This is a genomic window from Nocardia sp. NPDC003482, assembly GCF_053588115.1.
Map to the genome: position 1 here is coordinate 1 of NZ_JBSFPI010000028.1, position 56,275 is coordinate 56,275.

At 67.5% G+C, this 56,275-nt stretch carries 52 protein-coding genes and 1 tRNA gene (1 of these 53 cut by a window edge); 22 read left to right on the plus strand and 31 right to left on the minus strand.

Annotation, left to right across the window (positions count from 1 at the left end; all coding sequences use genetic code 11):
* Positions 1-97: 97 nt before the first annotated feature.
* Positions 98-745, minus strand: a complete 648-nt coding sequence (locus ACWDSJ_RS32480) for a TetR family transcriptional regulator (protein ID WP_387360126.1) — start codon at positions 743-745, stop codon at positions 98-100.
* A 216-nt stretch (positions 746-961) separates the two neighbouring features.
* On the minus strand, positions 962-1,615 hold the full coding sequence (locus tag ACWDSJ_RS32485) for a TetR/AcrR family transcriptional regulator (protein ID WP_387360124.1): 654 nt from the start codon (positions 1,613-1,615) through the stop codon (positions 962-964).
* A gap of 177 nt (positions 1,616-1,792) precedes the next feature.
* On the opposite strand from ACWDSJ_RS32485, the gene ACWDSJ_RS32490 reads away from it, so the two are divergent.
* The 4 genes from ACWDSJ_RS32490 (at position 1,793) to ACWDSJ_RS32505 (ending at position 5,069) form a co-directional block, all read left to right on the plus strand.
* A tRNA-Gln gene (locus tag ACWDSJ_RS32490) sits at positions 1,793-1,863 on the plus strand.
* A 94-nt stretch (positions 1,864-1,957) separates the two neighbouring features.
* Positions 1,958-3,448, plus strand: a complete 1,491-nt coding sequence (glmU, locus tag ACWDSJ_RS32495; protein ID WP_450036483.1) for a bifunctional UDP-N-acetylglucosamine diphosphorylase/glucosamine-1-phosphate N-acetyltransferase GlmU — start codon at positions 1,958-1,960, stop codon at positions 3,446-3,448.
* On the plus strand, positions 3,445-4,425 hold the full coding sequence (locus ACWDSJ_RS32500; protein WP_450036485.1) for a ribose-phosphate diphosphokinase: 981 nt from the start codon (positions 3,445-3,447) through the stop codon (positions 4,423-4,425). Before glmU ends, ACWDSJ_RS32500 begins: the two co-directional genes overlap by 4 nt.
* Positions 4,426-4,436: 11 nt before the next feature.
* On the plus strand, positions 4,437-5,069 hold the full coding sequence (locus ACWDSJ_RS32505) for a DUF2461 domain-containing protein (RefSeq protein WP_450036487.1): 633 nt from the start codon (positions 4,437-4,439) through the stop codon (positions 5,067-5,069).
* Between the two features lie 7 nt (positions 5,070-5,076).
* Here ACWDSJ_RS32505 and egtD read toward each other — a convergent pair whose 3' ends face one another.
* From egtD to egtA, 4 genes are read right to left on the minus strand one after another with little or no spacing between them, the layout of a single operon-like run.
* Complete coding sequence (gene egtD / locus ACWDSJ_RS32510) at positions 5,077-6,048, minus strand: L-histidine N(alpha)-methyltransferase (protein ID WP_450036489.1); 972 nt, start codon at positions 6,046-6,048, stop codon at positions 5,077-5,079.
* A complete protein-coding gene (locus ACWDSJ_RS32515; protein WP_450036491.1) occupies positions 6,045-7,100 on the minus strand; it encodes an ergothioneine biosynthesis protein EgtC in 1,056 nt (351 codons plus the stop codon). The genes egtD and ACWDSJ_RS32515 overlap by 4 nt, the downstream gene beginning before the upstream one ends.
* Positions 7,100-8,440 carry an ergothioneine biosynthesis protein EgtB gene (gene egtB, locus ACWDSJ_RS32520; RefSeq protein ID WP_450036492.1) on the minus strand — a complete coding sequence of 447 codons (1,341 nt, stop codon included), beginning with the start codon at positions 8,438-8,440 and terminating at the stop codon, positions 7,100-7,102. Before egtB ends, ACWDSJ_RS32515 begins: the two co-directional genes overlap by 1 nt.
* Complete coding sequence (egtA, locus tag ACWDSJ_RS32525; protein ID WP_450036494.1) at positions 8,437-9,717, minus strand: ergothioneine biosynthesis glutamate--cysteine ligase EgtA; 1,281 nt, start codon at positions 9,715-9,717, stop codon at positions 8,437-8,439. The genes egtB and egtA overlap by 4 nt, the downstream gene beginning before the upstream one ends.
* Positions 9,718-9,889: 172 nt before the next feature.
* Between egtA and ACWDSJ_RS32530 the strand changes: the two genes are divergently transcribed.
* On the plus strand, positions 9,890-11,086 hold the full coding sequence (locus ACWDSJ_RS32530; RefSeq protein WP_450036496.1) for an aminotransferase class V-fold PLP-dependent enzyme: 1,197 nt from the start codon (positions 9,890-9,892) through the stop codon (positions 11,084-11,086).
* On the opposite strand, the gene ACWDSJ_RS32535 is transcribed toward ACWDSJ_RS32530, so the two are convergent.
* From ACWDSJ_RS32535 to ACWDSJ_RS32550, 4 genes are all read right to left on the minus strand, one after another.
* A complete protein-coding gene (locus ACWDSJ_RS32535; protein WP_450036497.1) occupies positions 11,077-11,820 on the minus strand; it encodes an SDR family NAD(P)-dependent oxidoreductase in 744 nt (247 codons plus the stop codon). The genes ACWDSJ_RS32530 and ACWDSJ_RS32535 overlap by 10 nt on opposite strands.
* Before the next feature lie 118 nt (positions 11,821-11,938).
* On the minus strand, positions 11,939-12,520 hold the full coding sequence (gene pth / locus ACWDSJ_RS32540) for an aminoacyl-tRNA hydrolase (RefSeq protein ID WP_450036499.1): 582 nt from the start codon (positions 12,518-12,520) through the stop codon (positions 11,939-11,941).
* A gap of 22 nt (positions 12,521-12,542) precedes the next feature.
* Positions 12,543-13,154, minus strand: coding sequence for a 50S ribosomal protein L25/general stress protein Ctc (locus ACWDSJ_RS32545; protein ID WP_450036501.1), 612 nt, complete (start codon positions 13,152-13,154; stop codon positions 12,543-12,545).
* A 265-nt stretch (positions 13,155-13,419) separates the two neighbouring features.
* The gene (locus tag ACWDSJ_RS32550; protein WP_450036502.1) at positions 13,420-14,070 is read right to left on the minus strand and encodes a lysophospholipid acyltransferase family protein; all 651 of its coding nucleotides are present in this window, start codon (positions 14,068-14,070) and stop codon (positions 13,420-13,422) included.
* 84 nt (positions 14,071-14,154) lie between these two features.
* Between ACWDSJ_RS32550 and ACWDSJ_RS32555 the strand changes: the two genes are divergently transcribed.
* Both ACWDSJ_RS32555 and ACWDSJ_RS32560 read left to right on the plus strand, forming a co-directional pair.
* Positions 14,155-14,709, plus strand: a complete 555-nt coding sequence (locus ACWDSJ_RS32555; RefSeq protein WP_450036503.1) for a TetR/AcrR family transcriptional regulator — start codon at positions 14,155-14,157, stop codon at positions 14,707-14,709.
* Positions 14,710-14,767: 58 nt separating this feature from the next.
* Complete coding sequence (locus ACWDSJ_RS32560) at positions 14,768-16,384, plus strand: peptide chain release factor 3 (protein WP_450036504.1); 1,617 nt, start codon at positions 14,768-14,770, stop codon at positions 16,382-16,384.
* On the opposite strand, the gene ACWDSJ_RS32565 is transcribed toward ACWDSJ_RS32560, so the two are convergent.
* Entirely contained in the window at positions 16,381-16,905 is a 525-nt protein-coding gene (locus ACWDSJ_RS32565; protein ID WP_387360094.1) for a nuclear transport factor 2 family protein, read from the minus strand. The genes ACWDSJ_RS32560 and ACWDSJ_RS32565 overlap by 4 nt on opposite strands.
* A gap of 137 nt (positions 16,906-17,042) precedes the next feature.
* Entirely contained in the window at positions 17,043-17,885 is an 843-nt protein-coding gene (locus tag ACWDSJ_RS32570; protein WP_450036505.1) for an Abi-alpha family protein, read from the minus strand.
* Between the two features lie 231 nt (positions 17,886-18,116).
* Here ACWDSJ_RS32570 and ACWDSJ_RS32575 point away from each other — a divergent pair, with 231 nt between their 5' ends.
* Both ACWDSJ_RS32575 and ACWDSJ_RS32580 read left to right on the plus strand, forming a co-directional pair.
* Positions 18,117-19,436, plus strand: a complete 1,320-nt coding sequence (locus ACWDSJ_RS32575; RefSeq protein WP_450036507.1) for a hypothetical protein — start codon at positions 18,117-18,119, stop codon at positions 19,434-19,436.
* Positions 19,424-20,233 carry an Abi-alpha family protein gene (locus tag ACWDSJ_RS32580; RefSeq protein WP_387360088.1) on the plus strand — a complete coding sequence of 270 codons (810 nt, stop codon included), beginning with the start codon at positions 19,424-19,426 and terminating at the stop codon, positions 20,231-20,233. The genes ACWDSJ_RS32575 and ACWDSJ_RS32580 overlap by 13 nt, the downstream gene beginning before the upstream one ends.
* Here ACWDSJ_RS32580 and ACWDSJ_RS32585 read toward each other — a convergent pair whose 3' ends face one another.
* Entirely contained in the window at positions 20,234-22,024 is a 1,791-nt protein-coding gene (locus ACWDSJ_RS32585) for an ABC-F family ATP-binding cassette domain-containing protein (RefSeq protein WP_450036508.1), read from the minus strand.
* A 201-nt stretch (positions 22,025-22,225) separates the two neighbouring features.
* Between ACWDSJ_RS32585 and ACWDSJ_RS32590 the strand changes: the two genes are divergently transcribed.
* A complete protein-coding gene (locus ACWDSJ_RS32590) occupies positions 22,226-23,128 on the plus strand; it encodes an LLM class flavin-dependent oxidoreductase (RefSeq protein WP_450036509.1) in 903 nt (300 codons plus the stop codon).
* 3 nt (positions 23,129-23,131) lie between these two features.
* Here ACWDSJ_RS32590 and ACWDSJ_RS32595 read toward each other — a convergent pair whose 3' ends face one another.
* On the minus strand, positions 23,132-24,064 hold the full coding sequence (locus tag ACWDSJ_RS32595) for a 4-(cytidine 5'-diphospho)-2-C-methyl-D-erythritol kinase (RefSeq protein WP_387360082.1): 933 nt from the start codon (positions 24,062-24,064) through the stop codon (positions 23,132-23,134).
* 131 nt (positions 24,065-24,195) lie between these two features.
* Here ACWDSJ_RS32595 and ACWDSJ_RS32600 point away from each other — a divergent pair, with 131 nt between their 5' ends.
* Genes ACWDSJ_RS32600 through ACWDSJ_RS32610 form a run of 3 tightly spaced genes read left to right on the plus strand, consistent with a single transcriptional unit; the run spans position 24,196 to position 27,520 of the window.
* Positions 24,196-24,405, plus strand: coding sequence for a heavy-metal-associated domain-containing protein (locus ACWDSJ_RS32600; protein WP_387360080.1), 210 nt, complete (start codon positions 24,196-24,198; stop codon positions 24,403-24,405).
* Positions 24,402-25,304 (plus strand): hypothetical protein, encoded by a 903-nt coding sequence (locus ACWDSJ_RS32605; protein ID WP_450036511.1) that lies wholly within the window; start codon positions 24,402-24,404, stop codon positions 25,302-25,304. Before ACWDSJ_RS32600 ends, ACWDSJ_RS32605 begins: the two co-directional genes overlap by 4 nt.
* The gene (locus tag ACWDSJ_RS32610; RefSeq protein WP_450036513.1) at positions 25,301-27,520 is read left to right on the plus strand and encodes a heavy metal translocating P-type ATPase; all 2,220 of its coding nucleotides are present in this window, start codon (positions 25,301-25,303) and stop codon (positions 27,518-27,520) included. The genes ACWDSJ_RS32605 and ACWDSJ_RS32610 overlap by 4 nt, the downstream gene beginning before the upstream one ends.
* A 90-nt stretch (positions 27,521-27,610) precedes the next feature.
* Here the strand turns inward: ACWDSJ_RS32610 and ACWDSJ_RS32615 are convergent, their stop codons facing one another.
* The 3 genes from ACWDSJ_RS32615 to ACWDSJ_RS32625 are packed head-to-tail and all read right to left on the minus strand — an operon-like array spanning position 27,611 to position 29,275.
* A complete protein-coding gene (locus ACWDSJ_RS32615; RefSeq protein ID WP_450036514.1) occupies positions 27,611-28,447 on the minus strand; it encodes a helix-turn-helix domain-containing protein in 837 nt (278 codons plus the stop codon).
* Positions 28,444-28,965: a DUF6879 family protein gene (locus ACWDSJ_RS32620; protein WP_450036515.1), complete on the minus strand. Its 522-nt coding sequence runs from the start codon at positions 28,963-28,965 to the stop codon at positions 28,444-28,446. The genes ACWDSJ_RS32615 and ACWDSJ_RS32620 overlap by 4 nt, the downstream gene beginning before the upstream one ends.
* Positions 28,919-29,275 carry a hypothetical protein gene (locus ACWDSJ_RS32625; RefSeq protein WP_450036539.1) on the minus strand — a complete coding sequence of 119 codons (357 nt, stop codon included), beginning with the start codon at positions 29,273-29,275 and terminating at the stop codon, positions 28,919-28,921. The genes ACWDSJ_RS32620 and ACWDSJ_RS32625 overlap by 47 nt, the downstream gene beginning before the upstream one ends.
* 219 nt (positions 29,276-29,494) lie before the next feature.
* Here ACWDSJ_RS32625 and ACWDSJ_RS32630 point away from each other — a divergent pair, with 219 nt between their 5' ends.
* From ACWDSJ_RS32630 to ACWDSJ_RS32640, 3 genes are read left to right on the plus strand one after another with little or no spacing between them, the layout of a single operon-like run.
* Positions 29,495-29,794 (plus strand): hypothetical protein, encoded by a 300-nt coding sequence (locus ACWDSJ_RS32630; RefSeq protein ID WP_450036516.1) that lies wholly within the window; start codon positions 29,495-29,497, stop codon positions 29,792-29,794.
* Positions 29,795-29,799: 5 nt separating this feature from the next.
* The gene (locus ACWDSJ_RS32635) at positions 29,800-30,339 is read left to right on the plus strand and encodes a hypothetical protein (RefSeq protein WP_450036517.1); all 540 of its coding nucleotides are present in this window, start codon (positions 29,800-29,802) and stop codon (positions 30,337-30,339) included.
* Positions 30,340-30,363: 24 nt separating this feature from the next.
* Positions 30,364-31,509, plus strand: coding sequence for a hypothetical protein (locus tag ACWDSJ_RS32640; RefSeq protein WP_450036518.1), 1,146 nt, complete (start codon positions 30,364-30,366; stop codon positions 31,507-31,509).
* Between the two features lie 99 nt (positions 31,510-31,608).
* Here the strand turns inward: ACWDSJ_RS32640 and rsmA are convergent, their stop codons facing one another.
* Together rsmA and ACWDSJ_RS32650 are read right to left on the minus strand one after the other, a co-directional pair.
* Entirely contained in the window at positions 31,609-32,499 is an 891-nt protein-coding gene (gene rsmA / locus ACWDSJ_RS32645; RefSeq protein WP_450036520.1) for a 16S rRNA (adenine(1518)-N(6)/adenine(1519)-N(6))-dimethyltransferase RsmA, read from the minus strand.
* Positions 32,500-32,522: 23 nt separating this feature from the next.
* Positions 32,523-33,686: a lipase family protein gene (locus tag ACWDSJ_RS32650; protein ID WP_450036521.1), complete on the minus strand. Its 1,164-nt coding sequence runs from the start codon at positions 33,684-33,686 to the stop codon at positions 32,523-32,525.
* A 130-nt stretch (positions 33,687-33,816) separates the two neighbouring features.
* On the opposite strand from ACWDSJ_RS32650, the gene ACWDSJ_RS32655 reads away from it, so the two are divergent.
* Positions 33,817-34,584, plus strand: a complete 768-nt coding sequence (locus ACWDSJ_RS32655; RefSeq protein ID WP_450036523.1) for an SDR family NAD(P)-dependent oxidoreductase — start codon at positions 33,817-33,819, stop codon at positions 34,582-34,584.
* Positions 34,585-34,587: 3 nt separating this feature from the next.
* Here the strand turns inward: ACWDSJ_RS32655 and ACWDSJ_RS32660 are convergent, their stop codons facing one another.
* On the minus strand, positions 34,588-35,715 hold the full coding sequence (locus ACWDSJ_RS32660; protein WP_387360053.1) for a transglycosylase family protein: 1,128 nt from the start codon (positions 35,713-35,715) through the stop codon (positions 34,588-34,590).
* A 176-nt stretch (positions 35,716-35,891) separates the two neighbouring features.
* Complete coding sequence (locus ACWDSJ_RS32665) at positions 35,892-36,737, minus strand: TatD family hydrolase (protein ID WP_450036524.1); 846 nt, start codon at positions 36,735-36,737, stop codon at positions 35,892-35,894.
* On the opposite strand from ACWDSJ_RS32665, the gene metG reads away from it, so the two are divergent.
* Positions 36,736-38,355 (plus strand): methionine--tRNA ligase, encoded by a 1,620-nt coding sequence (gene metG, locus ACWDSJ_RS32670; RefSeq protein WP_450036525.1) that lies wholly within the window; start codon positions 36,736-36,738, stop codon positions 38,353-38,355. The two genes, ACWDSJ_RS32665 and metG, sit on opposite strands and share 2 nt — an antisense overlap.
* A gap of 63 nt (positions 38,356-38,418) precedes the next feature.
* Here the strand turns inward: metG and rsmI are convergent, their stop codons facing one another.
* Positions 38,419-39,267 carry a 16S rRNA (cytidine(1402)-2'-O)-methyltransferase gene (gene rsmI / locus ACWDSJ_RS32675; RefSeq protein ID WP_450036526.1) on the minus strand — a complete coding sequence of 283 codons (849 nt, stop codon included), beginning with the start codon at positions 39,265-39,267 and terminating at the stop codon, positions 38,419-38,421.
* A gap of 91 nt (positions 39,268-39,358) precedes the next feature.
* On the opposite strand from rsmI, the gene ACWDSJ_RS32680 reads away from it, so the two are divergent.
* Positions 39,359-40,963, plus strand: coding sequence for a dolichyl-phosphate-mannose--protein mannosyltransferase (locus ACWDSJ_RS32680; protein WP_450036528.1), 1,605 nt, complete (start codon positions 39,359-39,361; stop codon positions 40,961-40,963).
* A gap of 3 nt (positions 40,964-40,966) precedes the next feature.
* Here ACWDSJ_RS32680 and ACWDSJ_RS32685 read toward each other — a convergent pair whose 3' ends face one another.
* Together ACWDSJ_RS32685 and arcA are read right to left on the minus strand one after the other, a co-directional pair.
* The gene (locus ACWDSJ_RS32685; RefSeq protein WP_387360043.1) at positions 40,967-41,326 is read right to left on the minus strand and encodes a GntR family transcriptional regulator; all 360 of its coding nucleotides are present in this window, start codon (positions 41,324-41,326) and stop codon (positions 40,967-40,969) included.
* Between the two features lie 4 nt (positions 41,327-41,330).
* On the minus strand, positions 41,331-42,560 hold the full coding sequence (gene arcA / locus ACWDSJ_RS32690; protein WP_450036529.1) for an arginine deiminase: 1,230 nt from the start codon (positions 42,558-42,560) through the stop codon (positions 41,331-41,333).
* 214 nt (positions 42,561-42,774) lie between these two features.
* On the opposite strand from arcA, the gene soxR reads away from it, so the two are divergent.
* Entirely contained in the window at positions 42,775-43,278 is a 504-nt protein-coding gene (soxR, locus tag ACWDSJ_RS32695; RefSeq protein WP_450036530.1) for a redox-sensitive transcriptional activator SoxR, read from the plus strand.
* Here the strand turns inward: soxR and ACWDSJ_RS32700 are convergent.
* Positions 43,270-44,118 (minus strand): SDR family oxidoreductase, encoded by an 849-nt coding sequence (locus ACWDSJ_RS32700; protein WP_450036532.1) that lies wholly within the window; start codon positions 44,116-44,118, stop codon positions 43,270-43,272. The two genes, soxR and ACWDSJ_RS32700, sit on opposite strands and share 9 nt — an antisense overlap.
* A gap of 1,433 nt (positions 44,119-45,551) precedes the next feature.
* Here ACWDSJ_RS32700 and ACWDSJ_RS32705 point away from each other — a divergent pair.
* Together ACWDSJ_RS32705 and ACWDSJ_RS32710 are read left to right on the plus strand one after the other, a co-directional pair.
* Positions 45,552-48,596, plus strand: coding sequence for a hypothetical protein (locus ACWDSJ_RS32705; protein ID WP_450036533.1), 3,045 nt, complete (start codon positions 45,552-45,554; stop codon positions 48,594-48,596).
* Positions 48,597-48,935: 339 nt separating this feature from the next.
* Positions 48,936-49,496, plus strand: coding sequence for a hypothetical protein (locus ACWDSJ_RS32710; RefSeq protein ID WP_450036534.1), 561 nt, complete (start codon positions 48,936-48,938; stop codon positions 49,494-49,496).
* 36 nt (positions 49,497-49,532) lie between these two features.
* Here the strand turns inward: ACWDSJ_RS32710 and ACWDSJ_RS32715 are convergent, their stop codons facing one another.
* From ACWDSJ_RS32715 to ACWDSJ_RS32740, 6 genes are all read right to left on the minus strand, one after another.
* Positions 49,533-50,660, minus strand: a complete 1,128-nt coding sequence (locus ACWDSJ_RS32715; protein WP_450036535.1) for a glycosyltransferase — start codon at positions 50,658-50,660, stop codon at positions 49,533-49,535.
* 80 nt (positions 50,661-50,740) lie between these two features.
* On the minus strand, positions 50,741-52,573 hold the full coding sequence (locus ACWDSJ_RS32720; protein WP_387360024.1) for a putative bifunctional diguanylate cyclase/phosphodiesterase: 1,833 nt from the start codon (positions 52,571-52,573) through the stop codon (positions 50,741-50,743).
* A gap of 43 nt (positions 52,574-52,616) precedes the next feature.
* A complete protein-coding gene (locus ACWDSJ_RS32725; RefSeq protein WP_450036536.1) occupies positions 52,617-54,755 on the minus strand; it encodes an Rv1355c family protein in 2,139 nt (712 codons plus the stop codon).
* The gene (locus ACWDSJ_RS32730) at positions 54,745-55,518 is read right to left on the minus strand and encodes a hypothetical protein (protein ID WP_387360019.1); all 774 of its coding nucleotides are present in this window, start codon (positions 55,516-55,518) and stop codon (positions 54,745-54,747) included. The genes ACWDSJ_RS32725 and ACWDSJ_RS32730 overlap by 11 nt, the downstream gene beginning before the upstream one ends.
* 251 nt (positions 55,519-55,769) lie before the next feature.
* The gene (locus ACWDSJ_RS32735; RefSeq protein ID WP_387360017.1) at positions 55,770-56,204 is read right to left on the minus strand and encodes an effector binding domain-containing protein; all 435 of its coding nucleotides are present in this window, start codon (positions 56,202-56,204) and stop codon (positions 55,770-55,772) included.
* Positions 56,201-56,275, minus strand: the final stretch of a protein-coding gene (locus ACWDSJ_RS32740) for a GyrI-like domain-containing protein (RefSeq protein WP_387360015.1). Its footprint extends 369 nt past the window's final position; the window shows 75 of its 444 coding nt (coding positions 370-444); its start codon lies beyond the right edge, outside the window; the stop codon is at positions 56,201-56,203. Before ACWDSJ_RS32740 ends, ACWDSJ_RS32735 begins: the two co-directional genes overlap by 4 nt.

Consider the following 56,275-nt stretch of genomic DNA (forward strand, 5'->3'; position numbering starts at 1 on the left):
GTTCAGCGGTCGAAGCGCATGCGCGAAGCGCGAGTCTCGACCGCTGAACGGCGAGACTCAGGGCCACGAACACGCCGAAGCGAAGCGAAGGCCAAAGTCACGGCACGTAGCGGCGGAGCCTGCGGGCCGCGAATTCGCGGAAGTAGGCGACCTTCTCCTCCGGGACGATGGAGGGGAGCAGGAAGTACCAGACGCGTTCCATGCGGAGGGCCATCTGGTCGATGGAGTCGGTGCCGACGGCGGTGATGTGGACGCCCGCGGTCATCTCCTGGAGGAGCAGGCCGATGGTCTCGGGGTCGAGTTCGGGTTTGAGGTCGCCCTGGGCGATGGCGCGTTCGGCGAGTAATCGGTGCGTCTCGCCCCAGGTCTTGGCGATGTTCTCGCCGGTGGCGCCGCGGTAGTCGCCGATCTGGTGGGTGAGTTTGAGCATCGCGCCGACCATCGGGTCGTTCATGGTCAGATCGGCCACCACGTAGGTGATCCCGATGCACGCCTCGAGCGCGGGCACCCGCGGGTCGAAGAAGCCCTGGCACGCGCTGACCAGTCGTTCGTTGCCCTGGTCGACCACCGCGCGGGCCAGCTCCTCCTTGGAGCCGAAGTGAAAGTACAAGGCGCCCTTGGTCACATTGGACTGCGCGATGATCTCGCTCAGGCTCGCGTTCGCGTAGCCCAACCGCAGAAAGACATCGGCCGCGCCGGCGAGGACGGAATCGCGGGTGATCTCCGCACGCGCTTGCCTAGCCATCAGATCCGCCTGTCATCAAACCAGCCATCCTGAAGTAGACCGACATCCCGAAGTTGACCGACATCACAGCTCGAACAGCACTGGAAGGATGGGTGAACCGTACCACCCGACCGGCCCGCGGCAGTGGAATCGAGCATTCAGACCAGCCTCCGTCGCAAATTTTGGGTTAACTGTCCAGTTCCACCCCCATTACCCCCGGTACGGTTCGAGCACCCCTCAGGTAGTGGTTCCGTGCGGCCACTGCGAGGCCAGTTGGGGGTCGGCCTCGAGATGGGTCAGCCCGTTCCAGCACAGGTTGACCAGATGCGCGGCGACCACCTCCTTGGAGGGGCTGCGCTCGTCGAGCCACCACGTCGCGGCCGTCGCCACCATGCCGACCAGCGCCTGCGCGTAGAGCGTCGCGAGACTGGTGTCGAAGCCGCGGCGTTCGAAATCCCCGGCGAGGATGTGCGCGACCTGATTGACCGCCTCGTTGAGCAGACTCGAGTAGGTGCCCTCCGCGGCCGAGACCGGTTGGTCGCGCATGAGGATTCGGAAACCGTCGGTGCGCTCCTCCATGTAGGTCAGCAACGCCAGTGCCACCTGTTCGAGCCGCACCCGGGAACGGTTGCGGGTGAGCGAGGACGTGATCATGTTCAGCAGCGTCGACATCTCCCGGTCGACCACCACGGCGTAGAGCCCCTCCTTACCGCCGAAGTGTTCGTACACAACGGGTTTGGACACCTGCGCGCGTTGGGCGATCTCCTCGATGGACGTCGCGTCGTAACCGCGTTCGGCGAACAGCGCCCGGCCGATCTCGATCAACTGCTGACGCCGTTGGGTTCCCGTCATGCGCTGGCGCGCCGTGCGGCCCACCTCTCCCGACGTCATCGATGCACCCGCCCTTCGCCTCCCGATCACCTGCGATGATTCTTCCAACCGTCTGTACCCTATCGACACGGGCACCGGAAAACGGAGAAGCGGTTCGACGTTTGGGCCTCGGCGTGCGAGGATCATTCCGCGTGCCGTGGCGCAGCGACGGATCCGAGCGATCCGCCGGTGTGGCAATCCGCCGTAGTGTAATGGCAGCACCACTGATTTTGGTTCAGTTAGTCCAGGTTCGAGTCCTGGCGGCGGAGCTCGGGGGCGCAGGCGTATATCGTGTGTCCGCGTCCGATCAGCCCGACCACGACAGCCCCACCAAGCACGATGACAGGCAGCCGAGGGAGATCCATGCCACAGCAGACCGCCGTCGTCGTTCTCGCCGCCGGTGCCGGAACCCGAATGCGGTCCAAGACCCCCAAGGTGTTGCATGCACTCGCCGGCCGCAGCATGCTCGCGCACGCGCTGCATGCGGCGAACGAGATCGACCCCGCGTACCTCATCACCGTGATCGGACACGATCGGGATCAGGTGGGCGCGGCGATGAATTCCGTTGCGGCCGAACTGCGTCGCGAGATCACCGCGGCCGTGCAGGAGGAGCAGCTCGGCACCGGACACGCCGTGCAGTGCGCGCTGTCGGCGGTGCCGGAGGACTTCACCGGCGACCTGCTCGTCACCTCCGCGGACGTCCCGCTGCTCGACGGCCACACGCTCTCGGCACTGCTGGCCGACCATCGCAGCTATCGCGAGCGGTCGGCGGTGACGGTGCTGACGTTCGTGCCCGAGGACCCCAACGGTTACGGCCGCATCGTGCGCGACGCCGAGGGGCATGTGCTCGAGATCGTCGAACACGCCGACGCCACACCGGAACAGGCCGCCATCAACGAAGTCAATTCGGGCGTCTACGTTTTCGACGTGACCGTGCTGCGCACCATGATCGGGCGGCTCACCACCGCCAACGCCCAGCACGAGCTGTATCTCACCGATGTGCTCAAACTCGCGCGCGAGGCGGGCCATCCCGTGCACGGCGCGCGACTGGTCGACGCCAACAAGGTGACCGGCGTGAACGACCGCGTGCAGATGGCCGCGGCCGCGCGCACCCTCAACCGCTACATCCTCGAGCGCCACATGCGCGCGGGCGTCACCGTCATCGATCCCGCGAGCACGTGGGTCGACGCCGGGGTGCGCATCGGCCGCGACGCGGTGCTGCGGCCGGGCGTGCAGTTGCTGGGCACGACCGTCATCGGCGAGGACGCGGAGGTCGGCCCGGACAGCACCCTCACCGATGTGGTCGTCGGCGACGGCGCGAAGGTGGTCCGCACGCACGGCGAGGGCGCGACCATCGGCCCCGGCGCGAACATCGGACCCTTCGCCTACCTGCGGCCGGGCACGCTCGTCGGCGAATCGGGCAAGCTCGGGGCATTCGTCGAGACCAAGAACGCGAGCATCGGCGCGCACTCGAAGGTGCCGCATCTGAGCTACGTCGGCGACGCGACGATCGGCGAGTACAGCAACATCGGCGCGTCCAGTGTCTTCGTGAACTACGACGGGGTGAACAAGCATCACACGGTGATCGGTTCCCATGTGCGCACCGGGAGCGACAACATGTTCGTCGCCCCGGTCACGGTGGGTGACGGCGCCTATACCGGGGCGGGTACTGTGCTGCGTAGAAACGTTCCGCCCGGGGCGCTCGCCGTGTCGGGTGGAGCACAGCGCAATATTGAGGGCTGGGTGCAGCGGAACCGAGCGGGTACCGCTGCGGCGCAGGCGGCAGCGGCGGCGACAGCGGCCGACACGCACGCGAGTCAGGCAACCGAGCAAAAGGATGGCGACAGAGAGTGACCGCGTTCTCGACGGATAACCAGAAGAACCTGATGCTGTTCTCGGGGCGCGCCCATCCCGAGCTGGCCGAGCAGGTCGCGAAAGAGCTGGACGTCTCCATCACCCCGCAAACCGCTCGCGACTTCGCCAACGGCGAGATCTTCGTCCGGTTCGAGGAGTCGGTGCGCGGCTCGGACGCCTTTGTGCTGCAAAGCTTTCCGGCCCCGCTGAACCAGTGGGTGATGGAACAGCTGATCATGATCGACGCGCTCAAGCGCGGTTCGGCCAAGCGGATCACCGCGGTGCTGCCGTTCTACCCGTACGCCCGGCAGGACAAGAAGCACCGCGGCCGCGAGCCCATCTCCGCCCGCCTGATCGCCGACATGCTCAAGACCGCGGGCGCCGACCGCATCATCACCGTCGACCTGCACACCGATCAGATCCAGGGCTTCTTCGACGGCCCGGTCGATCACATGCACGCGCTGATCCAGCTGTCGGAGTACGTGCGCACGCACTACACCCTCGACCACATCACGGTCGTCTCCCCCGACGCGGGCCGCGTGAAGGTCGCCGAGAAGTGGGCCGACGCGCTCGGCGGCGCGCCGGTGGCGTTCATCCACAAGACCCGCGATCCGCTGGTGCCCAACCAGGTCAAATCGCATCGCCCGGTCGGTGACGTCGACGGCCGCACCTGCATCCTGATCGACGACATGATCGACACCGGCGGCACCATCGCCGAGGCCGTGCGCGTGCTGCGCGAGGCGGGCGCGGGTGACGTGGTCATCGCCGCCACCCACGGCGTGCTGTCCTCCCCGGCGGCCGAGCGGCTGGCGGCGTGCGGCGCGAAGGAGGTCATCGTGACCAACACGCTGCCGATCACCGAGGACAAGAAGTTCCCGAGCCTGACCGTGCTGTCGATCGCGCCGCTGCTGGCGCGCACGATCCGCGAGGTCTTCGAGAACGGCTCGGTCACCGGGCTTTTCAACGGGAACGCCTGACCTCGGGATCGATGGGCTTCACCGGGTTCCCCGTCGCCGGCCTCGACTTCTACGAGGATCTCGAGGCCGACAACTCGAAGGCGTTCTGGACCGCGCACAAGCATGTCTACGACACGGCGGTACGCGAGCCGATGGTCGCGCTGTGCGCGGAGCTGGAGGCGGACTTCGGCGAGCCCCGGATCTTCCGGCCCTATCGGGACGTGCGGTTCGCCGCCGACAAGCGGCCCTACAAGAATCATCAGGGCGCGGTCGTGCGGATCGCGCCCGGCACCGGGTGGTACGTGCAGGTCGGCGCGCCGGGGCTGCTCGTGGCGGGCGGATTGTATTCGCCCACACCCGAACAGCTCGCGCGGCTGCGCACCACGATCGATGACGAGGTGCGCGGACCCGAGCTCGAGCAGATCCTCGCCGGGCTCGCCGCCGTCGGATTCACGATCGGCGGCGAGCGGTTGAAGACCCGGCCCAAGGGCTTCGCCGCCGACCACCCGCGGATCGACCTGCTGCGGCACAAGTCGCTGCGGGTCAGCAAGGATTTCGGCGCACCCGATTGGCTCGAAACCCCGCGTGCCGCAAAGGAGATCCGGCAGGCGTGGGAGACGCTGCGGCCGCTCGTGGAGTGGCTCGGCGCGGTCGTCGGGACCTGACCGCCGCTCAGCGTCGTTCGGCGAGCACCAGCGCGAAGCGCTGTAACGGATCGGTCCAGGCGTGTTCGGTGGTGAATCCGGCGCGGTCGAGTTCGGCGGTGAGACCGTCGACGCGGAATTTGGCGGAGATCTCCGTGCGCATCTGCTCGCCCGCGGCGAACCGCACGGTCAGATCGAGATCGGCGACGGTGACGGTCATATCGCGGGTCGCCTCGAGGCGCATCTCGATCCACTCGTTCGCCGCGTCCCAGATCGCTATGTGGCGGAACGCCTCCGGATCGAAGTCGGCGCGCAGCCGGGAGTTCAGGACATAGAGGACGTTGCGGTTGAACTCGGCGGTCACCCCGGCCGCGTCGTCGTAGGCGGGGACGAGCACCGACGGGTCGATGACCAGGCCCGCGCCCAGCAGTAGTTGTTCACCCGGCTCGAGGACCTGCGCGATGGCGGTGAGGAATTCGGCGCGTTCGGCGGGCGCGAAGTTGCCGATGGTGCCGCCGAGGAAGGCGATCATGCGGCGGCCGCCGCGCGGGAGGTTGTGCAGCGTGTCGGTGAAGTCGCTGACCACGCCGTGCACCGCGAGGCCCGGGAATTCGGCCGCGACCTCGGCGGCCGCGCCGCGCAGGGCGGATTCCGAGACATCCTGCGGGACATAGGTTTTCAGCGGTCCGGCGGCGCTCAGCGCGTCGAGGAGCAGGCGGGTCTTGGCGGCCGAGCCGGAGCCGAGTTCGACCAGCACCTCGGCCCGCGCGATGCGGGCGATCTCGCCGACGACCTGTTCCAGGAGGGCGCGTTCGGTGCGGGTCGGGTAGTACTCGGGCAGCTGGGTGATGGCCTCGAACAGCTCGCTGCCGCGCGCGTCGTAGAACCACTTGGGCGGCAGGGACTTCGGGCTGGCGGTGAGCCCCGCGCGGGCATCCGACCGGAGGGCGGCGGTCAGGTCGTCGTCGGTGAGGTGGATCTCCAGCGTCGGAGCGGTCATGAAGTCGGCCTTTCGGATTCATCGGGATCGAGCGGTGCGACGGTCAGCGTCCCCGGCCGGGCCGTCACCAGCCGCCGGTCGGGAATCGCCCGCCAGCGCGGGTCGTCGTCGTAGGGTTCGGAGGCGATCACCGCGACCTTGTCGGTGACCAGGACCGACAGCGCGTGGTGAACGGTTGTGGCCCAGAGGGTTTCGCCGTCGCCGAGCAGCAGGTTGAGGCGGGCGTTCGGGGCGTGGGCCAGGACCGCAAGCGCCGCCTCGCGCAGGATCGCCGCGACGCGATCCGGCTGTCGCGCCGGGCTCGGCGACAAGACCTCGGCGTTTCTCGCCGCACCGATGTCGCCCGGGACATCGGGGGCGGACCCGGCGCGGGCATCGCGGGCGGACTCAGCCCGAGCGCCGGGGGCGGAGTGGGCGCGGACATCGGGGGCGGAGTGGGCGCGGGCGGCGGGTGCGGGCTCGGCGACGTTGCGGTCGGCCTCGCGGTCCAGCAGGCCGCGCAGGATGACCCAGAACGTGGCGGAATCGGTGCGGGATTCGGCTTCGATCAGCGGCGGGGCGTCGAACCGGGCGGCGACGGCCGTGAGCGTGGCCTGCCAGTCCTGGATGACGCCGTTGTGGCTGAAGGCCCAGCGGCCGTGGGTGAACGGCGCGCAGGCGGTGCGTTCGACGGGCATGCCGACGGTGGCCGAGCGGACGGCGGCCAGGACGGCGTGCGAATTCAGTTGCGGCAGTACCTCGTCCACGGCCGGATCCGACCAGATGGGGGCGGGGTTGCGGTACCGCGTGGTGACCGAACCGGCGGCGGAGGTGGGGGCGCCACCCGAGCCGCGACCGTCGAGCGGGCCACCGTGGGCGCGGGCGCCGATGTTCTCGGTCTCGCGACCGGGCGCGGGCGCCCACCACGCGACGCCGAAGCCGTCGGCGTTGATGGTGCCGCCGCCGCGCATGTCGCGGGGCGCCCACGCCTGGGTGCGCAGCGAATAGTCGCCCCGGGTGAGCAGGTCGCCCACGGGAGTCGGCGGGCCGAGGTAGCCGAGGTGTCGGCACATCAGCGTTCGTCGGGGGTCAGGTCGCGGGCGAGGCGGAAGCCGGCGAAGATCTGGCGGCGGATGGGGTGGTCCCAGTTGCGGAAGGTGCCGCGGCAGGCGACCTGATCGGTGCCGAAGGAGCCGCCGCGCAGGACCTTGTAGTCACCGCCGAAGAAGACCTCGGAGTACTCGCGGTACGGGAACGCCTCGAAGCCGGGATAGGGATCGAAGCCCGAAGACGTCCACTCCCACACGTCGCCGATGAGCTGATGCACCCCGAGCGGGGACGCGCCGAGCGGATACGCGCCCACGTCGGCCGGTTCCAGATGCCGCTGGCCCAGATTGGCGGTCCGCTCGTCGGGTTCGGCGTCGCCCCACGGATAGTCGCGGGACCGTCCGGTGGGCGGATCGAAGCGGGCGGCCTTCTCCCACTCCGCCTCGGTCGGCAGCCGCTTCCCGGCCCACCTCGCGTACGCCTCGGCCTCGAACCAGCAGACGTGCACCACCGGCTGCTGCGGGCGGACCAGGCGCATGGTGCCGAAAACCCTGCGCCACCAGCGGCCGTCGCCGTCGCGCTCCCAGAACTGCGGCGCGACGAGGCCCGCCTCGGTGCGATGCGCCCAACCGCGTTCGGACCACAGCTCGGGTCGCTCGTAGCCGCCGTCCTCGATGAACTCGATGTATTGCGCGTTGGTCACCGGGGCCGCGTCGATGGCGAAGCCGGGCACGAACACCGGATGGGCGGGCCGCTCGTTGTCCAGCGCCCACGGGTCGGTGGAGGTGCCCATGGTGAATTCGCCTGCGGGAACGACGATTTCGCCCGTCACCGGCACCGCGGCGGACGGGGCCGGGGACGCGGTCAGGACGGTCTTCCCGGTGCGCAGCTGATGGGTGGCGAGCATGGTCTCGTCGTGCTGCTGCTCGTGCTGGGCGATCATGCCGAAGGCGAAGCCGCCGTCGATGAGGCGGGCGCCGCGTAATCGATTGTCCGCCAGCACATCCCACACCTTGTCCCGCACCGAGCCGACATAGCCGCGCGCCTCGGCGGGATCGAGCAGCGGCAGGGCGGGCCGGTCGGCGCGCGGATGCTGGAAGGCGTCGTAGAGGTGGTCGATGTCGGCGCGCACCGGTTCGCGCCCGCCGACGTCGCGCACCAGCCACAGCTCCTCCTGGTTGCCGATGTGCGCGAGGTCCCAGACCAGCGGGCTCATCAGCCGGGAGTGCTGCGCCACGAGTTCGGCCTCGTCGACGCAGTCGGTCAGGGCCGCGGTGCGGGCGCGGGACCGGGTGAGGGTGCGCGCGATCTTCTCGCGCAGGCGCTCGGTCTCGGCACGGTCGGTGCCGGTGAGATGGGTGGTCATGAACTCGCTCCGAATCGATCGCTGTCTTCCTCGGTGGGCATGCGGCCGTCGCGACATCGGCGCACCGCCGCGGCCAGTTGGTCCCGGGCCGCCGCCGAGCGCGCGTTGTCGGTCGCCAGTGTCAGCAATCGCACTGCCGCCGAACGGATTTCGGGGTCGGCCAGGCCGCAGCGGGCGGCCTCCAGCCAGCGGTCCGCGACCGGTTCGGCGAGCCTCGTGGCCTCGGCGACCACGGCGGGCGTGCACAGCAGGGCGTCGATGACGTGGATGGGGACCGTCCAGCCGTCGCCGGGCTGGGCGTCGATGTAGCGGACCTCGAAGTACCCGGACGCGCGCACCGGCGGGAAGACCGTGGTCAGGTGGTAGTCGAGATCGGCGGCGTCGGGCCGGCGGCCGACCTCGTCGTCGAGCGCGCCGCACAACCAGTCGGCGAAGGTCGCGCCGGGCGGGGCGGCCCAGTCGACCGCGCCGTCGTCCTGCCGCACGCACAGCAGCGGCACGTCCAGCACCCACCGCGCGTACTCGGCGATGGGGTCCGACCAGTGCCGCACGGGCGGGCGGCTGCGAATGTGGTCCAGCCGCAACCAGGTTCGCATGCGCTGGGAGGCCCAGTTGCCCACCGGCGCACCGTGCAGGACGGGGGAACAGGCGAAGGCCGCCACCAGCGCGGGGCCCACCGCGTTGAGCGCGGTCCAACGGGCCGCGATGTCGGTGGGGTCGGCCCCGGCGTCGACGCTGACCTGCGTCGCGGCCGTATTGCACATCATGAGTTTGCCGAACGGGCCGATACCGGCGAAGGCCCGTTCCATGGCCCGGTATCGGGGCAGCTGCAACAGCCGCTCGGCCGGGCGCTCGGAATCGGCCGCGGCGGAACGGATTCGGACGGATCGGGAGCGGAGCAGACGCTCCAGCAGGCGGGTGTCGTCCCGCAGGCGCTCGCACAATTCGACGGCGTCGTCGAACGGGGCGCTGGAAAGTTCGATCTGGCCACCGGGTTCGATCGTGACCCGGCTGCCCCCGGGCAGTGGCAGCGCCGGGGATTCGGGGGCGATGGACCGCGGCGCGTGCGGCCCGAGTGCGTCGGCCAGCCCCCCGAGGCTGGGACGCGATCCAGGCGCCGACGGCTCGTCCCGCGCGGTGAGCCACTCGAGTTCGGCGCCGATGAGCGCGGGTGGGCCCTGCTTGAAGCAGACACCGCCGACGTAGGCTTCCGCCGCCGCCCGCGACGAGAAACCCGAACCCGCGTCCGAGGGCGCTCGCACCGCCGTCACTGCCATGCCAACCTCCGAAGGCGATCTCCAGCCGACCGACCAAGCGTAGCGGCGGCTACCGACAAGATTTCTGGCGAATCCGTGACAAATAGGGCAGGCCCGCGGGAAAACCGCAGCTGAACAAGGCTCCGGAGAAATTTCCGGCACCGGTTCCACGCGGTCTTCTAAGGTCGAGGACGTGCTCGATCAGACTCGCCTGCGCGCCGACATCCCCGCCTACACCGACGCGACCCGCGCCGCGCCGATCTTCCTCGACAGCGCCGGATCGTCGCTGCCGCCCCGGATCGTGCTCGATACGGTCATCGCGCATCTGCGCCGGGAGGCCGAGGTCGGTGGCTACCGCGCGGCGAACGAGCGGCTCGACGACCTGGCGGCGGTGAAGTCCGCGATCGGGGCGTTGATCAACGCCGATCCGGCGGGTATCGCCCTGAGCGACAGCGCCTCTCGATCGTGGGCGGATTTCTTCTACTCTGTGCCGTTGCGGCCCGGCGATCGGATCCTGGTGTCCGGCTCCGACTATGCCAGCAATGCCATCGCCGCACTTCAGCGCGCCCGCGCCACGGGTGCGACGGTCGAGGCGATCCCGGGCGACGAGTCCGGGCAGATCGACCTCGACGCGTTCGCCGCGATGGTGGACGAGCGGGTGCGGCTGGTGTCGCTGGTGCACGCGCCCACCAACGGCGGGCTGCTGAATCCGGTCGACGAGGTGGTCGACATCGCGCACAAGGCGGGTGCGCTGGTGTTGCTGGACGCGTGCCAGTCGGCGGGACAGGTCCCCCTCGATGTGGTCGAATTCGGGGTCGACGCGCTGTCGGCGACCGGGCGCAAATGGTTGCGCGGGCCGCGCGGCACCGGATTCCTGTACGTGCGACCGGAATTGGCGGCCGCCATGGAACCGGGGCGGCTGGATCTGCACAGCGCCGAATGGGTGGGGCCCGAGGAGTATCGGCTCGCCGCGGGGGCCACGCGCTTCGAGTTCTGGGAGTGCGATGTGGCGGCCCGGCTCGGGCTGGGCGCGGCGGTGCGGTATCTGCTGGACGCGGGGCCGGAGCAGGTCTACGCGACCGTCGCGGCGAACGCCGCGCATCTCCGCGCGGAGCTGCCGGGGATTCCGGGGGTCACCGTGCGCGACCTCGGGACGCGGCACAATGGGATCGTGTCGTTCACCGTCGCGGGGCTGGCGCCGGTCGAGGTGCGCGATCGCCTTGCGGCACAGGACATCACGGTCACGGTGAGCCATCGCGGATCGACCTTGCTGGACATGTCTGCGCGCGGCCTGGATTCGGTGGTGCGCGCCTCGCCGCACTGCTTCGTGACGATCGAGGAACTCGACCGGTTCGTCGACGCCGTGGCGCGGCTGGCCGGTCAAGCGTAGAGGGTGCCGCCGTTGACCGAGATCGTCTGGCCGGTGATGAATCCGTTGGTCACCACCGCACGCACGGCGGCGGCGATCTCGTCGGCGGTTCCCATGCGCCCCACCGGGATTCGATCGGCGACGCCGGAGCGTTTCAGCGGTTCGGCCATATCGGTGTCGACGGGTCCGGGGGCGACCGCGTTCACGGTGATGCCGTCGCGGGCCAGGCGGGCGGCGTAGCCCCGGGTCAGGCCCTCGAGTCCGGCCTTGGACGCGTTGTAGTGCACGCCGACGACACCGGGTCCGCGCGCGGCGGCGGAGGACAGGTTGACGATCCGGCCCCATCCCGCGGCCCGCATATCGGCGAGCACCGCCTGGGTGCAGACGAACGCGGAGGTCAGGTTGGTGCGCAGGGTTTGGTCGAAAATGTCCTCGGTGAGGTCGTCGAGTTCGACGACGGGGCCGATGCCCGCGTTGTTGACCAGCACGCCGATCGGGCCGAGCGCGGCGCGCACCCGATCGATGAGGTCGCGGGCCTGGTCGGGGATGGAGACGTCGCCCGCGAAAGCCGTGGCGGTGCCGCCTCGTTCGCGAATCTCGGCGACCACCTGTTCGGCCGCGTCCGCGCGGGATCGATAGTTGACCGCCACCACCGCGCCCGCGTCGGCGAGCGCCACGGCGATCGCCCGGCCGATGCCGCGGGAACCGCCCGTCACCAGGGCGACGCGATCGTTGATGTCCGACGGGTTCGCCATGCGTCCTCCTCGCAACTCGCGAATGAACCGGTTCGCGATCCCCACCGTATAACGATGCGGCGGGGTCGAGCGGGACCAGCCCACGCTCCCGCTCGCCCCGCTCCGCAAAGCTTGTGGCTCAGTGCAATTGGTTCTGAGCGGTCTCCAGGTCGGCGCGCAGCAGCAGCTCGACCGCGTCGGCGGCCTGTTCGACGATGACCGGGAGTTCCTTGCGCTCGGGACTCGAGAAGGGTTTGAGGACGAAGTCGGCGGGGTCCTGGCGGCCGGGGGGACGGCCGATGCCGAAGCGGACGCGCAGGTAGTCCTTGGTCGTCAATGAGCTGGAGACCGAACGCAATCCGTTGTGGCCGCCCTCGCCGCCCCCGCGCTTGAGGCGGATCGTGCCGAAGGGCAGGTCGAGTTCGTCATGGACGACGATCACCTCGGTGGGCGGCACGGAGAAGAAGCGGGCCAGCGCCGCGACGGGGCGGCCCGAGACGTTCATGAACGAGCGCGGTTTGGCCAGCAGCACCTTGCGCCCGTCGAGCCGGGCCTCGAGCAGGTCGGCGCCCGACTTCTTGTGCACGGTGAACCGGCCGCCGACGCGCTCGGCGAGCACGTCGGCGACCAGGAAACCGACATTGTGCCGGGTGCGCTCGTATTCGGGACCGGGGTTGCCCAGTCCGACCACGAGCGCGGGCCCGGCCTCCGACGATGTCATCGAAAACCGTTGGCCTTCGGGATTATTCGGCGCTCTCGGCCTCGGCCTCGCCCTCGGCGGACTCGCCCTCCTCGGCGGCGGCCTCGGCGGCCGGGGCCTCGATGATGTTCACGATCAGGGTCTCGGCGTCGACCGCCAGGGTGACGCCCTTGGGCAGCGCGATCTGGCCCGCGAGGATCTGGGTGCCGGCCTCGACGCCCTCGATGGAGACCTCGATCTGCTCGGGGATGTTGAGGGCCTCGGCCTCCACCGACAGGGTGGTGGTGTCCTGGGTGACCAGGGTGCCCGCGGCGGCCTCACCGGTCAGGGCGACCGGCACGTCGGCGGTGACCTTCTCGCCGCGGCGCACGATCAGCAGGTCGGCGTGCTCGATGTAGCGGCGGATCGGGTGCACGACCACCGACTTGGTCAGGGCCAGCTGCTTCTTGCCCTCGATCTCGAGGTTCAGCACGGCGTTGGCGCCGTGTTCGCGCAGGATCGCGGCGAACGCCTGAGCGTTGACCGACAGATGCTTGGGGGCCTCGCCGTGGCCGTACAGCACGGCGGGCACATTGCCGTCACGGCGGGTGCGGCGCGCGGCACCCTTGCCGAACTCGGTGCGAACGGCGGCTTCGAGGACGCTGACGTCGGACATGACAGATAACTCCTACGGCTTTCCGGGCGGTCTGCAACAGTGGCCAGGGACTGCCCTGGCAATGGGTCTGCTCGTCGGGCGAAGACGGCGACGACGGCCGGAAGCCGAGCCGCGTCGATCACGGTGCGCACCGAAGTGCCTCACCCTCGCCGAGACAACCCGAAGAGAATAACACGCACGTCCAGTTGCCCCGAATCGCCGCCCCGCCCCGGCGAAGAGCGTGCCGGGGACATGGAGGGGGGGCACGCCGGGGACAGGCTCGTGGTTATCGGAAGGTGGTGGCGTACTGGTCCACGTAGTGGTTTCCGGAGCGGTTGGCGAGGTCGCGCATCAGGGTGTCGGTGGCGGTGCGGACGGCTTCGGGGGTGGTGGGGAGGAAGTGGCGGGGTGGGGCGAATTCGATTCGGACTCGGGCGAAGCGGAGGAGGCGGCGGTGGCGGGGGTTGACTCGGTCGGTGCCGGTGAGGGCCACCGGGACGACGGGGGCGCCGGTGCGCATGGCGACGCGGATGACGCCGGTGCGGCCGCGGTAGGTGCGGCCGTCCGGGGAGCGGGTGCCCTCGGGGTGGATGCCCCAGATGCCGCCGGATTCGAGGATGCGGGCGGCGGCGTCGAGGGCGTCTGCGGCGGCCGAACCGCCGGTGCGGTCGACGCGGACCTGGCCGGTGGCGGTCATGACCCAGCGTTCGACGCGGCCGCGCAGACCCGTCGCGGTGAAGTACTCCTGCTTGGCGATGAACGTGATGCGTCTCGGGAGGACCAGCGCGAGGTACAGCGAATCGATCGCGGCCAGGTGATTGGCGGCCACGATCACCGGCCCCTCATCCGGAACATGGTGCAGCCCAATGACTTTGGGCCTCCCGAGCAGCCGCAGCAGCGGGCCGAGCAGGACGTACTTCAACAACCAGTACCACATGGAAGCCCCTTCGAAAGCTCGCGTAGACAATGTCTACTACACCCTTGTAGACAATGTCTACAGCCGCGCGCGAGAATGACCGCCATGGACGAGCGCTCCCTGCGGGAACGTCTGGTGAACGCCGGAGTCGACCTCCTGGAGGAGGTCGGCGCGGCCGAACTCGGCCTGCGGGCCATCGCGCGCGAGGCGGGCGTCTCCCACGGCGCCCCCCGCCGCCACTTCCCCACCCACCGCGCCCTGCTCGCCGCCGTGGCCGCCCGCGGATTCGCCGATCTGCGAACCGAATTCGCGACCCACACCGACCCCGACCCGCGCACCCGGGTCGACCACCTCGCCCGCACCTACCTCCGCTTCGCCGCGCACCGCCCGGAGATGTTCACCCTCATGTTCCGCCACGACCTGCTCGAGGGCTCCGGCGAGAACCTGCGCGCCCGCACCCTGCCCCTCTACCGCGACTGGATCGATCTGATCGCCGCCTGCGACCCGGACCGCCCGCGCGAGACGGCCCTGGAACTGTGGGCCAACCTGCACGGCATCGCCACCCTCGTCGCCAATCGCAGCATCGAACTCATCGCCCCGGGCACCGACACCGAGGCGCTGGTCCGCACGACCGTCGCCCGCCACCTCGACCGCAACTGAATCGCCCCGTCCAGTACCCTGGAACGGTTGCCGACCCGCGAAAAAGGAGCCGCTCCCCGTGAATTCCCCTTCCGCCACCACCACGCCCGGGCGGCTGGCCGAGGAGGTCGCGCGGCGGCGCACGTTCGCGGTCATCTCCCATCCCGACGCCGGTAAGTCCACGCTGACCGAGGCGCTCGCCCTGCACGCCAAGGTGATCTCCGAGGCGGGCGCGATCCACGGCAAGGCCGGGCGGCGTTCGACGGTCTCGGACTGGATGGAGATGGAGAAGGCACGCGGCATCTCGGTGAGTTCGACCGCGTTGCAGTTCGACTACGGCGACTGCGTGATCAACCTCGTCGACACCCCGGGCCACTCGGACTTCTCCGAGGACACCTACCGCGTGCTGACCGCCGTCGACGCCGCGGTCATGCTCATCGACGCCGCCAAGGGCCTGGAACCGCAGACGCTCAAGCTGTTCCAGGTGTGCCGCCACCGCGGCATCCCCGTCATCACCGTGATCAACAAGTGGGACCGGCCCGGCCGCGCGCCGCTGGAACTGCTCGACGAGATCAGCGAACGCATCGGCCTCACCCCGACCCCGCTGTTCCTGCCGGTCGGCATCGCCGGTGACTTCCGCGGCCTGCTGCGGCGCGGAACCGACGGCGCCGCAACGGAATACATCCACTTCACGCGCACCGCGGGCGGCGCGACCATCGCCCCGGAGGAGTCCTACACCCCCGAGCAGGCGGCCGAGCGCGAGGGCGAGGCGTGGACCACCGCGGCCGAGGAGAGCGAACTGCTCTCGGCGACGGGCCAGGACCACGACGAGGAGCTGTTCCTCGCCGGGCAGACCTCACCGGTCATCTACGCCTCGGCCATGCTGAACTTCGGCGTGCGGCAGCTGCTGGAGACGCTCGTCTCGCTCGCGCCCGCGCCCGGCCCGCGGCTGGACGTGCAGGGCCACCCGCGCGAACCGGTCGAGCCGTTCTCGGCGGTGGTGTTCAAGGTGCAGGCCGGAATGGACGCGGCACACCGGGACCGGTTGGCCTTCATCCGGATCGTGTCCGGGGAGTTCGAGCGCGGCATGGTCGTCACCCACGCGCAGACCGGGCGGCCGTTCGCGACCAAGTACGCGCTGACGGTGTTCGGCCGGGAACGGTCGACCGTGGACACGGCCTATCCGGGTGATGTGGTCGGCCTGGTGAACGCGACCGCGCTCGCGCCCGGCCACACGCTCTACGTGGACAAGAAGGTCGAGTTCCCGCCCATCCCGTCCTTCGCGCCCGAGCACTTCGCGACCCTGCGGGCGCGCAGCGCGGGCAAGTACAAGCAGTTCCGCAAGGCCATCGATCAGCTGGACTCCGAGGGTGTGGTGCAGGTGCTGCGCAACGACACCCGCGGTGACGCCTCGCCGGTGCTGGCCGCGGTCGGCCCGATGCAGTTCGAGGTGGTCACCGCGCGCATGCAGGCCGAGTTCGGGGTGGAGACCCAGCTGGACTTCCTGCCCTACCAGCTGGCCCGGCGCACCGACGCCGCGTCCGCGCCGGAACTGGACCGCCAGCGCGGGGTGGAGGTGTTCACCCGCACCGACGGCGCGATCCTCGCGCTGTTCAGCGACAAGTGGCGGTTGCAGTACATCCAGAAGGAGATGTCGGAGCTGACCCTGGAACCGCTGGTGGCCGCGGCCGACTAGCCCATGGTCTCGGCGGAATCCGGTCCGCTGCCGTCGGGTTCGGGCCGCACCCCGGCCTCCTGACCGAGCATCCCCCACCGGCTCGAGGTGAGCCGCAGGCTGGGCAGATCCGACAGCGACAGCACGACCTCGTAGGTGCGTTCGTAGCCGGTGTGCGCGATGCGCCAGCGACCGTCCTGACAACGGACGTACCGGTCGGAGTAGAACGCCGCCCCGCGCAGCAGCATGTTGTGGCCGGGAATGAGCACGGTGTCGGCCAGATACCAGGTCCCCGTCGCGGTGTCGCCGTCGACGTCGATCTCCGGATGATCGCAGCGATGCTCGGTGATGACGTGCGGCCCGAGGGTGTTGCGCATGAACGCCAGGAACGCGTCGCGCGATTCGAATTGCAGGTACTCGCTGTAGGTCGCCGTCGCCTCCGGGATCATGGTGTCGGCGAAGTCGTCCCAGGACTTGGTGTCGAGGGCGCGAAGATATCGGAACTTCAGCCGATTGATCGCGGAGACGGCGTCGGAGTCCATACTTCAACAATCCCACCGGATGCCGAAGATTCGCACGGATCGCGAAATCTGTATCGGATCGCGATCTCGCACGCCTCCCCGGTGTCCTCAGACGCCCTCCCTCTGTGTCCCGGCACGCTTTTGGCCGGGACCCTTCCCTATCCCCCGTTGATCGTGAAGCAGGTCCGGCAGAAGTCCTCACCGAACTCGGTGAGCCGCAAGCTCTTTCGCACGATCTTGGGTGCCCGCCCGGCCTTCTTCAACGCGCTCTCCACATTGGGCTGGACCTCGAGGACCATGTACCGGCTCAGCACCACCGGATCGTCGGAGGTGACCAGCAAACCGAGGCGGTTGAGGTTGATCAGGTAGAGCCGGGCGCGGTCGGGGTAGCGCACCCCGGCCTGTTCGGGCACCGAGGTCAGATCCCCGGCGACGAGTTCGGACCCGATGCCCAGCGGCCGGTTGGTGCGCACGTCCACCGACGGCTGCGGCCCGTTCAACGCCATGAACCGCAGGATGCGGGCCTCGTCGGGCGCGAGCTGATCGAGGATGCGGTCGTAGGCCGGATGCACGTCCTCGGTGAAGTACACGTCCGCCGACCGGGCCAGCAGCGCGTCCCCGCGGCGGCGCAGATCCGCGAGCGTGCCCGACCGGACGTAGCCCGCGGTGATCGCGGCCTGCTGCGGCTGCCCGTTGCCGGACGACGACGAGGAGGTCGGCACGTAGCTGACGATCTCCCGCACCGAACCCTCGGTCACGCCGAGAATGTTGCGGGCCACCGACTGCAACGCGGTCCCCGCCCGGTCGGCGATCTCCGCCGAGGACTCCCCGTCGAGCGCGGCCTGGGTGATCTGCTTGCCGACCTCGTAGGTGGTGCCGACGGCCCACTGGCCGCCCCGGACGGCCGTCCCCGCCGCGAGCCCGGCGGCCCGGAACACCCCCCGAATGAGGCGGGCCTCGTTGCTGATCTGCCGCTTCTCCACATCCGAGCTGCGTTCCACGGCACGGGACCCGGGTCGGACCACTTCCCGGCCGGTCCTGTCGTCTGCCACGTGCTTCTCCGAAATTCGTCGTTACGGCCGAAGTCTTCCACCCTCGACCCCGGTGAACCAGTTCCCTCGCCAGAATTGGACCGGTTTCCTGAATCCACAGTAAGGTCCAGCGTGCCGACGGGGTACGTTGAGGTGCCGGTGTGGCGGCGGTCACCCGTTACGGGTCGGCAGGAGGGTGTCGTGCTGGAGAGTGTGTTCGAGGTGGGGCCGTCGTGGTGGCTGGAGTTGATCACCATCCCCCTGTTCACCGGAGTGATCGGCTATATCACCAACTGGACCGGCATTCTGATGCTGTTCAAGCCCTTGCGTTTCCACGGAGTGCACGTTCCCGGATTGCGGTGGCTGTTTCCATACCTGCCCAAGCGTGTCCAGGTGCTACCGCTGTTGCAGTGGGACGGCCGGGCGGGCTGGCAGGGCATCGTGCCCTCCCGCGCGGACAAGATGGCCTCGATCGCCGTGGACAAGGGTCTGTCCAAACTGGGCAGCGTCGCCGACTTCTATCGCGAGCTCGAACCCGACGCGCTGGCCGAACACCTGACCGCGATCGCGCAGGACCAGATCCGCGACATCGTCGAGGAGATCGCGATCCGGGAGCATCCGCAGCTGTGGTTCAACCTGCCCGCGCAGGTCCGCGAGGTCGTGCACGATCGGGTGCGCGACCAGCTGCCCGACATCCTGCGCGAGCTCACCGAGGAGCTGGGCAACAACATCGAGCAACTGCTCGACGTCAAGCAGATGGTGATCCGCTACTTCCAGTCCCGCCCGCAGCTGCTGAACATGGTGTTCCAGGTGCTGGGCGCGAAGGAGCTGCGGTTCATGCAGAACTTCGGCTTCTACTTCGGCGCGCCCATGGGCGTGATCCTGGTGTTCATCCTGCACCTGTACCCGCACCCGCTGATCGTGCTGCCCGTCGGCGGCGTGATCATCGGCTGGGTGGTCAACTGGATCGGCCTGAATCTGATCTTCGCCCCGGCCTATCCGAAGTGGTGGTGCCCGTGGCGGCAGGGCCTGCTGATCAAGCGGCAGCCCGAGATCACCGAGGGCTACGCGGATCTGGTGGCCAACCAGATCATCACGATCGCCAACGTCGGCGACGAACTGCTCAACGGCCCGCGCTCGGACCGGACCATGCAGGTGCTCGAGGACACGCTGCGCCCGGCCACCGACCGCGCGCTCGGACCCGCCCGGGGCGCACTGAAATTCGTGATCGGCCGCAACGACTACGAGCACCTGCGGACCCGATTCGCCGACGAGGCCAAGAATCTCGCGCCGGTCGCCTTCGCCGATCCGGCGTTCAACGCGCAGCAGAGCAAGTCGGTCAGTCAGTACATCGCCAAACAGATGGCCGCGCTGTCGCCGCCGGACTTCGTGGATATGTTGCGCGCGGCGATAAAACAGGATGAATGGCTCTTGTTCGTCCATGGCGGCGTGTTGGGCCTGCTGGCCGGTTACGCTCATATCCTGATCTTCGGAACAGGAGTAGCCCCATGGCCGTGGTGAACCACTCGGACGACGACGAAGGTCCCGAGTATTCCACCGAACTCGTGCCCCGGGCCGCGGCGGAGGTCGCCCCGCGCTCCGTCGGTCCGGTGCGCACCGCGACGGGCGTCGTCTGGGTGGCGGTATCGGCGGTGACGGATGCGACCGCGTGGGGTCTGGGCACCGCCCTCGGCGTCACCGGCACGGTGGTGCGCGGCAGTATGGCCGGTCGGCCGACGCGCGAGGTGCTCTCGGATGCCGGTGAGCAGGTACGGGATTCGGTGCGGCGCGCGCTCGGCATCCCCCGCCCCGATCCCGCCGGCGCGGTTCCCGGTGCGCAGGCCCTGCGCGAGCGGGGGGCCGAACTGCTGCGCCGCTCGGCCGATGTGCACGCCGTCGACGACGATCATCCCGCCTTCGCGCGCATCCTCGCCGAACTCGCGCCCGACGAGGCGCGCATCCTGCGGCACCTGTATCTCGACGGCGCGCAGCCCGCGCTGGAGGTGCGGCTCGGGCGCACGGAGCGAACGGGTATGGGCCTCACCATGATCGGCGAGGACGCCGCCGTCCGCTTCCCCGAACGCTGCGACGCCTACCTGACCAATCTGCGGCGGCTCGGGCTGGCCGACCGGTCCCCCGACGCGCTGGACAACCCGACCCGCTACCAGCTGCTGGAGTCGCAGCCGGAGGTGCGGAAGTTGCTCAAGCGCAGCGGGTTCGGGACCAAGGTGTTCTATCGCAGCATCGCGCTCACCGGCTTCGGCGCGCATTTCGTGCGCGCCTGCCTGCCGGTGCCGCCGCTGGATCAGGCGCTGTAGTCAGCCGACCTGCTCGGCGAGTTCGAGCCAGCGCTCCTCGGTCGAATCCTTCTCGGCCTGAACCTGTTTGAGCTCCGCGCCGAGCGAGACCAGGCGGTCGGGTTCGGTGGCCGCCTCGGCGAGGGCCTGGTGCAGGCGCTCCTCGCGTTCGGTGAGTTTCTCCAGGGCGCGTTCGAGTTTGGACAGTTCCTTACGGGCCGCGCGGTAGGCGGCCGAATCGGTCGCGGGCGCGCTCGCGGCGGCGGTCTGGGCGCGACGCGGGGCCTCGGCGAGGGCGGCGCGACGGCGCAGGTACTCCTCGATGCCGCCGGGCAGATTGGTGAGTTTCCCGTCGCCGAACAGCGCCCAGGTGCTGTCGCAGATGCGCTCGATGAGGTAGCGGTCGTGGCTGATCACCACGAGGGTGCCGGGCCAGCCGTCGAGCAGATCCTCGAGTTGTTGCAGGGTGTCGATGTCGAGGTCGTTGGTGGGCTCGTCGAGCAGCAGCACGTTGGGCTCGCTCATGAGGATGCGGGTCAGTTGCAGGCGGCGGCGTTCGCCGCCGGACAGGTCGCCGACGGGGGTGCGCTGTTTGGCCGGGGTGAAGCCGAGCCGTTCGGCGAGCTGCCCGGCCGATATCTCCTTGTCACCCAGCGTCGTTCGCTCGGCGACATCCGAGACCGCTTCCAGCACACGCATATTCGTGGGCAGATCGTCGAGTTCCTGCCGGAGCCAGCCGATCCGGACGGTCTGGCCCTGGATCCGCTTGCCCGCGGCCAGCGGCGCGTCCCCCGCCAGGGCGCGCAGCAGGGTGGTCTTGCCGGAGCCGTTCACGCCGACCAGACCCGCGCGTTCGCCGGGGGCCAGCCGCCAGGTGAGGTCGTGGACGAGTTCGCGATCGTCGGGGGTGGTGAGGGTGACGTCCTCGAGTTCGATCACCACGCGGCCCAGCCGCTTTCGCGCGAACGACGCCAGCTGCACGGTGTCGCGCGGGGGCGGGACATCGGCGATGAGGGCCTCGGCCGCCTCGACGCGGTAGCGGGGTTTGGAGGTGCGGGCCTGCGGTCCCCGGCGCAGCCAGGCCAATTCCTTGCGCGCGAGGTTGCGGCGGCGGGCCTCGCTGGCGTCGGCCTGGCGGGAGCGTTCGGCGCGGGCGAAGATCCAGTCGTTGTAGCCGCCCTCGTAGCTCTCGACCCTGCCGCCCACGACCTCCCAGGTGCGGGTGGCGACGGTGTCGAGGAACCAGCGGTCGTGGGTGACGACGACCAGGGCGCTGCGCCGGGAGAGCAGATGTTCGGCCAGCCACTGCACGCCCTCGACGTCGAGGTGGTTGGTGGGTTCGTCGAGGACGAGCAGATCGAGTTCGCGGACCAGGGCCGCGGCCAGCGCGACCCGGCGGCGTTCGCCACCGGAGAGGTTGGTCACGCTCGCGTCCATCCCCAGGTCGGCGATGCCGATGCCCTCGAGTACGGAACGGATACGGGGATCGGCCGCCCACTCGTGTTCGGCGATGCCGTCGGTGCGGGCGTCCTCGGCCAGCCCGGCCAGCACCACCTCGCCGACCGTCGCGCCCTCGGGCAGCACGCCGCGCTGGGTGACCACGGCCATGCGCAGGCCGTTCACCCGGCTGACCCGGCCGCTGTCGGGCTCCTCGATCCCGGTCAGCACCTCCAGCAGCGTCGTCTTACCGCCGCCGTTGAGACCCACGACCCCGATCCGCTCGCCCTCCTGCACGCCGAGCGAGACGTCGTCCAGCAACGGCTGCACGCCGAAGCTCTTGTGGACTTGTTCGAGATTGATCAGGTTCGCCATGGGTCCTCGGTGTCGTCGGTTTCGTGCATCGGCCAGGGTACTGGGGGTCGCGACTTGCCAAGGCGCGCAGGCCCGTCCTATGGTTGCGGCAATCCGACGGGTGTTCCCCAGAAGTACTGCCGCAGAGCGGGAACCCGGCCTCGAGCGAGGTCAGGAGTGGGCGGCGAGCGTTGCCCTACCCACTTCACGTAAGGATTTCTCATGCGTATCGGCCTCGGCCTCCCCATCGCCGACCCCACCATTCTCCCCGAATGGGCGCGTCGCGCCGACGCGGGCCCCTTCAGCACGCTCGGGCTGCTCGACCGGCTGGTCTACGACAATCCCGAACCGCTGGTCACCCTCGCCGCGCTGGCGGGGATCACGACCCGGGTGAACCTCCAGACCGAGGTCCTGCTGGCTCCGCTGCGCGACACCGCCCTGCTCGCCAAACAGGCCGCCACGCTGCATAGGCTCTCCGGCGGCCGTCTGATCCTCGGAGTGGGGGTCGGCGGTCGGGCCGATGACCACGAGGCGTCGGGGACCGAACTGCGGACGCGGGGGCGGCGGTTGGACGAGCAACTCGGCTTGATGCGAAAGCTGTGGGCCGGTGCGCCGTACAGCGACACGTGCGGACCGATCGGCCCGTCGCCCGACGAGCGCCGCTCGACGATCGCGCCGTACGGCGGCACCTCGTCACCCCGGCACACCCCCGACCCAGGCCCCGAGCTCTTGTTCGGCGGCTTCCAACCCGCCGCGCTCGAACGCGTGGGGCGATGGGGTGGTAAATTCCTCTGTGCCGCACCGCCTTCCTGGGCCGGAGGGCTCATCGAGACGGCGCGGCGTTCCTGGCGGGAGCACGGGCGGCCCGGCGAACCGCGCGTCGTCGCGCAGGTGAACGCCGCGATCGGGCCGGATTCCGTTGTCGAACAAGCGACTTCGGCCATGCGCGCCTACTACGAGTTCAGTGGGCGGGCCGATTTCATGGTCGAGGGAATGATCACCTCGGCCGACGGAATACGCTCGGCCATAACGCGATTCGCCGATCTCGGGGCCGATGAACTGATCTTCTACTGCTACGGTACGGATCCCGATCAGGTCGATCGGATCGCGGATATCGTCGGCTGACCGTCAGGCGTGGTGCGGCGCGTCGCCGACCACCCGGGCGCCGGGCACCGGGCCCGAGGCCGTGCGGACGCTGCGGCACACGCCCGCGCCGGACAGTTCGGCCGAGACGGCGACGGCGGTGGATTCGTCGGCGCATAGGAAGGCGCAGGTGGGGCCCGAACCGGACACGATTCCGGCGAGGGCGCCCGCCTCGACCCCCGCGCGCAGGGTGCGGCGGAGTTCCGGTTTCAGCGACAATGCCGCCGCTTGCAGGTCGTTGCCGAGCAGGGGGGCCAGCTGGTGTGGATCGCCGGAGGCGAGGGCCTGGAGCAGTTCCTGGGGTTCGCCGAGGCGCGGCGGGTTGCCCTGCTCGCGGAGCCGGTCCAGCTCGCGGAAGACCGCGGGAGTGGACAGGCCCCCCTTGGCGAGGGCCAGCACCCAGTGAAAAGCCTTGCGGGACAACACCGGAAGCAGCTTCTCCCCGCGCCCGCGACCCAGCGCGGTGCCGCCGTAGAGGGCGAAGGGCACATCACTGCCCAATTCCGCGCCGATGACCGCCAGCTCGTCCCGGCTCAACCCCAGATCCCACAGCTCGTTCAGACCGACCAGCGCCGCGGCCGCGTCGGCGCTCCCCCCGGCCATCCCGCCCGCGACCGGAATGCCCTTGCGGATCGCGAACTCCACCAGCGGCGCCCGGCCGCCCAGATGCGCCAGCCGCACCGCGGCCTGCCACACCAGATTGGTCCGGTCGGTCGGCACCTCGGCGGCGCCCTCGCCGACGACGCGGACCGCGAGCGAGGCCGCCGGGGAGATCTCCAGGTCGTCGCCGAGCGACAGGGCCTGGAAAACCGTGGTCAGCTCGTGATATCCGTCCGCGCGCACCTCACCCACCCCCAGGTGCAGATTCACCTTGGACGGGGCCCGCACGACCACGGGACTGGGCACAACTGAGAGCACGAGCCCCAAGCGTAATGCGGACCCCGCCCCCGTGCGGCGGCCACTTGCCTCAACTACCCCCCAGGGGTATCTTCATTCCTAGCGGCGAGATACCCCCTCACCGTATCGAAACCGAGAACGAGGAGATGCTCATGGCCACCAGCACCTACACCGTCACCGGCATGACCTGCGGACACTGCGTGGCATCGGTGCAGAAGGAGATCGGTAGGATCGACGGCGTCACCGCGGTCGAGGTCGATCTGGCCACCGGCGCGGTCCGGGTCGAATCCGCCACGCCGATCTCCGACGACGCGGTCGCCGCCGCCGTCGACGAGGCGGGCTACGAGGTGGCGAATTCATGACCGACAGACTCCGGTTCGCCGCGTTCGGCGGCGGGCTGGTCGTGCTGTTCGCGGCCGCGCTCGGTCTCGGCGCCCTGGTGGGCGACCGGACCGGGGCGGCCCCCGGGCACGACGATTCTCATTCGACGCAGGCAGGCGAGGCGATGAACACCGGATTGCGCACCACCGAGGCGGGCTACACCCTCGACGAACTCTCGGCCCCCACCGAGACGAATCGCCCGGGGACGCTGAGTTTCCGGATCACCGGGCCCGACGCCGCGCCGGTCACCGCGTTCACCACGCTGCACGAGAAGCAACTGCACCTCATCGTGGTGCGCTCCGACACGGCCGAATACCGCCACGTGCATCCGCGGCTCGCCGCCGACGGCACCTGGTCGCTGGACTGGAAGTGGGCCGAACCCGGCGCCTACCGCGTCTTCGCCGACTTCTCCCCCGCCGCCGGACCGGGCGAGCTGGTGCTCAGCCGCACCCTGACCGTCGCCGGGACGAGCACGCCGCGCCCGCTGCCCGCGCCGTCGAACACCGCCGAGGTGGATGGTTACCGCGTCACCCTGAACGGCGAATTGACCACGGCCGGAAGCGAATTGACCTTCACCGTCACTCGCGACGGCACACCGGTGACCGATCTCGAGCCCTATCTCGGCGCGTACGCGCACCTGGTCGCGTTGCGCGGCAGTGATCTGGCGTACCTGCACGTACATCCCGAGGGCGAGGTCGGCTCGACCCCCGCGGGCCCGCGGGTCGCCTTCCACGCCCAGGCCCCCAGCGCCGGGACCTACCGGCTGTACCTGGACTTCTCGCACGGCGGCGCGGTGCACACCGCGGAGTTCACCGTCGAAAGCTCCGGCGGCGCACCGACTTCCGGCGGCCACGACCATCACGAAGGAGGTCATCAGTGAGCGCGCCCACGAACGAACGCTCGGTCGAACTCGATATCGGCGGGATGACCTGCGCCTCGTGCGCGGCCCGAATCGAGAAGAAGCTCAACCGGATCGACGGCGTCACCGCGACGGTCAACTACGCGACGGAGAAGGCGCGGGTCGACTTCCCGGCGACGGTGACGCCCGCGGATCTCATCGAGAAGGTCGTCGACGCCGGATACACCGCGCACCTGCACGAGGACGCGCCCGCGCCGACGACCGCCGCGTCCCCGGCCCAGCTGCTGCGGCAACGGTTGCTGATCAGCCTCGCGCTGGCGGTGCCGGTGATCGTGCTGGCGATGGTTCCGGCGTTGCAATTCCGCAACTGGCAATGGCTTTCGCTCACCCTCGCCACGCCGGTGGTGTTCTGGGGCGGCGCGGCGTTCCATCGGGCGGCGTGGGTGAACGCGCGGCACGCGACGGCCACCATGGACACGCTGATCTCGCTGGGCACGCTGGCGGCCTACGCCTGGTCGGTGTACGCGCTGTTCTTCGGTGACGCCGGAATGCCCGGGATGACACACGGTTTCAGCTTCGCGGTCGACCGGGGCGGGGCGGCGTCGGACATCTACCTCGAGGTCGCGGCCGGGGTGATCGTGTTCATCCTCGCGGGCCGGTACTTCGAGACCCGCGCCAAGGAACGGGCCGGTTCCGCGCTGCGCGCGCTGCTCGAGTTGGGCGCCAAGGACGTCGCGGTGCTGCGGGACGGCGGCGAGGTGCGCGTGCCGGTCGACAGCCTGCGGGTCGGCGAGCGGTTCCTGGTGCGACCCGGGGAGAAGGTTGCCACCGACGGCGTTGTCCTGGAGGGCAATTCGGCGATCGATATGAGCATGCTCACCGGCGAGTCCGTGCCGGTGGAGGTCGGTCCCGGCGATGAGGTCGTGGGCGCGACGGTCAACGCCGGTGGGGTGCTGACGGTCCGCGCCACCCGGATCGGCTCGGACACCCAGCTGGCGCAGATGGCGAAGCTGGTGGAGCAGGCGCAGAACGGCAAGGCCCAGGTGCAGCGGCTGGCCGACCGGGTGGCCGGGGTGTTCGTGCCGATCGTGATCGCGATTTCCGTTGCGACGCTGGGGTTCTGGCTCGGCACCGGAATCTCGGTGGCGACGGCGTTCGGTGCGGCGGTGGCGGTGTTGATCATCGCCTGCCCGTGTGCGCTCGGATTGGCCACGCCGACCGCGCTTCTGGTGGGGACCGGGCGTGGGGCGCAGCTGGGAATTCTGATCAAGGGGCCGCAGGTGTTGGAGTCGACGCGGCGGATCGATACCGTGGTGTTGGACAAGACCGGGACGGTGACGACCGGGAAAATGAGTCTGGCGCAGGTGGTTCCGGGGGCGGGTGTGGATGCCGGGGAGCTGCTCGCGGTCGCGGCGGCGGTGGAGCACGGGTCGGAGCATCCGGTGGCTCGAGCGGTGGTGGCTGGCGCTCGTGAGCGGGGGCTGACGCCGGAGCCGGTGCGGCAGTTCGTGTCGCACGGCGGTAAGGGTGTGCAGGGTCTCGTGGGTGAGCGGGCCGTGGTCATCGGCCGCACCGAGCTGCTGGAGGATTGGGCGATCACGGTCCCGGACGCTTTGGCGCAAGCCAAGTCCGAGGCCGAGGCCGCCGGAAAGACCGCCATCGTGGTCGCTTGGGACGGCGTGGCTCGTGGCGTGCTGGTGATCGCCGACGCGGTGAAGCCCACCAGCGCGGAGGCCATCACCGACATGCGGGCTCTGGGCCTGACTCCGGTGCTGTTGACCGGGGACAACAAGGCCGCCGCGCGGACCGTCGCCACGCAGGTCGGGATCGACGAGGTGATCGCCCAGGTCCTGCCCAGCGACAAACTCGACGAGGTCAAACGCTTGCAGGACCAAGGCCGAGTGGTCGCCATGGTCGGCGACGGCGTCAACGACGCTGCGGCCTTGGCTCAGGCGGACCTCGGCCTCGCCATGGGCACCGGCACCGACGTCGCCATCGAGGCCGGTGACATCACCCTGGTCCGCGGCGACCTCCGCACGGTAGCCACGGCAATCCGCTTGTCCCGAGCCACCCTCCGCACCATCAAGGGCAACCTCTTCTGGGCCTTCGGCTACAACGTGGCCGCCATCCCCCTGGCAGCCCTGGGCCTGCTCAACCCCATGCTCGCCGGCGCCGCCATGGCGCTGTCCAGCGTCTTCGTGGTGAGCAACAGCCTCCGCCTCAGAGCCTTCCACTGAGTTCGGCAACCCAGCCGCACCCTTTATTCGGATCCGCACCCCCTGCAAGGTGTGCGAGGCCCGATAAGGGGTGCGGCTGGGTTGGTAGGGCTATTCGGTCCTTGTCTCGAGTGCGTACCGGATCAAGGCGCGGGCGGCTTCCCCGGTTACCGACTGTCTGGCGAGCACATCGAACGCCCTGCCGTACTGGGCTATCTCCCGCGGTTGCGTAACCGTGAGCTTCGCGGTAGAGCCTTCTTCGGTCACCAACCGGTTGTCGTACATGACGAAGTTATTGAACAACACTCGTGCCTCTGCGGTCAGCGGAATTATCCCGAATGTCACTCGCGGGAGGCTTCCCGCCGACAACAAACGGTCGAGTTGCCCGACCATCACCGAGTCGTCTCCTACCGTGGTGTAGAGGGCTTGTTCTCCGATCAGGAAGTGGAAACGGTGGTTTCGCCGGTACAAGACTTGTTGCCGTTCCATTCGGACGGAAACGGCTTGTTCGACGTCATCCGGTATCTGGTAAAACTCCGAAACCCACCGAATCATCGCTTCGGCATACTCCGGAGTTTGAAGTAGACCGGTTACGATATACGGCTGATAGTTGCGAATCAGACGGGAATCCGCTTCGAGCTTCAGAGTTTTTTGCTGACCGGATTTAATTCCAGTTCCGAGATGCCTCCGCCATTCGACGTATGCGGAGTCAATATTGTGTACTGTGGCTAAAAGATCTACCAGTTGGTCTTCAGCGTTCGAATGTTTGCAGTACGCCCGAATATCGGCGTCGGAGGCACGTAGCTTGCCGTATTCGATCTTCGATACTTTGGACTCGTGCCAACCTTCGCGACGAGAAAGCTCCCGGCCGGTGATATCGGCGCGTTTCCTGATTTCACGGAGACGCTTACCGAGAGCTTCCCGGGCTTCCTGTACCGAACTGCTCACGGACGAGACATCATCCGTGCGTATTCGACGTATGGAGTCGCTTCAGACCATAACCGGTCTCTTTCGGTTCGACAGTAGGCGACGATATGCGGGTCGGTGGTAACTCCAACTCCCCCGACCGCCCTACCTTCCCGGTCTGCTAACGGATACGCAACTGTTTCATTGTCCAGCAACCACCAATCGTCCCTCGGTGTTTCCCCCGCGTCGTGTCGGGGCAGGTATCGGATATCCTCGCCTGCCTCCACGTTGAGAGCTGCGAGCGTCAGCAACCAATCGTGATAGTCGGTGTGCGGAACGGTGAGGACACGTACGCGCCGGATGGTCACACCCCGCGCGGATTGTTCTTGTACGAAGTCGTACCAGTCTTGAAACCATCCCCGCAGATCGAACGGTTCATTGTTCAAGAACCGCTGCATTGGTTCTTGTTCGCCTGGTACCCCGTACGAGTCTCGAACTTCTAGCCGGAATGCTTCACGCTGACACTGCCGCAAGAGTTCGCGCGTCTGCCGGAACTCCACCGAAGTACGTCCTTTCAGGTTTCGGCACTTTAATAGCTGCCTCGCAGTCTTCCATCTTCAACTCTTCGAGCGTCTCGGGATCGGTGACCGGTTCGCCGCTCAGAGTGAAGGTGCCGCGGCCGGTGTCTGTCATCGCTGCCCCGATGAACGTTCGGGACTCCACGAACCCGAGCAACAAGTGTGGAATCTCGATGGTGCCGACGCGACCGGTCCGCCAGCCGACGAGCAGATACCGGCCGTCGTCGGTTGCGTAGACCGCCGGGCAGTCATCCTTGCCGGACCCACCTTTGCCGAGAAAACGCAAGCACATGGCGCTACCTCCTGCACACCCGCGTGCAACTACTTGCTGCACGTCAACCATGGTGACGTGCCGAAGTACAAACCGCGCCGAAACGGTCCGATGTGTGCAAGTTCTTCCAAACTCCTAGCTTGCCGGGCCGGCTGGTTCGTAGCGTCAGATGTAACCCCTGTGGCGGTGACGACCACCTGCTACGGGGTGCCTGCCAACCACGGGCTACAAGGGGGTGCGATGTCGTTCGATTGGTGGCGCGAGAACGCCAACCACGAGGAAGCCGGGGTCAGCGTCCACGAGATCCAGGACCGAATCGGGCAGGAACAGCAAGCGGTCGGATGGTTGCACAATGCTCCCCACGGACCACTCACCCCCGACCAGGCACACAAGATCACCCAGCAGCACCGCGACTGTGTACTCGAGGATTGCCCGCGTAAGCAGGCCGCGTTGCGGACGCTGATCGAAGCGGGTCGAATGAAGCCGGATTCGGGACGTATCCGTACCCTCTTGTTCGACCGGTGCGACGACGAGGAGTGATCAGCATGGGAGATTTTCGGCCCTATACGAAGGCGGAACTCGAGCAGATCGAACGGGACCAGCAAGACCCGAAATGGCTCGAATGGATTTCGAGTGAATTGATGGAGTCCCAGCTTCGCACGTTTTTGACGGAGACGCTTCCGGACATGCCGGGAAATCCGTGGTCGGCCGAGGGGTTGGATCGGGCGGAACGCGCAGCACTCGAACGCTTCACCTCCATTACCAATGTAGACCTTCCGCAGAATAGCGGTATAGCAGATCAGTTCACCCGATTTATCGGCGAGGTATTCGTACGCAACTTCGAGGGTGAATGGTTCAACGTGCCCGATTATCACGGCGATCGCTATTCAGGTTTCGGCCCAGTGGTCCGGGAAGACTGGACAGAAGCGTATTTGGATGTCGCAAATTTGATCACAGCTGCTGTTCACAGAAAGATAGGCACCTATTGGTCCGGAATATTCGCGAGAAGTGAGCAGACTTATAAGTCCTGGGTGCGGGCCGGTAGGCCGCCGCTCGATGAGTGGATGAACATGCCGAAACCCTAGCCCGCGAGTCCTCGGGGGGACGCGATGGTCGAGTGGAACGACCGGCTCGAGCAACAATATCGCCGATACGGCGGCGATAAATGGATGCAAGGGCTACCGGCACGAGGCCGGGCGGACTGGTACCGGGCGAGAACGCAATGGATTCGTGCCCGCGAGGTGGGTAACCGATTCCGTGACGGCATGGCTGCTATACGCGGCCAGACTCCCGAACTCGGGTATAAAAAAGAAGTTAGATCGAAAACCCAATTCAGTGACCGCGTACACGACGTAGCCAATCAGAAGCTTCGCGAAGCGACCGAATACAAAGCGGGTAGAGTCGATAAAGAAAAGTCTTTACCGCAACTCGCCAAAGACGAGGTCGCAATTCGGCAAGGCTACACCGTGGAGTGGGTGATAGTAGAAGGCGCGCGAGTCGACAAAGAGGTTCAAGAAGAGATCAGAGAGCTTCAAACAAGGTATCCGGGTCAGTTTGTCGTCAAGGAAATCACCCGTGAACAGCTTCGGACGGCACTCACTGTCGCCAAGAGCCTCGAGAAGAGGCGGCTGGCGAAAGAGAACGAAGCGAGGGCGTTAGAGAAGGACAAGGAAGAGAAACGGCGTCAAGCCGAGAAGGCCAAAGCTCTTGAAAAGCGGAAAGAAGCCCTAGCCAAGGCAGTGAAGGAGAACGTCCAACAACTCGCCGTCGCTGAAGAAAGAGCGCTCGACGCCAACGACGTAACTCAGACGTACAGGTCGGTGACCAAGGAACTTCGATCCGTGCGTAAGGCTGAACGATCCCAGACGAAAGCCATGCTCAGGGAGATGGGCTTGGATGGCGAACAAGCGAGGATAATGGAGGAGATCCTTGCTCGAGGTCGCGAGAATCAACGCCAGGAACTCACTCAGGGTATCGAAGCCATAGGGAAGGTCGCTGAGCGCGAAGCGCAGGCGCAAGCGGCCCGCGAAGCCGCTCTCGAGTGGCAGCAGCAGCAATTGGAGTTGGCGAGGCAACGTGGATACGCGCCCGAGCTGCAAAGAATAATGGAATTGATGAATAAGGGTAGGCCAGCGCCGGGCGTGGCCTTGCCGGGCGCGCCGATCCAGGCTCCCGAGGTGGTTCGCGATGGCCGCGCGAAGCAACAAGCACTGGAATTGGAGAGGAAACGCGGTCTCGAGCCACGCGGACGCTAGGTATCGCGGACCGCGGGTGAGCGGTGTTTCCGCTCGGGGGATACCGGCCCGAATGCCTTGAGGCAGGCCACAGCCTGCCTGGAGACCGAGGAATAGCGATTACCGGGCGGAAGATTGGGAGGCCAGTTCGACGTACTCGCCCGTCGTCAACGTCTCCCCCCGAGCAGCGGGATCGATCCCCGCCGCCCGAAGCCGCGATTCGGCTTCAGCCGCGCTACCCGCCCACGATCCAAGGGCCGCTCGAAGGGTCTTGCGGCGCTGGGCGAATGCGGCGTCTATGACGCTGAAGACCCGCTGGCGATGCGCGGCGTCCTGAGGCCACGGTGGAGTCGGGTATCGATCGATGCGGACGAGGCCCGATTCGACCTGCGGAACAGGCCAGAAGACCTGGCGGCCAACGGAACCAGCCCGGCGGACGGTGCCGAAATAGCCCGCCTTCACACTGGGCACACCATACACCCGCGAACCCGGCTCGGCGGCAAGACGTTCCGCCACCTCCGCCTGCACCATCACCAAAGCCGTTCTGATGGAAGGGATTTCGGCCAGCAGATGCAAAAGAACCGGAACCGCCACATTGTAGGGCAGATTGGCCACCAACGCGGTGGGAGTACCGGGGAGGTCGGCGGCGGACACTCGAAGGGCGTCAGCCTCGACGACGTCCAGGCGGTCGGTGAGGTCGGGCGCGCGATCGGCGACTGTCCGAGGAAGGTGGGAAGCCAATACCGGATCGATCTCCACCGCGATGACCCGGTCCACGACGTCCAGCAGCGCGAGGGTCAGCGAGCCGAGGCCCGGCCCCACCTCGAGCACCACATCCTCACGCCCCACCCCGGCCGCCGCGACAATGCGCCGCACCGTGTTGGCGTCATGCACGAAGTTCTGCCCGAGCTGCTTGGTCGGTCGCACGCCGAATCGCTCCGCCAGCGCCCTGACCTCGGCGGGACCGAGTAGAGCGGCCTGGCCACGGGCGGCGACGACGGGTTCGGACACGTCGACAAACTATCAAGCGGGGTTCAGGAGGCACGCGCCCGATCGAGGAAGTCGTCCAGTGCCGCCCGCATCTCTCCGTTCAACTGCATGTGCCGACCCGCGCCCCACACCACCCGCTGATCCGCCCCGCCCGCCGCCAGCCGCGCCACCAACGCGGCGTGCAACGGGGACGGGGCGGTCGTATCGAAAGCGTTGAGCAACAACAGAACAGGGCGGTCGTAGCCGCTCGTCGGCACGCCCAGATAGTCGGCGATCACCGCCCGGAAGTGCTCGTCTCCCAGCGGCTCGGCCAGCAGATCGCTGATTCCGATACCGGCCACCAGGTCCGCGATCTCGTCCAGGCACCGTTTGTCGACGGCATCGAGAATCCGACGACCACGGGGCGTGAGGTAACCCTCGATATCGATATCCGGCCGTGCGACCCGCAACCCGGCGAACACGCTCACCACGAACGCCGTCAGCGCGTCCCCATAGGCACTGGGCAGATCCGGCCCCCCCGGCCCGGCCATCGGCAACAACGTCTCGATATCCGACCCCGGGTCGATCACCACGCTACCGCGAAAATCCAAGTCCGGAGCCAGTTTTCGCGCCGAACGCGCCGTCCCCAACGCCGCCTGCCCGCCCTGCGATCCACCCAGCACCACCCACCGCCGACCCAACTCCGGATGCGCCGCCCGGGCCGCGCCGACCATGTCCACGGTCGCGCTCGCCTCCGTCTTCAACTCCAGATACGGATGCGTCCCGGTGTCGAACCGGCCCAACCCCAGATAGTCGGGAGCCACGACGGCGAAGCCCTTGGTCAGGAATCCGCGCAGGAAGACGTCCTCCCGCACCCGCTGTTCCACCCACGGCCCACGCTCCGGCTCGGACTGTCCGCCGCAGCCGGGACCGAGACCCAGCGAACCGTGATCGAAGGCGAGGATGGGCCACCCACCCTCGGGTACGGGACCGGACGGAATCAGTACCGCGCCCGTAGCGGGGAGCACCGAACCGTCCGAGCCGGTCGTCCAGTACTCGAGCGCCGACCCGGTGCCGGGCATATCGCGCCACCCGGGAGGCCGAGCGACGACCGCGATCGGCGTACCGGGCGCCGGGCCCGCGCTCGTCGCCGGGGTCGCGCCCGCCAGCACCGTCACCCCGGCAGCCAATGCCGCCGCCACCCGCCCGGGAACCCCGAAAAACCGCATCCAGCACCACTTTCCATCAGGACGAGCAGACCAGACCGATCGGAATGAGAGTACACATTGACGCCAACTGATACACGTTCTAGTTTCGGTGTGTCGCCAGAAGGTCCCGCAGAGAGTTAGGACGAGCGCAATGCAGCGTAGATTCGACGGACGACGGGTGCTCGTCACCGGCGCGGGTTCGGGCATCGGCCGGGCGGTCGTCCACCGGCTGCTCGACGAGGGCGCGACGCTGGTCGGCGTGGACGTGTCCGAGGCGGGGCTGAAGGAGACCGTCGAGAACGCCGCCGCGGACTCCCGCTCCCGCTTGCACACCGTGGTCCTGGACGTCTCCGATCCCGAATCGGTCCGCTCGGGCAGCGCCGCGGCCGTCGAATTCCTCGGTGGCCTGGACGTTTTGGTGAACGCCGCCGGAATCCATCGCTCCGCGCACACCCACGAGATGTCGCTGGAGTCGTGGAATCAGATCATCGGGGTCAATCTCACCGGCACATTCCTCATGGTCCAGGCCGCGATCCCGCATCTGCTCGCGTCGAGCCACCCGGTGATCGTGAACTTCTCCTCCACCGCCGCGCACGGCGCGCATCCGTACATGGCCGCCTACGCCGCGTCCAAGGGCGGCGTGAACGCCATGACCAAGGCCATCGCCCTCGAGTACTCCAAGCAGGGCCTGCGGGCGGTGAACATCGTCCCCGGCGGCATCGCGACGGGCCTCACCCAGAGTTTCTCCGCTCCCGACGACGCCGACTGGAACCTGCTGTCCCGCCTCACCGGCTGGCTGAACAACGGCGCGTTCGGCGAGCCCGAGGACGTGGCCGCCGCGGTCGCCATGGTCGCCTCCGACGACGGGCGCTACATCACGGGTTCGGAGATCCGGGTCGACGGCGGGGCCTTGATGTAGGGCTCACCCGATCCCCAGCCGACTCGTGCACGCGGGCCAGGCGCCCCAGCCCTGCCGCGCCCGCGTCACCTCGGCGATGGCGATCTGCTCCTCGCGTGTCGCCATATCCGCGCGCGGCGCGTACCGGAGACCGCCCTGCCGTTCCCACGTGCTCTGGTCGAACTGGATGCCGCCGTAATACCCGTTGCCCGTATTGATCGCCCAGTTGCCATTGGATTCGCACCGAGCCAGGGCGTCCCAGATCGCGCCGTCGCGCACGGGCGGGACCTCGGTGCCGGGCTTGGCGCCCTTGCGGACCGTCTTGGGTTCGGCGGGGACGATGATCTTGCTGGCGATCGGATCCTTGTCCGCGTCCTGGCCGTTCACGATGGAGACGGCGAACGTCACGTCCTGCACGCCCGCCTTGCCCGGATTCTCGACCACCGTGCGGCTCATGTTCATGGTCGGATCCTCGATGACGTTCTCCGGCGGATCCAGCGGCACGCGCTCGACGCGGTTCTCCACCCGTTTGCGGGTGACGGTGATCTTCATACCGATGGTCAGCTTGGTGTCGGGCGCGGGATCGACCGAATCCTGGTTCACCAGTGCGGCATTGCGGCCCTGCAACAACTCGCCCACGGTCGGCGCGGCGATGCGCACGATCTCCGCGGGCTGCGCGCCATCGGTCAGCAACACCGTGCGCGGGCTCGTGATGGCCAGCGCCGCGCCCTCGAGCGGCAGCGGCGTCGGGCGCGGCGGGGAGACGAAAACGTCTGTGGGGATCTGCAATTGGGTCAGCGCCTCGGCGACCGTGTAGCCGGTGGTCCACAGCTCGTGCACCTTGCCGTCGAAGGTGACCGACACCGGCCGGGCGCGGTTCAGCGTGATCGTGCCGCCGTCGACCACCGCGGCGTCCGCTCCGGGCGAGAGCGCGTCCTTGGCCTTCAGCACGAAGCCCGCCGCCTTGACCACCCCGCCCACCTTGAGCGACATCGTGGTCAGCGTCCGCTGTTCCCCGTCGACGACCAGCGTGACGGTCTTGCGGTGCAGGATCGCCATCGACGCGCCGAGGATCAGCGTGATCAGCAAGGCGGCGATCGCCGCGTACAGCAGCGGCGAGCGCGAGGAGTTGATCCGCTGGAGAGCGGACATCCGAGGCTCCGGCATGGTCACAATACGATAACGACGGGGTCAGGGCCTGACAACCACGAGTCGTGGAACAGGCGTTTTCCACATCACGGCCGGATGACGCGGCCGTGGCCAGATTACGACGCCGTTATGGTAGTGCGCCCGGTCACCGGTCGCTCACCGAACGGTCTCCCTGTGATTCAGGACACTGCCGACGCGCCGATTCCGTAGACGCGTTCGGCATTGGCGGTGGTGATCTCCGCGAGGTCCGCCGGAACCTGTTCGCGCAGTTCGGCCAGGGCGCGCACGGTGTAGGGCAGGCAGTAGGACTCGTTGGGCGCGCCGCGGAACGGGTGCGGGGTGAGGTAGGGCGCGTCGGTCTCGACCAGGATCGACTCGGCGGGCACGAGTTTCGCCGCCGCGCGCAGCTCCCGCGCGTTCTTGAAGCTGACCGTGCCGGAGAAACTCAGGAGGTAACCCGCCTCGACACAGGCCCGGGCCATCGCCTCGTCGGAGGAGAAGCAGTGGAAGATCACCGTGTCCGGCGCGCCCTCCTCCGCGAGCACGGCCAGCACGTCGCGGTCGGCCTCGCGGTTGTGGATCATGAGCGGTTTGCCCAGCCGCTTGGCCAGATCGATGTGCCAGCGGAAGCCCTCGATCTGCTCGGGCGGCTCGGCGCAGCCGTCGAGTTTGCCGGGCCAGTAGTAGTCCAGGCCGGTCTCGCCGACGGCGACCACGCGCGGGTCCGCGGCCAGCTTCTCGAGTTCGGTCCTCGCGGCGTCGTCGAGGACGTTCGCGCGGGTGGGGTGCAGCGCGACCGCCGCGTACACGCGTGGATCCCAGTGCGCGGCCCGCACGGCGAACCGGGCCGAATCCAGATCGTCGGCGACGGTCACCACCCGGCCGACGCCGACGGCCGCGGCCCGATCCACCACGGCCGCAACGGTTTCCGCATCCGAGGCGCCGCAGGCGTCCAGATGGGTGTGCGCGTCCACCAGAGGGGACAGCGGTTCGGGTGCGGCGGGCGCGGGACGTTTGCTAGGCATGGTCACCCGGGATATCGACGCGAGCGGACAGGGGCACTCGGACTACAGTAATAACACCATGACTGACGCCGGACGCCCCGCCTTCTACATCACCACGGCCATCGCCTATCCCAACGGCGCGCCGCACATCGGGCATGCCTACGAGTACATCTCGGCGGACGCCCTCGCGCGGTTCAAGCGCCTGGACGGCTTCGACGTGTTCTTCATGACCGGCACCGACGAGCACGGCCAGAAGGTGCAGCAGGCCGCGAAGGCCGCGGGCGTCCCGGTCGAGGAGTACGCCGCGCGGAACTCCGACGTGTTCGAGGCCATGGACAAGACCCTCGACATCTCCTACGACCGGTTCATCCGCACCACCGACGAGGACCATCAGGTCTCCTCGGTCGCGATCTGGGAGCGGATGCGCGCGGCCGGGGACATCTACCTCGACACCTACTCCGGCTGGTACTCGGTGCGCGACGAGGCGTTCTACACCGAGGAGGAGACGACCGTCCTCGACGACGGCACCCGCATCGCCACCGAGACGCGCACCCCGGTGGAGTGGACCGAGGAGTCGAACTACTTCTTCCGGCTGTCGAAGTACCAGGACCGGCTGCTCGAACTGTACGAGCGGCGGCCCGATTTCATCCTGCCGGGCACGCGGCGCAACGAGATCGTCAGCTATGTGAAGACCGGGCTGAAGGATCTGTCCATCTCGCGCACCACCTTCGACTGGGGTGTGCCGGTGCCGGACGATCCGGCGCACGTCATGTACGTGTGGGTGGACGCGCTCACCAATTACCTCACCGGCGTGGGCTTCCCGAACACCGATTCCGACGCGTTCCGGAAGTTCTGGCCCGCGGATGTGCACATCATCGGCAAGGACATCACCCGCTTCCACACGGTGTACTGGCCCGCGTTCCTCATGTCGGCCGGGGTCGAGTTGCCCGAACGCGTGTTCGTGCACGGGTTCCTGTTCAACAAGGGCGAGAAGATGTCCAAGTCGGTCGGCAATGTGGTCGACCCGCTGGATCTGGTCGACGCCTACGGGCTCGACGCGGTGCGCTTCTTCCTGCTGCGCGAGATCTCCTACGGGCAGGACGGCTCCTACAGCCACGACGCCATTGTCGGCCGCATCAACACCGATCTGGCCAACGAGTACGGCAATCTCGTGCAGCGCAGCCTGAAGATGGTCGCGCGCGACTTCGGTTCGGCCGTACCGACTCCCGGCGAGTTCACCGACGCGGACCGCGAGTTGCTCGACCGCGCCAACGGCCTGCTCGACCGCTGCCGCGCCGAATTCGACCAGCAGCAGATGCATCTCGCGTTGGAGGCGATCTGGCTGACGCTGGGCGAGACGAACCGCTACTTCTCCGCCCAACAGCCTTGGGCGCTGGCCAAATCCGGCACGCCGGAGGACATCGCCCGCGAGGCCACGGTCCTGTACGTGACGCTCGAGGTGCTGCGCATCGTCTCGATCCTGGTGCAGCCGGTCATCCCCGGGTCGGCGGGACGCATCCTCGACCAGCTGGGGCAGACCGGGCGAACGTTCGCCGATATCGGGACGCCGATCGAGGCGGGGTTGTCCCTGCCCGCGCCGGAGCCGGTGTTTCCGAAGTACGTGGAGCCCAAGGACTGACGAGGCTCGACGAGCTCCGCGCCCGCTGCCTCGGTCGGCCCCGGTCCTCGAGGATCGACGGGCCTACTCGTGGGCGCGGGCGGCGAGGACCGCGTCGTACAGTTCACGGCGGGAGGCGCCGGTGGCGGCGGCTATTTCGGCGCAAGCTTCCTTGAGGCGGATGCCCTCGGTGACCAGGGCCTCCACTTCGTCGACGAGGTCGGCGGGGTCGGCCGAAAGGGGTTGGGCGCCTTCGATCACCACGGTGATCTCGCCGCGGGCGTGCTCGGTGGCCCAGGCGGCGAGTTCGGCGAGGGTGCCGCGGACGACCTCCTCGTAGGTCTTGGTCAGTTCGCGGCAGACGGCAGCGCGGCGGTCGGGGCCGAGGATCTCGACGGCGTCGGTGAGGGAGTCGGCCAGTCGGTGCGGGGCCTCGAAGAAGACCACCGCGCGCGGTTCGCGGATCAGGGTGCGCAGCCATTGTTTGCGGGGACCGGATTTGCGGGGCGGGAAGCCGTCGAAGCAGAAGCGTTCCACCGGCAATCCGGACAGGGCCAGTGCGGTGGTGACGGCCGACGGGCCGGGCAGGCAGGTCACCGGGAGGCCGCGTTCCACACAGGCCGCGACCATGCGGTAGCCCGGATCGCTGACCGACGGCATCCCGGCGTCGGTCACCAACAGCACGGTGTGTCCGGCCTCGATCTCGTTGAGCAGCAACGGGATTCGCGCGGTCTCCACATGATCGTAGAAGCTCACCACGCGCCCGCTGATCTCCACCTCGAGGGCCTTGGCCAGCGTCCGCGTGCGGCGGGTGTCCTCGGCGGCCACGACCTCGGCCGAGCCCAGCGCCTCCCGCAGCCGACGCGACGCGTCACCGGGGTCCCCCATGGGCGTCGCCGCGAGCACCAACCGCCCGCTCGGCTGATCGGTCATCACCACTCCCGTCTCGGTTCGGATGCCTTCCGAATCTCCTTCGCAGGGACGGTAGCGAAGGACGGGACCCCGGTGCCAATAGACTCGTGCCGTGACCCAGCTGACCGACGCGCGACCGCCGATCGGTGCGGGCCCGGCCTTGTCGAGTCCGGCGCCACTGCGCCCCTCGCCCGATTTCGGGCCCACGGATCGGATGCGGGGGTGGCTGGTCACCGCCTTCCTGACCGTGATCGCGGGGGTGACCCGGTTTCTGGAGCTGGGCTATCCGACCGACGCGGGTACGCCGGTCTTCGACGAGAAGCATTACGCGCCGCAGGCGTGGCAGATGGTCACCGGCGGCGGGGTGGAGGACAATCCGGCGTTCGGGCTGGTGGTGCATCCGCCGGTCGGCAAGCAGATGATCGCGCTCGGCGAGGCCATCTTCGGCTACACGAGCTGGGGATGGCGGTTCACCGCGGCGCTGTCGGGATGCCTGCTGGTGCTGCTGGTCGTGCGGATCACGCGGCGGCTGACCCGCTCGACTCTCATCGGGACGATCGCGGGACTGCTACTGATCTGCGACGGGGCGACGTTCGTGGCCTCGCGCATCGGCATGCTGGACATTTTCCAGACGTTGTTCGTGACGGCGGCGTTCGGCTGTCTGATCGTGGACAGGGACCACATGCGCGAGCGGCTCGCCCGCGCGGATGCCCAAGGGCGCGTGGGACTCACGGCGTTCGGGCCGCGGCTCGGGGTGCGGTGGTGGCGGTTCGGGGCGGGGCTGCTGCTCGGATTGTCGTTGGGCACCAAGTGGTCCGGGCTCTACTTCATCGCGTTCTTCGGGCTGCTGTCGGTCGGGTTCGATCTGGCCGCGCGGCGCGCCTACGGGGTGCGGCGGCCGCTGCTCGGCACCGCCGTCCGCGATATCGGCCCCGCGCTCTACGCCCTGGTGCTGATCCCGGTGCTGGTGTACCTGGGCAGCTATTCGATGTGGTTCGCCAGCGAGACCGGATACGACCGCTATTCCGTAGGCAATCCGTACGCCGGGAAGAATCCGATCGGCACCGGCGGGACGTGGTCGTGGGTGCCGGACGCGTTGCGCTCGCTGTGGCACAACCAGGGCGAATCGCTGAGTTTCCATGAGGGACTGACCAATTCGGCCGGGAACCACCATCCGTGGGAGTCCAAGCCGTGGTCGTGGCCGATGAGCCTGCGGCCCATGCTGTACTACTACGCCGACAACGGGGTGACCGGCTGCGGCCAGAGCGTCTGCGTCAAGGCCGTGATGCTCATCGGCACCCCCGCGATCTGGTGGCTCGCCCTGCCGATGCTCGCCTGGGCGCTGTGGCGCACCGCGACCCGCGCCGACTGGCGCTACGCCTCGGTACTGGTCGGGTACGGGGCCGGACTGCTCCCGTGGTTCGCCACCCTCGACCGGCAGATGTACTTCTTCTACGCCGTCCCCATGGCGCCGTTCCTCGTGATGGGCCTGGCCCTCGTCCTCGGCGACATCCTCGGGCCCGCCCCGTACACGCGCGGCCCGTACGGACAACGCTGGCTGCTCGTCACCGAACATCGCAGCCTGAGCCTGCTTCTGGTGTGTCTGTATCTCGGGCTGGTCGTCGCCAATTTCATCTGGCTGTGGCCGATCCTCACCGCGCTGCCCATCACGCCGGGCAACTGGCACGACCACCTGTGGTTGCCGAGCTGGAAGTGAGCGCTACTCGTGCAGCGCCGCCCGCACGTATCGCAGCGCGGCCTCGTCGTCCAGGCCGAGGCGGCGGATGATCGCCACGTAGTCGGTGGCCGCGCGCCCGGCGGCGTCGCGGGTGGGATCGCCGGAGGAGGCGATGAAAGAGCCCAGGCGGCCGCGGGTTTCGAGGACGCCGTCCTGTTCGAGTTCGCGGTAGGCGCGGGCGACGGTATTGGGCGCCAGGCCGAGTTGCGCGGCGAGGGCGCGGACCGTGGGGATCTTGGTGCCCGCCGTCAGTTCGCCGGAGCGAACCCGGGCCACGATGCCCTGCCGCAGTTGTTCGTACGGCGGGACCGTCGAGTGGTGGTCGACCGGGATCTCCAGCATGGCCTCACACCTCGTCGCGGGCGAGCGGGCAGGACAGACAGCGCGGGCCGCCGCGGCCGGAACCCAGCTCGGAACCGGGAATGGTGAGGACCTCGATGCCCGCGTCCGCCAGGCGCGCGTTGGTGTTCTCGTTGCGTTCGTAGGCGACGACCACGCCCGGGGCGAGCGCGAGGGTGTTGTTGCCGTCGTCCCACTGTTCCCGTTCGGCGGTGACGCCGTCGAGTCCGGTGGCGATGACGCGCAGCTTGCCGATGCCCATCGCGTCCGCGGCGGCGGGCAGGAACGGATCGGGGCCGCGCATGCTCACCCCGTCCGCGTCCTCCTTGCGAATCGTGAAGGCGCGCAACGAATCCTGGACCGCCGGGTACATGACGACGGCGTCGGTGTCGACCATCGTGCAGACGGTGTCCAGATGCATGGTGGCGCGGTTCTGTGCGATCGGCACCACGAGCACGGTGTGGGCGAGATTGTCCTCGAACAGGCTGCGCGCCAACGCTTCCGCGCCCGCCGGTGAGGTCCGCTCACCGACGCCGATCGCCACCACGCCCGGGGCGAGCAGCAGCACGTCGCCGCCCTCCATCGGGGCGGTGTGCGATTCGTAGGCGCGCCGCACGCCGAGGAAGCGGGGATGGAAGGCGTAGACCAGATCGGTGAGCGAGGTCTCGCGCGCCCGCGCGGGCAGCGCCAGGGAGGTGATCGCCACCTTCGGTCCCACCCAGAACGACGAGTCACGAGTGAACAGCAGATTGGGCAGCGGATCGATGACGAAATCGGTGCCGTGATGCATCCGGCGCACCAGCGAGGTCGCGTCGGGCCCGAACGGCAGCTCGTCGAAGGTCATGCCCGCCATGAGCACATGCGCCAGGTCCTCGGGCGGGACGCCGCGCAGATACGCCTTGAGGTCCTCGGCCAGCGCGTGCCCGACCCGGCGGGCGTCGACCGCCGCGGTGATGCCCATGCTGCGGCCCGGACGGCTCACGGCCAGCGTCTCGGCCAGCAGATCGCGCAGGAGCAGCACCTCGACGCCGCGCCCGCGCAGCACGTCGGCGAACACGTCGTGTTCCTGCTGCGCGCGCTCGACCCAGGGAATGCCGTCGAAGAGGAGCTGATCGTTGTTGCGCGGGGTCAGCCGCCGCAATTCGTCCCCCGGCCGGTGCAACAGCACCGTCCGCAGCGTCCCGACTTCGCTTGTCACGGAAAACGGTCGCGCCGACGGCACCGCCTCTGCTTCCATGAGTTCGACCGTAACCGCCACCGGCCGCATTGGCACGGAATTCGCTGGGCGGCGCGGGTGTGGGGGGTGGGCCAGTTCTACGGAATTCGCTGGGCGGCGCGGGTGCGGGCGGTGGGGCAGTTCTACGGATCTCGCTGGGCCGCGCGGGTGCGGGCGGTGGGCCACTTCTTCCGAACGGTCGTAAACTTGACCTAACCTGAAGTATCGTTCAGCTATGCAGCACACGACCTGGCAGGCCAAGGAGCTCACCCCCGGACAGCTGTCCGAACGTAGCGGAGTCGCGGTGTCCGCGCTGCATTTCTACGAACGCGAAGGGCTGATCACCAGCCGGCGCACGAGCGGTAATCAGCGGCGGTACTCGCGCGAGACGCTGCGGCGGGTGGCGTTCATCCGCATCTCGCAGCGAGTCGGCATCCCGCTCAGCGAGATTCGCAAGGCGCTGGACACGCTGCCGGAGGGCCGCACCCCCAATCGTAAGGATTGGGAACGACTTTCGACGGTATGGCGCGCCGACCTCGATCAACGCATCGAACAGCTGGTCCGCCTGCGCGACAGCCTGACCGGATGCATCGGCTGCGGCTGCCTGTCGCTGGCGTCCTGCCGCATCGCCAACTGGCACGACAAACTCGGCGACGAGGGGCCGGGCGCTCGTGTGCTGGACGTGAACCTCAACTGCGCCAAGGGAATCGAGGATTGCACCGAACCGGAGTCAGCGTAGGAACGAGTCGAACCGGTCGTTGGCGCGGCGCATGACGAACTCGTACGGCCAGGCGAACTTGCGCGCCCACCAGTACCCGAACCGTACCTCGAACGAGGTGTGCACCAGGAAGCTGTTGCGCTCGATTCCGCGCAGGATCTGCTGGGCGACCTTCTCCGGCGAGGCGGCATGCTTCTGAAACATCTTGGTGTACCGCTGAATTCGCGGATCCTCGCGATCGACCCCGGCGATCTCGACGGTCTGCACGAGATGCGTGTTCACCGCTCCCGGCACCACCAGCCGTACGCTGATCCCGTGCCGCTCGAGATCGAACCGCAGCACCTCCGACAGCCCGCGCAGCCCGAACTTGCTCGCGCTGTAGGCCGCGTGCCACGGGAAGGCGAGCAACCCCGCCGCCGAGGACACGTTCACCAGCGCCCCACCGCGCCCCGCCCGCACCATCGGCGGCACGAACGTCTCGATGACATGGATCGGCCCCATCAGATTGATATCGATCATCCGCCGCCACTGCCGATGCTCGAGATTCTCGACGGTCCCCCACGCCGACACCCCCGCCACATTCATCACGACATCGAGACTCCCGTGCCGATCGTGCACCTCGTCCCCGAAGGCCCGCACGGCGTCGTAGTCACTGATGTCGAGCGCCCGCGAGTACAGCACCTTCCCCCCTTCGCGCTCGACGGCCTCCACCGTCCCCGCCAACCTCTCCGCATCCACATCGGTGAGCACCACCTCGGCCCCCGCCCGCGCCGCCGCGAGCGCGGTAGCCCGCCCGATCCCACTGGCCGCGCCGGTGATCAGGGTTTTCTTGCCGCTGACGGACTTCAAGCGATCGCGCACGCCGTTCCTCGATGCTGTGTGTGCTCGGTTGTCTGCTGTGGTGGAGCATACGGGGTGGGGCTGCGTGGGGTTCGGAAGCTCGGGTGAGATGGGAGGAAACCCGCGACATGCGGTTGGCGGGGTCCGCCATCGTCCTGTTCGGCTCGGGTACGGGCGGCGTCAGGGCCGGACGGACGGCCTCCCACCGCGGCGGGCGCTCTCAACCATTCGCAATGCTCGCGTCGGTCTCGAAATTCGACCCGCGACAATTCGACTATGTGTGGATTAGTTAGGACTGATGCGAGTTGACGGCCAATAGAATCTTCGCCATTGTAAATGGCACTATTAGACAAGTTCCTTCTGAGAATAGGAATCTGTCTCTGGCCGCTGCTTGGCTGTACCAGGACATTCAGCCATCGGCAGCTGAGATGGTTGATCTGGTCGATCACATCACATCCCTGGCCGAAGGCTTCGGATCCGACCCGTTCGAGCGTTCCGGTAACGCTTGGCATGCCGTTATCACGGCCGAAGGGGTGTGGTTGGAGAACCTCTACAACCTGGATGAAGGCCCATGGATTCTATCCCACATCGAGGTACTGAATGTCATTCGGCACTATTGGAATTGCGTGTTGGAACTCGGCCGCCTCGAGGTTCTGGAGGACCTACAGAAATGCTTTTCGGGCGACCCACGGCCGCCCGCCCCGCGTCCCCTGGGACTTCTCCAAACCTTTGACCGGAAACAAGTTCGACCGTTAGGCGTTGCGAATTTTATCCGAAGTCGAACGAGCTGATGACCCGAGAGCTGCCCGAATGAAAATGGATGCGGCCTATCAGGGGGGAGGCTGGTCGGGACGATTTCGGCTTCATGCTCGGCCCCTTCGGTCTGCTGGGGTTGCGGACAGCCGCGATCGACAACCGGCGACCCTATGAGGGCATGGGCGTTGACCTCGGGTTTCCTTGCGGGTGTTGACATATCGAGTGTTCTTACGTGAAGCTGGGTGAAGCGCCACAGCTGCGTCTTCTCGACGAGTCGTCGAAGTATCTGCCAGCCAGGATGTTCCGGTTTATGGCACCATCCGAAGCCCCGAGGCCACAAGAACCGGGCACCGGAAGTCAAGACAGCTGCGAAACCTGCTGAGCTCCAGGCTGTTTGGCGTCTTGCGTCGTAACCCGCAGCATGGCTGGCGTCTTCGCCGCTTCCTGAATGCTGGATTTCAAATTCACTGATACCGCCGTGCCTTCGCATCACGGCGGTTTTTTGTGCCGTGAGGTGTGCCGTGTCTGAAGATCTGAGATCGCGTTCGATTTCCGTTACCCCGTGGACGCCCGGGCGGCCTGCGGGGTGGAATCAATCGGAGGATAGAACTGGCGGCGTTGGGCGCGTCTACAACTTTCGTGGGCTCACTCCGGCCGGGGCGGCTCGGAGATTGGAGCGGATCTGGAACGGCCGGGATATGGCCGCCCAGGCCGGTGACATCGGCTACGAGTCCTACGACTTCTCCATCATCGCCCCGAACCACGAGATCAAGGGTGGACCGTTCGCGAGTTCGGCGAAGGCCACGGAGATCAGCGTTCAGCCCTCGAACCCGTACCCCGCGGACAATCCCGGCCCGTTCCCGAACGATGCCCGCAACGACTGGTTCCGCGATCACGACCAGTGGGCCAACGTCGACACCGATCCCAACCGCTACAAACCACCGCGGTCGGAGAACGCGCCCCAAATCCAGTCGACTCCGAGTCCCACCCCGGGGACGACCAAACCGCCCGCGAATCAGCCTGCGCCACAGACAAATCCAGTGGCGCCGCCACAGGAGCAACCACAACCGACCGCAGGGCAGCAAGAACAGACGGTCGTGCCGGTGGTCCAGCCGAAACCGGTGACCGTGGACCCGTTCGGATTGCCGGACACGACCGGACACCGCGAGGGCGACCAGTGGGAGGACACCGTCGGCGGCGTCCGGCGGGTCAACACGATCCCACAGGGCAACGGCACCCAAACGGTGGATCAGGTGATCTACAACGCCGACGGCACCGTCACCTTCTCCCGCGTCGTCGCCAACGATCACGGCGGCTACCAACGCTGGAACAACGACTCCACCGGCACCGCGTCGTATCTGAACAAGGGCGACGCCGGCGCCGACGCCTACATTCAAAGCTTCGACACCGGAACATCCACCTCCGAGCGCCCCAGCCGGGAATCGGGTGCCAGTGGCGATTGGGGCGAAACCTACTCCCCCTCCTACGACACCGACGGAAACCGAGTCGGAGTGGACGTCGGCGTCCGTAACCCACACGGACTCTACGACAACTACCACTACGACAACTACGACAATCTCACCGTCTCCGAAGCCACACCCGACGGAAAGGGCGGTGTCACAAGCAGATTCATTGCCCAACTCGACCGAAACAGCGAAGGCTGGCAACGCGGCCCGGACGGAGAATCCTGGCAAGTCGGCAGGGACCTACAAGGCCGAATCACCATGGGCCGCACCACACAGGACCGCGACGGCACGCACGTCTATTTCCGCGACGCCGACGGCAGACTATTCGATTCCTTCTACAGCACCGGTAAAGCCCCCTCCTACACGACCATCGCCTTCGGCGACACGATCACCAAAACGCTGCGTGACGGCACGGTCATCACCTTCGACCGCAATCAGAACGTCACCGGCTACAAGACACCCCCGGACCGCCGAGACCTCGTGCAAAAGGGCTGGGACTGGACCGTCGGAGTAGGCAGCAGCCTCAAATCCTGGGGCACGGATCTGGTGTCGGTCTTCGACTTCAGCACCAACCTGACCGCCGCAGGCAACCCTCTCGACCCCGCCAACCAAGCCGCTGCCGCGGAACACTCCCGACGAACCAACGCCGCCCTCACCGCACCCGGCCGCCTCGTCGTGAACGGCGTCATCGACTCCGGGAAAACCGTCGCCGACTGGTACCGCTACAAGATCGGCGGAGCCCTCTACGGTCTCAGCGGCGACCCCATAACACCGGCCGGACAAGCACGCACTCGGGCAGCGCTCGACCAGATGGCGAAAGCCCCGAGCGACCTGGCCGCAGTGCTCGCCGCAACGACGTTCCTGATACCGGAAACGGGTGCGGCAACGCGCGTCGGAGCGGTCGTTGCCCGCGCTGGTGAGGATGCGGCCGCGGCCGCGAGACGGGCTGTCCCGTCAATTAACCTGCGGGTCAGCGGTGCCGGCTCCTCGTTGGTTGACTACATTGGCAACGGTTTGTACCAAGTGAGGACGCTTCCGAACCGATTGTCACTTCGGGGCGTTACGGCATTGCAAAATGCCATCGAAGCAATCGCGTCTTTCGAACAACGGTCGTGGGGCTACGGACCGGCGTTTGGCGGCATACCCCATGGTTTCCTCGGTGCCGAGACGCCACTAGCCGAACTTCTCGCAACAAAATTTGCTTCGAGAATAGGCCCCAGTGGCTGGGCCGCCGGCGTATGGTCTGAGTTCGGCGGGCGACTACCTCATCCGACTGGCTGGATCTCCGACCATTTCCGATCTTGGAGATTTAACTCCCAGATCGGAGAGGAACTCGCTGCCGATATCGACCGCGCGCTGGCAAGTTATCCAGATATCGCGGCGGTCGTAAAGCAATTGATAGCCGACACTGCGCATAAATTGAATCTGACTGAGGCGCTGAAGGATCCATCATCTCGCGCGGCTGCATTGAACACACTCATGGAACTGGCAGAAGGTCGACTCTTGCATTCTCGGACGCTATCTGAATATCTTGCCGAGAACCCGGGCCCAGGGCTCTTGTTTGAACCCGTAGCGCAAGATGTCAACTTCCTCCCTGATGGCCGGAAACGAATGGCAGATTTTGTTTCGTACAGTAAGAACATCGATCCAGCTCGCCGGGTAGGCGCATATCCCGGGCGAGCGGAGTGGGAACAGCTTTCGGACTACGCAGAACGGCTTGCGTTTAACGTCGAGCAGATAGTTGAGGCCGAGGTTAGAAGCATCGCGGAAAATATGAGCGACGTCACCATAAGTGTGCGTACAAAGCCAGCGGCTGCGATTCTCGACAAAGTCAAACGCATGGTTGAGGGTTCCGAGGATAGAGCGCCCAGGCCCACCTACGAAGCAGGGGATGCAATTGATGCCGTAGGAGCACGCATAACTGTCCAATCCACAGATCAGCTCAGCCAGCTGCTCGATCGCGTCCGAGATCGACTCGGCGTCGGCGAAGGCGGACGCATTCTGGAGATTGAGAATATGTACGCTACACCGAAATCTCGAAATCCATCATATCGGGTTATCCCTGTAGTTGTCCGGGTAGACGTCAGCGGTATTCCGTATACGTACGAGCTGCAACTTACTACACGCAGAGCGTCCGTCGCCGCCGATTTGAACCACAATACCGTTTACAAGCCTTATGTTAAACTAACTCCCGAGCTGGAAGGCAAAATCGAACAGATGTTTGCCGAAGCAGCCGCCCTAGAGCAAGAGGAGGCGATCCGGAATTGGCAGCGGTGACTGATAATCTTGATAGCAAGCGTAAGATCTGTTTCGGACTGGTCAAACAGGGGGATGACGACTGGGTAATCGGCTTTGTGATCGACGGACGGAGATACCGCACGGCGGAGGAGTTCGAGCAGACTCGGCGTGAGGCATTTCGCATTATAAACCGAAGTTCTATTGTCGCGGAGTTCGAGACGCGAGATGTCAGTGATACCGAGCCGCGTTCGGATAGGCCCACATGGGAAGAGTATCGGGCGAAGCATCGGCTTTGACTGCGGAGATTCTCGCTAATGATCGAAGTATCCTGAAGGCGTCGAGGGCAAAGTTGGTCAACCATGGAGAAATGCTGGCCCGATGAACAGTAGCGAGCAAGCCGCGGCGACTGTCCGGGCGACTGTCGAACGCGTGATCGCGGCGGGTGTGAAGCCGGGATCGATGGCTGGCGCTTCGGACGAGCAGATCGAGGATTGGGCCGCGCGACAGGGTGTCACCGTGATACCGGCCGCGGTTCGTGAAGTCATGCGGATGATTGGGATCAAAAGGCTGGGCTGGTTATGCGGAAGTTCGTTCGGCGTAGAGGTCATCGATGAGAGCGACAAAGAGGCCGCGATCGCCCAGCTCGCGCGGCTGGAGAACACCATGACTGATAGCGCTGGCATGCTCGTGTTGATGGAGCACGGGGCCTATCAGTATTACGTCATCGACGGCGCTGATCTCGGTCAACCAGATCCGCCGGTCTGGTTGATCTATGAGGATGAGATGGCCGAGAAGATCAGCCCCTCGGTGAGCGGTTGGTTCGACAGCATCGCACCCGATGTCGAACGGGATCGAGAACGTCTGCGGTTCGATCGGAAGTTGGGCAGCTGGATAGACCCGGGATGGGCCGAGTACATCGACATCGATGGCCTCGAATAGCCGCAGCTGAGAATTAGTTCACCACGATTCCGCAGATCAGCGGCCGGAGAAAACTCGCAACATCCGGTTGACCGCCGCCCGCCACGGGAACTGCTCAGCCCGGGTGCGGGCCGCTCGCCGACGCTGCGACAGCGGCCGGGCCAGCACGTCGGTCACGGCGTGGGCGAAGGCCGAGGGGTGGTTGGCCGCGACCGCGCCGCAGTCGGCGGTGACGATATCGGCCAGGGCAGACGAGCGGCTGGCGACCACCGGGGTACCCGCGGCGAGGGCCTCCAGTGCAGCTAGCCCGAAAGTCTCGTGCGGACCAGGCGCCAGCGAAACGTCCGCACTGGCAAGCAGAGTCGCCACCCGCGTCCGGTCATCGACGAACCCCGTGAAATGCACAGCCGGACGTCCGTCGCGCAAAGGCGCCAGCCCACGGGCCAACCGCTGCAACGACTCTCGCCTAGGCCCGTCGCCAACCACCACGAGCCGCGCATCCAAACCCTCACGCCGCAGCGCGTCGACAGCCTCGATACTCCGATCCACCCGCTTCTCCACCGACAACCGCCCACAATGAACCAGTAGCGGATACTCCCCGCCCAGTTCGGACCGCAGCCGACCGTCGTGGCGCGCAGGGCTGAACATCTCCAGATCCACCCCAAGCGGCACGAGCGCGACGTTCGGCGCGTCGATGCGCTGGAACTCCTCCCGCGCGAATTCGGTTGTGCAGACCACATAGTCGTAGCTGGCGGCGGTGCGTCGGTTCGCGACGTCGGCGGCGCGGCGGGCCATGGGGCCGGGCAGCACCTGGCCGAGCAGCCGGTCCAGCCGTTCGTGCGAGATCATCACTCCGGCGATGTCGCGCTGTCGGGCCCAGCGGCCGAAGCCGCGCAAGGTGAGTCGGTCCGAGACCTCGAGTGCGTCCGGCCGCAGGCCGGCGAGCACATCGGCGACGCGGCGCGGGTCCGCCGCGCGGTAGCCGCCTGTCCACGGAATCAGCAAGGCGGGCACCGTGATTCGCACGACGCCGCTGGGCAGGATCTCCTCCGACCGCCGCGCCCCGGGCACGATCAGGACGACCTCGTGGCCGCACGCCGTGTACCCGGCCCCCAGATGGTGCAGTGCGGTGCGAAGTCCCCCAGACCGCGGACCGTAGAAGTTCGCCAGCTGAACGATGCGCACTGCCCGATCGTTCCCGCGGACCGGTCCCCCTGGGACAACGCGAGTTGAACAGGCGCGGAAGCCTCGGGTAACCGGCAGGGTCAGGGCTTGGGCACGCGGGAGACGCGGGGGAGTTCCAGATCCAGCGGGATGCGCCCGGCGGCGAGGTGCACGGCCACCTCGTCGGCGGGAATCGGCCGGGCGATGAGGAAGCCCTGGGCGCGGTAGCAGCCGAGGCCGACCAGGGTGCGGGCGGCGACGGCGGTCTCCACGCCCTCGCCCACCACGCCCAGTCCGAACGAACCGGCAAGTCCCACAATGGATTTCACGATGGCGAGATCGTCGGTGCTGACGCCGAGACGCTGCACGAAGCCGCGGTCTATCTTCACCGCGTCCACCGGGAGCGCCTTCAGATGCGACAGCGAGCTGTAGCCGGTGCCGAAGTCGTCGATGGCGATCTGCACGCCCATCCGCTTGAGCCCGCGCAGCGTCACCTGGGTACGGGCCAGGTCCTGAACGACCACGTGTTCGGTGATCTCCAGGCATACCGAACTGCCGTCGATCCCGTATTCGCGCAGCACGTCCTCGACCGATTCGACGAAGTCGAGGCTGACCAGCTGCACCGGGGACACGTTGATCCGGATGACGACGTTCGCCGCCAGCCCCTTGCCCCGCCACTCGGCGAACTGCTTGCAGGCGTTGCGGATCACCCATCGCCCCAGTTCCCCCGCGAGATTGGTCGCCTCGGCCACGCCCACGAACGCGCCCGGCGGCAGCAGCCCGCGCGTCGGATGCTGCCAGCGCACCAGCGCCTCGAGCGCGACGATCCGCCCGGTCCGCAGATCCACCTCGGGCTGATAGTGCAGGATCAGCGAGCCGTCGGCCACCGCGCCGCGCAGGTTCAACTCGACATCGTCCTGGAGTTCGAACTGCGCGCGCATGGCGTCGGTGAACACCGCCACCCCGTTGCCGCCGCCCGATTTGGCCGACAGCAGGGCGTGGTCGGCGCGGCGCAGCACGTCGGCGACCGTGGTCTCCCCCGGAATGCCCACGGCCACGCCCACACTCGCGCCCCGGCTGACGGTCTCCCCGCCGACGGTGACCCGGCGCGAGATCACCTGTTGCAGCCGGTTGGCCTCGAATTCCGCGGCGACCGCGTCCATCGGCTTGGCGGGCACGATGACGAATTCGTCGCCGCCGAGCCGCGCGATCATGTCGGTGGGATCGAGATGTTCGCGCAGCCGGGTGGACAGCGCCTGGATGAAGTTGTCGCCCGCGGTGTGGCCGAGGAAGTCGTTGAGCGCCTTGAGCCGATCCAGGTCCAGGAAGAAGGTCGCCACCGGTCCGGGATGGCCCGGCCGCAACCGGTCCTCCATGTGCTCGAGCAGCGAACGCCGGTTGGCCAGCCCGGTCAGATCGTCGTGCATGGCGATGTAGCGCAGCCGCTCCTCGGCCTCGACGCGGGCCTGGAGCTGCGCGAACAGCGAGGCGATGGCCTGGAGCACATTGAGTTCGCGAGTGCTCCACTCCCGCTTGCCGATCTTGATGAAGCCGAGCACGCCGGTCGACTCGCCGCGCGAGAGCAGCGGCACCGCGGCCGAGGTGACGCCCGGCAGTCCGGACGCCTTGCGGATCGTGTCCTGGTAGTCCATGTCGTGCGGGGTGACCAGGAACGGTTCGGTGGCGTGTTCGAGGGCCTTGAACACCGAGTCGGCGTGCTCGAAGTACACCACCGCCAGCGGATCCGGATCCGGCACGTCGGGCCGGGGCGGCCATTCGGCGACCAGGACGGTGGCGCGGCGATCGCGATCGGTATGTCGCAGATAGCTGAAGTCGACGTCGAAGTACTCGACGAGCAGGGCCAGCACGCGTTCGGTCGCCGCGACCATGGCCGTGGCGTCGACACCCATGAGCTCTGCGGCGACCTGAGTCACCAGTGAATCGAGCGTCCGCCGAGGCACCTTGTCTCCGATCACGCTAACTACGAGTCGCCGCGCCCGAAATAGGACGCCGCCGGCTACGGACTGAAGCTGCTGTCGCGTAGCTCAGGCGAAGCACCAACGCAATGGTCTCATGCTCAGGCACTCCCAGGAGGTCCAGGAACCGGCCCTGAAGTGACGCTAGTGTATCGGCGAACGATGGCGAAAGCCCGGCGAAGTCCTCGGAGCGTCGGGCATAGAGAAACACGGGAGAGATGGGCTGAACGGCCAGCCCCAGCCGCTGCGCGCGAATCCACAATCGCTCCACGGCCATTCCAGCGCGGGCGTACCCGCGCAGGTCGGCGTCCCGTTCCGGGAAGGTGACCGCCACGACGGCCGAACTCGACAGCACCCGGTCGCTGGTGTATTTGCCGAGCGCGGTCCCGGCGTGCCAGGCGCGCAGTTCGGCCATGATGTCCGCGCGGCGGCCGACCTCGAGCGCGGCCTCCTCGTCCGGCGCCAGCTCGAGGCTCCACACGTCGATGCCGGTGCTCGGGTCCTCGTCCGGCCAGCGCAGTTCGGAGAACATCGACTCGTGCAGCGCGGGGGTCAGATAGCGCACCCGATCCGATTCGCCGAGCAGTCGCGCGGCCGCCGCGAGCCCGTCGGGGCCGGAGACCAGCCGCAGGCTCGCCCCCTCGACCTGCGCGGCGGCGGTGAGCGCCTCGAGCACCGGCCGGGTCAGTGGTTTTCCCGTACCCAACCGTCGGTTGGTCTCGCGGGCCAGCGCCGGGGCGTAGTCCGCGGCGACCGCCACGTCGTTCCCGGCGCCCAGCCGCAGGATCGCGGTCAGGGGTTCGTCGCCCGCGCCCGCGACGAGCCGATGCTCCCCGAGCAGGCCGTGCGCCGCCGCGGCCGCGCGCGCATTATAGAGCGCGGCGCCCACGGCCACCGCGCTGCCGCGCAGGCCGACGTCCAGCGGTGAGGTCTTGTCCGGATCGAGCACGATGCGCACCTCGTCGGCGGCGGTGCGCACCGACCACGGCTGGACATTGCCGCCCGAGGGGGCCCGCGCGGCGCACTGCGCGATCCGGGCCAGCGGGCTCTCCGGCAGGGTGATCTCCCCGCCCGGCGGGGGCGGTTCGTGCAGCGCGTGCGGCTCCGGTTGCGCCAGCTCGTCCAGGGCCGAATCCGGATCCATGCGGCCGCGCCCGGAACGCAGCGGGACATCGAGCCCGATGCGGCGCACCGCGGCGGCCACGCTCGCACCGCCCATCATCACATCACTTCCCAATTGTGGCCAGCCGGTGAGGGTTTCGCCCACCTCGACCATGCTGGCCGCCATCCGCGCGGAAACCTCACGCGCGCCGAGTAATCGGACCACGTACGGGGATTTCTCCCGCGTGGTGAGGCCGCGCAGATCCGCCGCGCGCAGGCCGCGCAGCAGGCCGTGGAACAACGGCCGATCCGGTTCCTCGTCGAAGCGCTCGACGTCGAGCAGCCCGCGGTCACTGGTGTGCATCACCACGGGGATACCCCGTGCGCGGGCCGCCTCCCGCACGGTGACCTTCAAATCCAGCGAATCGCATTCCTCCACGAGCACCGACAGCCCGCCGATGAACCGCTCGGTCGTCCATTCGTCCACACCGGTGTCGAACACCTCGACGGGCAGATACGGGTCGAGTTCCGCGATCCGCCGGGCGGCGACGACGGCCTTGTTCACGCCGATGTCGAGCACGCTGGCCGAGACCCGGTTCAGATTGGACAACTCGATCGTGTCGAAGTCGGCCAGCCGCAGCCGCCCGCAGCTGCCCTCGAGGGCGAGGGTGATCGCAACGGCGTGACCAACGCTCTGTCCGATAACACCGATCGTCTGTTGGGCCAGGCGCTGCTGCTCGGCCTCGGTCAGCTTGTTGCGGTTGCGGTTCAGCCGCACCCGCCGGAAGACGTGTTCGCCGGGCAGCGCCAGGACGCTGCGCCGCCACGGGTAGTAGATCCATCGCTCCGAGTCCGGATCGATACGGGGGCGGGATTCCCTTGTGATAGCGGCGAATTCGGCCGTGATCTTTTCCCGGAGATCGGTGAATTCGATGATCGGATCGGCCCGCAACACCTCGAGCCGGTGCGCGTCGGCCGGATTCGACCGATCGAGAATCAATGGGCGGTACTGTTTTTCGGCTTCATGATCATCGGACATGTGAGCGCAGGACCTCCCGTTCGCACCCGGACTTGCGGCGGCTGCGCCCGCCTCTGTTGGTCGTGATGCCCAGTTCCCGCAGCTCCGTCGTCATCACGGAATGGACGGTGTCCTCGACCAGTGCACGGTATCGTCGCGAGTCCCACCAGACCGGTACTGTCGAATAGCGCGTGTCGGGATAGGGGATGCCGGGAATCACCGGGGCGATGACGCCGCCCGTCGGCCGATAGCGCGCGGCGGTGAACGTCGCGGCCGTGCCGAATCCGAAACGCACGCCGTGCAGTAGCGGTGCGTAGGCCAGGCAGCGCGACATCGCGTCGCCCAAGGCGCGGCGGTCGGCGGCGGCGCGGTCGACCCACCCGCCCCGCACTTCCACCACACCGAACTTCAGTCGGGCAGCAACGAGTTCGCGAAGCTCGGATTCGCCGGTGCGCCCGCGCCATTCGAGCAGGACATCGATGTCGTCCGGGATAGCGAAGGGTCCCCTCATTCGGACCCCAGCTACCACTTCACCGGCGGTATTCAACGCGGTGAAAAACAGGGAAGACGACCGACCATCACGGATCTGGTCGTACTCCAGAACGCTTTCCACGTCGTAGTGCCGATACGTGCGCAACGCTCCGTCGAGGTATTGCTCCCACAGGTCCGGGCGTTGTCCCGGGGTATTGAGCCAGAAGGTGCATCCGGATTGTCGATCCAGGAAACGCCGTGTCCCCGCGACGGGGGAGACTGACAGGCCGACCGCGACCGCTTCGACAGTCATACAGTTCCTACTCCGTTGCTGCGCGCTGTCGCGCGACTGACCGGACCCCTCCCAACACGGTCCATCGGGCCGCATGTCGGATGTGGTCGCCTAGGCAGTATCCGTCATCCGACCGGAATTGACCAGATGTCCGGCAAATCTCCCGATACCTGGGTGGGAGGAACGAAATTTCACCAGGTCAGATCCGGGATGTTCCACGCTCGAGATAACAGGAAGACCAGTTGGTACTTGCTTGGTTATCCAACAGCTATCTACACGAGGATCGAGATGAACAGCTCGACGCGGTCGGTTCCACGCCAGATCTCGATCTCTTCTCGGTACGCCCGCGAGATCTCGGCGGAGGCGGTCGCGTCGTCGACCTGAGCCCAGACGTCCTCGACCGGATCGTGGTAGTCACCGTTCGGTTCGAAGCAGGCGTAGACGCCCTTGGGCACCCGAACCAGGACGTCCCCTACGGGGACCGCGTCCGGCGCGGGGTAGTCGTAGCTCACCAACACGTTGTAATTACCCGCGGGATCGGGCACGTACACGGTGTACAACGGCCGCGCCACGGTATCCCGATCGCGCAACCGGTCGCGCAGGAATTCGATCAACTCGCTGTTGCTGACCTTGAAACTCGGGCGCACGCGCGGCACCACCAGGCCGCCGTAGATCGCCTCGTCGCGGACCACGATCGAGTAGGTCATCGGTGCTCGACCGCCAGGAAGAGATCGATCTTGTAGGCGTGCGGATAACACTCGAAATCGCCTGTGTACGT

Excerpts from the sequence above, each read along its gene's own strand:
- ACWDSJ_RS32480 (WP_387360126.1), bottom strand. The coding sequence starts at position 745 with ATGGCTAGGCAAGCGCGTGCGGAGATCACCCGCGATTCCGTCCTCGCC.
- ACWDSJ_RS32485 (WP_387360124.1), bottom strand. The coding sequence starts at position 1,615 with ATGACGTCGGGAGAGGTGGGCCGCACGGCGCGCCAGCGCATGACGGGA.
- glmU (WP_450036483.1), top strand. The coding sequence starts at position 1,958 with ATGCCACAGCAGACCGCCGTCGTCGTTCTCGCCGCCGGTGCCGGAACC.
- ACWDSJ_RS32505 (WP_450036487.1), top strand. The coding sequence starts at position 4,437 with ATGGGCTTCACCGGGTTCCCCGTCGCCGGCCTCGACTTCTACGAGGAT.
- egtD (WP_450036489.1), bottom strand. The coding sequence starts at position 6,048 with ATGACCGCTCCGACGCTGGAGATCCACCTCACCGACGACGACCTGACC.
- ACWDSJ_RS32515 (WP_450036491.1), bottom strand. The coding sequence starts at position 7,100 with ATGTGCCGACACCTCGGCTACCTCGGCCCGCCGACTCCCGTGGGCGAC.
- egtB (WP_450036492.1), bottom strand. The coding sequence starts at position 8,440 with ATGACCACCCATCTCACCGGCACCGACCGTGCCGAGACCGAGCGCCTG.
- egtA (WP_450036494.1), bottom strand. The coding sequence starts at position 9,717 with ATGGCAGTGACGGCGGTGCGAGCGCCCTCGGACGCGGGTTCGGGTTTC.
- ACWDSJ_RS32535 (WP_450036497.1), bottom strand. The coding sequence starts at position 11,820 with ATGGCGAACCCGTCGGACATCAACGATCGCGTCGCCCTGGTGACGGGC.
- pth (WP_450036499.1), bottom strand. The coding sequence starts at position 12,520 with ATGACATCGTCGGAGGCCGGGCCCGCGCTCGTGGTCGGACTGGGCAAC.
- ACWDSJ_RS32545 (WP_450036501.1), bottom strand. The coding sequence starts at position 13,154 with ATGTCCGACGTCAGCGTCCTCGAAGCCGCCGTTCGCACCGAGTTCGGC.
- ACWDSJ_RS32550 (WP_450036502.1), bottom strand. The coding sequence starts at position 14,070 with ATGTGGTACTGGTTGTTGAAGTACGTCCTGCTCGGCCCGCTGCTGCGG.
- ACWDSJ_RS32555 (WP_450036503.1), top strand. The coding sequence starts at position 14,155 with ATGGACGAGCGCTCCCTGCGGGAACGTCTGGTGAACGCCGGAGTCGAC.
- ACWDSJ_RS32565 (WP_387360094.1), bottom strand. The coding sequence starts at position 16,905 with ATGGACTCCGACGCCGTCTCCGCGATCAATCGGCTGAAGTTCCGATAT.
- ACWDSJ_RS32580 (WP_387360088.1), top strand. The coding sequence starts at position 19,424 with ATGGCCGTGGTGAACCACTCGGACGACGACGAAGGTCCCGAGTATTCC.
- ACWDSJ_RS32585 (WP_450036508.1), bottom strand. The coding sequence starts at position 22,024 with ATGGCGAACCTGATCAATCTCGAACAAGTCCACAAGAGCTTCGGCGTG.
- ACWDSJ_RS32590 (WP_450036509.1), top strand. The coding sequence starts at position 22,226 with ATGCGTATCGGCCTCGGCCTCCCCATCGCCGACCCCACCATTCTCCCC.
- ACWDSJ_RS32600 (WP_387360080.1), top strand. The coding sequence starts at position 24,196 with ATGGCCACCAGCACCTACACCGTCACCGGCATGACCTGCGGACACTGC.
- ACWDSJ_RS32605 (WP_450036511.1), top strand. The coding sequence starts at position 24,402 with ATGACCGACAGACTCCGGTTCGCCGCGTTCGGCGGCGGGCTGGTCGTG.
- ACWDSJ_RS32625 (WP_450036539.1), bottom strand. The coding sequence starts at position 29,275 with ATGTGCTTGCGTTTTCTCGGCAAAGGTGGGTCCGGCAAGGATGACTGC.
- ACWDSJ_RS32630 (WP_450036516.1), top strand. The coding sequence starts at position 29,495 with ATGTCGTTCGATTGGTGGCGCGAGAACGCCAACCACGAGGAAGCCGGG.
- ACWDSJ_RS32635 (WP_450036517.1), top strand. The coding sequence starts at position 29,800 with ATGGGAGATTTTCGGCCCTATACGAAGGCGGAACTCGAGCAGATCGAA.
- ACWDSJ_RS32640 (WP_450036518.1), top strand. The coding sequence starts at position 30,364 with ATGGTCGAGTGGAACGACCGGCTCGAGCAACAATATCGCCGATACGGC.
- ACWDSJ_RS32650 (WP_450036521.1), bottom strand. The coding sequence starts at position 33,686 with ATGCGGTTTTTCGGGGTTCCCGGGCGGGTGGCGGCGGCATTGGCTGCC.
- ACWDSJ_RS32655 (WP_450036523.1), top strand. The coding sequence starts at position 33,817 with ATGCAGCGTAGATTCGACGGACGACGGGTGCTCGTCACCGGCGCGGGT.
- ACWDSJ_RS32660 (WP_387360053.1), bottom strand. The coding sequence starts at position 35,715 with ATGTCCGCTCTCCAGCGGATCAACTCCTCGCGCTCGCCGCTGCTGTAC.
- metG (WP_450036525.1), top strand. The coding sequence starts at position 36,736 with ATGGTCACCCGGGATATCGACGCGAGCGGACAGGGGCACTCGGACTAC.
- ACWDSJ_RS32665 (WP_450036524.1), bottom strand. The coding sequence starts at position 36,737 with ATGCCTAGCAAACGTCCCGCGCCCGCCGCACCCGAACCGCTGTCCCCT.
- rsmI (WP_450036526.1), bottom strand. The coding sequence starts at position 39,267 with ATGACCGATCAGCCGAGCGGGCGGTTGGTGCTCGCGGCGACGCCCATG.
- ACWDSJ_RS32685 (WP_387360043.1), bottom strand. The coding sequence starts at position 41,326 with ATGCTGGAGATCCCGGTCGACCACCACTCGACGGTCCCGCCGTACGAA.
- arcA (WP_450036529.1), bottom strand. The coding sequence starts at position 42,560 with ATGGAAGCAGAGGCGGTGCCGTCGGCGCGACCGTTTTCCGTGACAAGC.
- soxR (WP_450036530.1), top strand. The coding sequence starts at position 42,775 with ATGCAGCACACGACCTGGCAGGCCAAGGAGCTCACCCCCGGACAGCTG.
- ACWDSJ_RS32705 (WP_450036533.1), top strand. The coding sequence starts at position 45,552 with ATGGCCGCCCAGGCCGGTGACATCGGCTACGAGTCCTACGACTTCTCC.
- ACWDSJ_RS32710 (WP_450036534.1), top strand. The coding sequence starts at position 48,936 with ATGAACAGTAGCGAGCAAGCCGCGGCGACTGTCCGGGCGACTGTCGAA.
- ACWDSJ_RS32725 (WP_450036536.1), bottom strand. The coding sequence starts at position 54,755 with ATGTCCGATGATCATGAAGCCGAAAAACAGTACCGCCCATTGATTCTC.
- ACWDSJ_RS32730 (WP_387360019.1), bottom strand. The coding sequence starts at position 55,518 with ATGACTGTCGAAGCGGTCGCGGTCGGCCTGTCAGTCTCCCCCGTCGCG.
- ACWDSJ_RS32735 (WP_387360017.1), bottom strand. The coding sequence starts at position 56,204 with ATGACCTACTCGATCGTGGTCCGCGACGAGGCGATCTACGGCGGCCTG.